This window comes from Halopenitus sp. H-Gu1, from assembly GCF_041821145.1.
In the GTDB taxonomy this organism is placed as follows: domain Archaea; phylum Halobacteriota; class Halobacteria; order Halobacteriales; family Haloferacaceae; genus Halopenitus.
In genome coordinates, this window is sequence record NZ_JBGUBC010000001.1 from 115,344 (window position 1) to 170,458 (window position 55,115).

Annotated in this window: 58 protein-coding genes, 1 tRNA gene and 1 pseudogene (2 of these 60 cut by a window edge); 16 read left to right on the forward strand and 44 right to left on the reverse strand. The window is 63.6% G+C overall.

Going from position 1 to position 55,115, the window contains the following annotated elements; all coding sequences use genetic code 11:
* Positions 1–1,001, reverse strand: partial view of a methionine--tRNA ligase gene (gene metG, locus ACERIT_RS00565; RefSeq protein ID WP_373672848.1) — the 5' end (the start) only. The gene continues 1,189 nt to the left of window position 1, outside the view; the window shows 1,001 of its 2,190 coding nt (coding positions 1–1,001); its start codon is at positions 999–1,001; its stop codon lies off the left edge, out of view.
* A 190-nt stretch (positions 1,002–1,191) separates the two neighbouring features.
* Here metG and ACERIT_RS00570 point away from each other — a divergent pair, with 190 nt between their 5' ends.
* Together ACERIT_RS00570 and ACERIT_RS00575 are read left to right on the forward strand one after the other, a co-directional pair.
* Positions 1,192–1,578 (forward strand): hypothetical protein, encoded by a 387-nt coding sequence (locus ACERIT_RS00570; protein WP_373672849.1) that lies wholly within the window; start codon positions 1,192–1,194, stop codon positions 1,576–1,578.
* Positions 1,579–1,659: 81 nt separating this feature from the next.
* Positions 1,660–2,961, forward strand: coding sequence for a ribonuclease catalytic domain-containing protein (locus ACERIT_RS00575; protein WP_373672850.1), 1,302 nt, complete (start codon positions 1,660–1,662; stop codon positions 2,959–2,961).
* 32 nt (positions 2,962–2,993) lie between these two features.
* Here ACERIT_RS00575 and ACERIT_RS00580 read toward each other — a convergent pair whose 3' ends face one another.
* The 6 genes from ACERIT_RS00580 to ACERIT_RS00605 form a co-directional block, all read right to left on the reverse strand.
* Positions 2,994–3,974, reverse strand: coding sequence for a class I SAM-dependent methyltransferase (locus ACERIT_RS00580; protein ID WP_373672851.1), 981 nt, complete (start codon positions 3,972–3,974; stop codon positions 2,994–2,996).
* 34 nt (positions 3,975–4,008) lie between these two features.
* A complete protein-coding gene (locus ACERIT_RS00585) occupies positions 4,009–5,292 on the reverse strand; it encodes a glycosyltransferase family 4 protein (RefSeq protein WP_373672852.1) in 1,284 nt (427 codons plus the stop codon).
* Between the two features lie 39 nt (positions 5,293–5,331).
* Positions 5,332–5,733, reverse strand: coding sequence for a 6-pyruvoyl tetrahydropterin synthase family protein (locus tag ACERIT_RS00590; RefSeq protein ID WP_373672853.1), 402 nt, complete (start codon positions 5,731–5,733; stop codon positions 5,332–5,334).
* A 119-nt stretch (positions 5,734–5,852) separates the two neighbouring features.
* Positions 5,853–6,671 (reverse strand): CDP-alcohol phosphatidyltransferase family protein, encoded by an 819-nt coding sequence (locus ACERIT_RS00595; protein ID WP_373672854.1) that lies wholly within the window; start codon positions 6,669–6,671, stop codon positions 5,853–5,855.
* Between the two features lie 3 nt (positions 6,672–6,674).
* Positions 6,675–7,046 carry a hypothetical protein gene (locus tag ACERIT_RS00600; protein WP_373672855.1) on the reverse strand — a complete coding sequence of 124 codons (372 nt, stop codon included), beginning with the start codon at positions 7,044–7,046 and terminating at the stop codon, positions 6,675–6,677.
* A 113-nt stretch (positions 7,047–7,159) separates the two neighbouring features.
* Complete coding sequence (locus ACERIT_RS00605; RefSeq protein WP_373672856.1) at positions 7,160–8,149, reverse strand: zinc-binding alcohol dehydrogenase; 990 nt, start codon at positions 8,147–8,149, stop codon at positions 7,160–7,162.
* A 260-nt stretch (positions 8,150–8,409) separates the two neighbouring features.
* Between ACERIT_RS00605 and ACERIT_RS00610 the strand changes: the two genes are divergently transcribed.
* The 4 genes from ACERIT_RS00610 to ACERIT_RS00625 all read left to right on the forward strand — a co-directional run bounded on the left by ACERIT_RS00610 (position 8,410) and on the right by ACERIT_RS00625 (position 11,542).
* Complete coding sequence (locus tag ACERIT_RS00610) at positions 8,410–8,895, forward strand: DUF2062 domain-containing protein (protein ID WP_373672857.1); 486 nt, start codon at positions 8,410–8,412, stop codon at positions 8,893–8,895.
* A 63-nt stretch (positions 8,896–8,958) separates the two neighbouring features.
* Positions 8,959–10,167, forward strand: coding sequence for a pyridoxal phosphate-dependent aminotransferase (locus tag ACERIT_RS00615; protein ID WP_373672858.1), 1,209 nt, complete (start codon positions 8,959–8,961; stop codon positions 10,165–10,167).
* 454 nt (positions 10,168–10,621) lie between these two features.
* On the forward strand, positions 10,622–11,065 hold the full coding sequence (locus tag ACERIT_RS00620; protein WP_373672859.1) for a type IV pilin: 444 nt from the start codon (positions 10,622–10,624) through the stop codon (positions 11,063–11,065).
* A 12-nt stretch (positions 11,066–11,077) separates the two neighbouring features.
* The gene (locus tag ACERIT_RS00625) at positions 11,078–11,542 is read left to right on the forward strand and encodes a type IV pilin (protein ID WP_373672860.1); all 465 of its coding nucleotides are present in this window, start codon (positions 11,078–11,080) and stop codon (positions 11,540–11,542) included.
* A gap of 265 nt (positions 11,543–11,807) precedes the next feature.
* On the opposite strand, the gene ACERIT_RS00630 is transcribed toward ACERIT_RS00625, so the two are convergent.
* From ACERIT_RS00630 to ACERIT_RS00665, 8 genes are all read right to left on the reverse strand, one after another.
* Positions 11,808–12,083, reverse strand: coding sequence for a hypothetical protein (locus ACERIT_RS00630; RefSeq protein ID WP_373672861.1), 276 nt, complete (start codon positions 12,081–12,083; stop codon positions 11,808–11,810).
* Between the two features lie 173 nt (positions 12,084–12,256).
* Positions 12,257–12,607, reverse strand: coding sequence for a nuclear transport factor 2 family protein (locus tag ACERIT_RS00635; protein ID WP_373672862.1), 351 nt, complete (start codon positions 12,605–12,607; stop codon positions 12,257–12,259).
* 291 nt (positions 12,608–12,898) lie between these two features.
* Positions 12,899–12,970 (reverse strand) — tRNA-Ala (locus ACERIT_RS00640).
* Between the two features lie 153 nt (positions 12,971–13,123).
* Positions 13,124–13,432 carry a 30S ribosomal protein S10 gene (rpsJ, locus tag ACERIT_RS00645; protein ID WP_021073576.1) on the reverse strand — a complete coding sequence of 103 codons (309 nt, stop codon included), beginning with the start codon at positions 13,430–13,432 and terminating at the stop codon, positions 13,124–13,126.
* A 3-nt stretch (positions 13,433–13,435) separates the two neighbouring features.
* On the reverse strand, positions 13,436–14,701 hold the full coding sequence (gene tuf, locus ACERIT_RS00650) for a translation elongation factor EF-1 subunit alpha (RefSeq protein ID WP_373672863.1): 1,266 nt from the start codon (positions 14,699–14,701) through the stop codon (positions 13,436–13,438).
* Positions 14,702–15,103: 402 nt separating this feature from the next.
* The gene (locus ACERIT_RS00655) at positions 15,104–16,099 is read right to left on the reverse strand and encodes a homoserine dehydrogenase (protein WP_373672864.1); all 996 of its coding nucleotides are present in this window, start codon (positions 16,097–16,099) and stop codon (positions 15,104–15,106) included.
* Positions 16,099–16,653, reverse strand: a complete 555-nt coding sequence (locus ACERIT_RS00660) for an amino acid-binding protein (RefSeq protein WP_373673062.1) — start codon at positions 16,651–16,653, stop codon at positions 16,099–16,101. Before ACERIT_RS00660 ends, ACERIT_RS00655 begins: the two co-directional genes overlap by 1 nt.
* A 320-nt stretch (positions 16,654–16,973) precedes the next feature.
* The gene (locus ACERIT_RS00665; RefSeq protein ID WP_373672865.1) at positions 16,974–17,702 is read right to left on the reverse strand and encodes a hypothetical protein; all 729 of its coding nucleotides are present in this window, start codon (positions 17,700–17,702) and stop codon (positions 16,974–16,976) included.
* Between the two features lie 167 nt (positions 17,703–17,869).
* On the opposite strand from ACERIT_RS00665, the gene ACERIT_RS00670 reads away from it, so the two are divergent.
* Entirely contained in the window at positions 17,870–18,076 is a 207-nt protein-coding gene (locus ACERIT_RS00670; protein ID WP_373672819.1) for a cold-shock protein, read from the forward strand.
* Positions 18,077–18,299: 223 nt separating this feature from the next.
* Here the strand turns inward: ACERIT_RS00670 and ACERIT_RS00675 are convergent, their stop codons facing one another.
* Positions 18,300–19,400, reverse strand: a complete 1,101-nt coding sequence (locus ACERIT_RS00675) for a DUF4330 domain-containing protein (RefSeq protein WP_373672866.1) — start codon at positions 19,398–19,400, stop codon at positions 18,300–18,302.
* 173 nt (positions 19,401–19,573) lie between these two features.
* Here ACERIT_RS00675 and ACERIT_RS00680 point away from each other — a divergent pair, with 173 nt between their 5' ends.
* Positions 19,574–20,401, forward strand: coding sequence for an undecaprenyl-diphosphate phosphatase (locus ACERIT_RS00680; protein WP_373672867.1), 828 nt, complete (start codon positions 19,574–19,576; stop codon positions 20,399–20,401).
* 231 nt (positions 20,402–20,632) lie between these two features.
* Here ACERIT_RS00680 and ACERIT_RS00685 read toward each other — a convergent pair whose 3' ends face one another.
* Positions 20,633–22,822 carry an elongation factor EF-2 gene (locus ACERIT_RS00685; protein ID WP_373672868.1) on the reverse strand — a complete coding sequence of 730 codons (2,190 nt, stop codon included), beginning with the start codon at positions 22,820–22,822 and terminating at the stop codon, positions 20,633–20,635.
* A gap of 90 nt (positions 22,823–22,912) precedes the next feature.
* Between ACERIT_RS00685 and ACERIT_RS00690 the strand changes: the two genes are divergently transcribed.
* Entirely contained in the window at positions 22,913–23,056 is a 144-nt protein-coding gene (locus ACERIT_RS00690) for a hypothetical protein (RefSeq protein WP_373672869.1), read from the forward strand.
* 10 nt (positions 23,057–23,066) lie between these two features.
* On the opposite strand, the gene ACERIT_RS00695 is transcribed toward ACERIT_RS00690, so the two are convergent.
* Genes ACERIT_RS00695 through ACERIT_RS00715 form a run of 5 tightly spaced genes read right to left on the reverse strand, consistent with a single transcriptional unit; the run spans position 23,067 to position 27,735 of the window.
* Entirely contained in the window at positions 23,067–23,801 is a 735-nt protein-coding gene (locus ACERIT_RS00695) for an ABC transporter ATP-binding protein (protein ID WP_373672870.1), read from the reverse strand.
* Complete coding sequence (locus ACERIT_RS00700; RefSeq protein WP_373672871.1) at positions 23,801–24,601, reverse strand: ABC transporter ATP-binding protein; 801 nt, start codon at positions 24,599–24,601, stop codon at positions 23,801–23,803. The genes ACERIT_RS00695 and ACERIT_RS00700 overlap by 1 nt, the downstream gene beginning before the upstream one ends.
* Complete coding sequence (locus ACERIT_RS00705) at positions 24,591–25,589, reverse strand: branched-chain amino acid ABC transporter permease (RefSeq protein ID WP_373672873.1); 999 nt, start codon at positions 25,587–25,589, stop codon at positions 24,591–24,593. The genes ACERIT_RS00700 and ACERIT_RS00705 overlap by 11 nt, the downstream gene beginning before the upstream one ends.
* A 37-nt stretch (positions 25,590–25,626) precedes the next feature.
* Positions 25,627–26,505, reverse strand: a complete 879-nt coding sequence (locus ACERIT_RS00710; RefSeq protein ID WP_373672875.1) for a branched-chain amino acid ABC transporter permease — start codon at positions 26,503–26,505, stop codon at positions 25,627–25,629.
* Between the two features lie 6 nt (positions 26,506–26,511).
* Complete coding sequence (locus ACERIT_RS00715) at positions 26,512–27,735, reverse strand: ABC transporter substrate-binding protein (protein ID WP_373672876.1); 1,224 nt, start codon at positions 27,733–27,735, stop codon at positions 26,512–26,514.
* Positions 27,736–27,979: 244 nt separating this feature from the next.
* Here ACERIT_RS00715 and ACERIT_RS00720 point away from each other — a divergent pair, with 244 nt between their 5' ends.
* On the forward strand, positions 27,980–28,711 hold the full coding sequence (locus tag ACERIT_RS00720; protein ID WP_373672877.1) for a DUF5781 family protein: 732 nt from the start codon (positions 27,980–27,982) through the stop codon (positions 28,709–28,711).
* 54 nt (positions 28,712–28,765) lie between these two features.
* Here the strand turns inward: ACERIT_RS00720 and ACERIT_RS00725 are convergent, their stop codons facing one another.
* From ACERIT_RS00725 to ACERIT_RS00745, 5 genes are all read right to left on the reverse strand, one after another.
* A complete protein-coding gene (locus ACERIT_RS00725; protein ID WP_373672878.1) occupies positions 28,766–30,193 on the reverse strand; it encodes a sorbosone dehydrogenase family protein in 1,428 nt (475 codons plus the stop codon).
* 127 nt (positions 30,194–30,320) lie between these two features.
* Entirely contained in the window at positions 30,321–30,959 is a 639-nt protein-coding gene (locus ACERIT_RS00730) for a 30S ribosomal protein S7 (RefSeq protein ID WP_373672879.1), read from the reverse strand.
* Entirely contained in the window at positions 30,956–31,384 is a 429-nt protein-coding gene (locus ACERIT_RS00735; protein ID WP_373672880.1) for a 30S ribosomal protein S12, read from the reverse strand. Before ACERIT_RS00735 ends, ACERIT_RS00730 begins: the two co-directional genes overlap by 4 nt.
* Before the next feature lie 312 nt (positions 31,385–31,696).
* Positions 31,697–32,080 (reverse strand): DUF5611 family protein, encoded by a 384-nt coding sequence (locus ACERIT_RS00740; protein WP_373672881.1) that lies wholly within the window; start codon positions 32,078–32,080, stop codon positions 31,697–31,699.
* A 116-nt stretch (positions 32,081–32,196) separates the two neighbouring features.
* Positions 32,197–33,411: a hypothetical protein gene (locus tag ACERIT_RS00745; RefSeq protein WP_373672882.1), complete on the reverse strand. Its 1,215-nt coding sequence runs from the start codon at positions 33,409–33,411 to the stop codon at positions 32,197–32,199.
* 180 nt (positions 33,412–33,591) lie between these two features.
* Here ACERIT_RS00745 and ACERIT_RS00750 point away from each other — a divergent pair, with 180 nt between their 5' ends.
* A complete protein-coding gene (locus tag ACERIT_RS00750; RefSeq protein WP_373672883.1) occupies positions 33,592–34,920 on the forward strand; it encodes a DUF362 domain-containing protein in 1,329 nt (442 codons plus the stop codon).
* Here ACERIT_RS00750 and ACERIT_RS00755 read toward each other — a convergent pair.
* From ACERIT_RS00755 to ACERIT_RS00830, 16 genes and pseudogenes are all read right to left on the reverse strand, one after another.
* Complete coding sequence (locus ACERIT_RS00755; RefSeq protein WP_373672884.1) at positions 34,917–36,311, reverse strand: signal recognition particle protein Srp54; 1,395 nt, start codon at positions 36,309–36,311, stop codon at positions 34,917–34,919. The genes ACERIT_RS00750 and ACERIT_RS00755 overlap by 4 nt on opposite strands.
* A gap of 95 nt (positions 36,312–36,406) precedes the next feature.
* The gene (gene ftsY, locus ACERIT_RS00760; protein WP_373672885.1) at positions 36,407–37,480 is read right to left on the reverse strand and encodes a signal recognition particle-docking protein FtsY; all 1,074 of its coding nucleotides are present in this window, start codon (positions 37,478–37,480) and stop codon (positions 36,407–36,409) included.
* 119 nt (positions 37,481–37,599) lie between these two features.
* A complete protein-coding gene (pfdA, locus tag ACERIT_RS00765) occupies positions 37,600–38,049 on the reverse strand; it encodes a prefoldin subunit alpha (RefSeq protein ID WP_373672886.1) in 450 nt (149 codons plus the stop codon).
* Positions 38,049–38,240: a 50S ribosomal protein L18Ae gene (gene rpl18a, locus ACERIT_RS00770; protein ID WP_373672887.1), complete on the reverse strand. Its 192-nt coding sequence runs from the start codon at positions 38,238–38,240 to the stop codon at positions 38,049–38,051. The genes pfdA and rpl18a overlap by 1 nt, the downstream gene beginning before the upstream one ends.
* A gap of 73 nt (positions 38,241–38,313) precedes the next feature.
* Complete coding sequence (locus ACERIT_RS00775) at positions 38,314–38,979, reverse strand: translation initiation factor IF-6 (protein ID WP_373672888.1); 666 nt, start codon at positions 38,977–38,979, stop codon at positions 38,314–38,316.
* 6 nt (positions 38,980–38,985) lie between these two features.
* Entirely contained in the window at positions 38,986–39,264 is a 279-nt protein-coding gene (locus tag ACERIT_RS00780) for a 50S ribosomal protein L31e (RefSeq protein WP_373672889.1), read from the reverse strand.
* 5 nt (positions 39,265–39,269) lie between these two features.
* The gene (locus tag ACERIT_RS00785; RefSeq protein WP_373672890.1) at positions 39,270–39,422 is read right to left on the reverse strand and encodes a 50S ribosomal protein L39e; all 153 of its coding nucleotides are present in this window, start codon (positions 39,420–39,422) and stop codon (positions 39,270–39,272) included.
* Positions 39,423–39,524: 102 nt separating this feature from the next.
* Complete coding sequence (locus ACERIT_RS00790) at positions 39,525–40,700, reverse strand: acyl-CoA dehydrogenase family protein (RefSeq protein ID WP_373672891.1); 1,176 nt, start codon at positions 40,698–40,700, stop codon at positions 39,525–39,527.
* A 154-nt stretch (positions 40,701–40,854) separates the two neighbouring features.
* Positions 40,855–41,571: a type 1 glutamine amidotransferase gene (locus ACERIT_RS00795; protein WP_373672892.1), complete on the reverse strand. Its 717-nt coding sequence runs from the start codon at positions 41,569–41,571 to the stop codon at positions 40,855–40,857.
* A 121-nt stretch (positions 41,572–41,692) separates the two neighbouring features.
* Entirely contained in the window at positions 41,693–42,472 is a 780-nt protein-coding gene (locus ACERIT_RS00800) for an alpha/beta fold hydrolase (protein ID WP_373672893.1), read from the reverse strand.
* 3 nt (positions 42,473–42,475) lie between these two features.
* Positions 42,476–45,253 (reverse strand): alanine--tRNA ligase, encoded by a 2,778-nt coding sequence (gene alaS, locus ACERIT_RS00805; RefSeq protein WP_373672894.1) that lies wholly within the window; start codon positions 45,251–45,253, stop codon positions 42,476–42,478.
* Between the two features lie 117 nt (positions 45,254–45,370).
* Entirely contained in the window at positions 45,371–46,153 is a 783-nt protein-coding gene (locus tag ACERIT_RS00810) for an SAM-dependent methyltransferase (protein WP_373672895.1), read from the reverse strand.
* 197 nt (positions 46,154–46,350) lie between these two features.
* On the reverse strand, positions 46,351–46,935 hold the full coding sequence (locus ACERIT_RS00815) for a GNAT family N-acetyltransferase (protein ID WP_373672896.1): 585 nt from the start codon (positions 46,933–46,935) through the stop codon (positions 46,351–46,353).
* Positions 46,935–47,441, reverse strand: coding sequence for a redoxin domain-containing protein (locus tag ACERIT_RS00820; protein ID WP_373673063.1), 507 nt, complete (start codon positions 47,439–47,441; stop codon positions 46,935–46,937). The genes ACERIT_RS00815 and ACERIT_RS00820 overlap by 1 nt, the downstream gene beginning before the upstream one ends.
* Positions 47,418–47,624: pseudogene (locus ACERIT_RS00825) on the reverse strand (ubiquitin-like small modifier protein 2); the annotation flags it as partial. The pseudogene ACERIT_RS00825 and the gene ACERIT_RS00820, both read right to left, overlap by 24 nt.
* Positions 47,625–47,724: 100 nt before the next feature.
* On the reverse strand, positions 47,725–48,186 hold the full coding sequence (locus tag ACERIT_RS00830) for a hypothetical protein (RefSeq protein ID WP_373672897.1): 462 nt from the start codon (positions 48,184–48,186) through the stop codon (positions 47,725–47,727).
* A gap of 97 nt (positions 48,187–48,283) precedes the next feature.
* Between ACERIT_RS00830 and ACERIT_RS00835 the strand changes: the two genes are divergently transcribed.
* The 5 genes from ACERIT_RS00835 (at position 48,284) to ACERIT_RS00855 (ending at position 54,937) form a co-directional block, all read left to right on the forward strand.
* Entirely contained in the window at positions 48,284–49,507 is a 1,224-nt protein-coding gene (locus ACERIT_RS00835) for an anion permease (RefSeq protein WP_373673064.1), read from the forward strand.
* Between the two features lie 81 nt (positions 49,508–49,588).
* Positions 49,589–52,693: a replication factor C small subunit gene (locus ACERIT_RS00840; protein WP_373672898.1), complete on the forward strand. Its 3,105-nt coding sequence runs from the start codon at positions 49,589–49,591 to the stop codon at positions 52,691–52,693.
* A 9-nt stretch (positions 52,694–52,702) separates the two neighbouring features.
* The gene (locus tag ACERIT_RS00845) at positions 52,703–53,296 is read left to right on the forward strand and encodes a metallophosphoesterase (RefSeq protein WP_373672899.1); all 594 of its coding nucleotides are present in this window, start codon (positions 52,703–52,705) and stop codon (positions 53,294–53,296) included.
* 308 nt (positions 53,297–53,604) lie between these two features.
* Positions 53,605–53,733 (forward strand): hypothetical protein, encoded by a 129-nt coding sequence (locus ACERIT_RS00850; protein ID WP_373672900.1) that lies wholly within the window; start codon positions 53,605–53,607, stop codon positions 53,731–53,733.
* A 1-nt stretch (position 53,734) separates the two neighbouring features.
* A complete protein-coding gene (locus ACERIT_RS00855; protein ID WP_373672901.1) occupies positions 53,735–54,937 on the forward strand; it encodes an anion permease in 1,203 nt (400 codons plus the stop codon).
* Between the two features lie 53 nt (positions 54,938–54,990).
* On the opposite strand, the gene ACERIT_RS00860 is transcribed toward ACERIT_RS00855, so the two are convergent.
* Positions 54,991–55,115, reverse strand: partial view of a hemolysin family protein gene (locus ACERIT_RS00860; RefSeq protein ID WP_373672902.1) — the end only. The gene runs 1,261 nt beyond the window's last position; the window shows 125 of its 1,386 coding nt (coding positions 1,262–1,386); its start codon lies beyond the right edge, outside the window — the gene reads right to left on this strand; it ends in the stop codon at positions 54,991–54,993.

A 55,115-nucleotide genomic window follows, 5' to 3' on the forward strand; every position in this document is an offset into this window, starting at 1 on the left:
GTGTGGTGCTGGATGATGTCGCGGCCGATCACGTGAACGATCTGGCCGCCGTCGTGGTCGGCGTCGTCCCGCCAGGCGGACTCCCAGTCGAAGACGTCCGCGCCGACTCGCTCCGTATACTGTTTCGTGGCGGAGATGTACTCGATCGGCGCGTCGACCCAGACGTATAAGACGAGATCGTCCCCGTTTCCGTCTCCATCCCCACCGTCGTCGCTCCCGTCGTCGTCGCTTCCGTCATCGTCGCTCCCGGCATCATCGTCGGGATAGTCGATCCCCCAGTCCATATCGCGAGTGATACACCAGTCCTGGAGTCCCTGTTCGATCCACTCGCGCGGCTGGTTCCGGGCATTTGAGGTGCCCTCAAGCCGGTCGAGGAACTCGGAGAGGTAGTCGGCGAACTCCGAGACCTCGAAGAATTTGTGGGTGCGCTCGCGGTATTCGGCAGGGTTGCCGGTGATGGTGGAGACCGGCTCCTCGATCTCGCCGGGTTCGAGGTGGCGTTGACACCCCTCGTCGCACTCGTCGCCACGAGCCTGAGCCCCGCAGTAGGGACAGGTTCCTTCGACGTATCGATCGGGGAGATACTGGTCGTCGATGGGATCGTAGGCGACCATGATCGTCTTCTCGTAGACGTGGCCGCGGTCGTCGAGTTCCCGGACGAGATCGCGGGTGAGTTGGACGTTGGTCTCGTCGTGGGTGTGGCCGTAGTTGTCGAACTCGACGTTGAACTTCGGGAACGTCTCGGCGTACCGTTCGTGCCACTTGAGTGCGAACTCCTCGGGGGAGACGCCCTCCTGTTCGGCGTTGACGGCGACGGGCGTCCCGTGCATGTCCGAGCCGCTGACGAACGCCGTTCGCTGGCCGAGTCGTTCGAGTGCGCGGGCGTACACGTCGCCGCCCACGTAGGTGCGGAGGTGTCCGACGTGCAGGTCGCCGTTGGCGTAGGGCAACCCGCAGGTCACCACCGCGGGATCGTCTGTGGGAAAGTCTTCGTGGCTCATGGATGGTCTCCTCGTCGTCGCTCGTGAGCGTATCCGGGAATGCCGGCCTAAAGCCCGCCGATCCGTTGCGCGTCTGGTTTATAAACCGGGGACGAATCGTCCGGACCCCGCCGGTCGAAGAGCCGGCAGGCGTCGGACGGACGGCAGCCGCGCACGAATCCCTAAGTACTGGGGGGACGTGGGATCGATCATGTGGTCGCCCCGGAATCGCCGGGATCGAAAGACGGTGGTCTGTATCGCCTGTGGTGACTCGCTTCTTCGCTCGGAGGCCCGCGAATACGACAAGGAGGGCGATCGGTGGGATCGTCGAAACAAGGAGTTCGAACATCTCTGTCGGGACTGTCACGACGATCTGTGTCACCAGCCGCGTGCGGGCTTGGAGTCGCTTCTCTGCTCGATCGACGCCGGCAGGCAGGACCGCTCCACGTTCCTCGAACGGTACACGTCGGCCGTCGAGGCAGGACGAGAGAGTTCGGACCCGTCGGCGGACGGCGACCGCTCCGGATCCGATCCCGATCCGGAGTTCGACTCTCGGACGGACCCGGATGGGGAGTTCGACCGCGATCGCGAAAAATAACCGCCAGGACCGTCGCCGCTGCGACCAAGACGGCCTGCCGACCCCGACACGCCTTTCTATCCGACACGCGTTATCCCAAACATGTCAAGCGATGCGCGAACGACGTCGGATTCCGGCGACGACCAGGGACCGGTCCGGGTCACGGAGGCAGTGGCGGAACAGTTGGCGGAGAAGCGTGAGGAACTCTTCGAGGAGTTCGAGATCCAAGACGAGTTTCCCCCCGAGGTACTCACGGAGGCCAAGAAACGCACCGAAGGCGTTCAAACCGAGATCGAGGAGGCCATCGAGGACCGCGAGGACCTGCGGGATTTGCCCACCTGGACGACCGATCCGATCGACGCCCAGGACTTCGACGACGCGATCTCGATCGAACGCGAGGAGGATGCCTACCGGCTGTGGGTCCACATCGCCGACGTCACCCATTACGTGAACCCGGAGACGTCGATGTGGGAGGAGGCGATACAGCGGAGTAACACGGTCTATCTGCCGGCCTACACGGTCCACATGCTGCCGCCGGTCCTCGCGGAGACGGTCTGTTCACTGGTCCCGAACGAGGACCGACTCGCCCACACCGTCGAAATGGAGATCGACGACGAGACGCTCTCTTTCGAGGACGTCGATATCTACAAATCCGTCATCAATTCGGACGAGCGGCTCACCTACTCGGAGTGTGAAGATCGTCTGGAGGACGAGGATGCCCCGTTACACGAGGAGAACGTCCTCGCGTTCGAACTGGCCGACCGGATGCACGAACAGCGCAAGGCGGATGGCTCGCTCGTGTTGAATCCCCGCCGCGACCGAGCACACACGATCATCGAGGAGTCGATGTTGAAGGCCAACAAGGCGGTGACGCACACGCTGATGTGGGACCGCGGCGTCGAGGCGATGTATCGGGTCCATCCGCAGCCGACCCCCGATCAGTGGAACGATGCGCTCAGAGAGATCCAGGAACTCGAGTCCGTGTCGATCCCCGGCTCCTCCTGGGACGACCCCAGAAAGGCGGTCAACGCCGCCTTAGAGGAGTCGCCCGACCGGCAACTCAATAAGATCCAGCGGGCCGTCCTGAAGGTGATGCCGCGCGCGAAGTACATGAACGATCCATTCGGGGGCCACCACGCGCTCAACTTCGACATCTACGGTCACTTTACCTCGCCGATCCGCCGGCTCTCGGACCTGATCAACCACTGGATCGTCCATACGAACGACATTCCCGAGAACCTGATCAAGCTTTGCGATCGCGCCTCGGACAAACAGAAGGACGGCGAAACCGCAGAACGGCTTTACAAGCAGTTTATCCAGGAGATCGGGATCGATCCCTACGCGGTCAACAACCGCGGTCTCGAGGTCGTCGAGGACCCCGAGGAAGCCGACCACGACATCTGAGCGGGCAACGACGGCGCTGGACAATCCCGCGATCACGCTCGTGCGAGCACGTCGAGGTGGTGAGCGATCAGAACGCACTCGCCGCGGTCGACCTGCGTCCGCCTGGTCTCGAGCCACCGATCGCGTGCCGCCGGATCGAGGACATCCGCCGGGAAGTCAGCGAGCGCACCCTCGATCGTCGACAAAAGCCCACGCAGGAACGTCGCCTCGGCGGCGGGATACCGTCCGTCCTCGGAACCATCTCGCCTCTCGTTTCCGTTTCCCGCTCCGGGTTCCGTCTCCGGCCGGACGACCCAGTCGGCTCCCCCCGCGGCGAGCACCTCGTAGTCGAACGCAGGGGCGGCCGCAAGCAGATCCCGGCCGGCTCGACTGCCCCCCGGTTGCTCGCGTACCACGTCCATATGACGGTGATAGAGGCGCTCGATCCGCTCATCGAGAGGATGGGCGGGTGCGAAGGTAGTGGACCCACTGTAGGTACACGGCGCATACATGAGTCCGTCAGCGGCGAGCAGCGACCGGATCTTCGGGAGGATCCGCTCGAGGTCGACGACGTCGAGAAGGGCGGCCGCGATGACGACATCAGCCTCGTCATCGATCGCATACAGGTCTGCCACCTCGAGAGAGACCTCGAGACGCTCGCGCGATCGGCCGTCCACGTCGGAACCGATCGCGTCGGAATCGGTCGGGGAGGTCGCCACGATCCGGCCGTCCCGCCGATCGACCTCGTAGCCCGCGGCCGCGAGCCGGTGAGGGACGTGATCCCGAGCGGCGGCGACCGCATCCGGATCGACGTCGACGGCCCGGTACCGCACGGGGGCAGGGATCGCCTCCCAGGCTGCGATCCGGGAGATCATCGAACCGACCCCGGCACCGATCTCGAGGAGACGAATCGGACCGTCGGTTCGGCCGGCCCGCTCGCCAACCGCGTCGAGAAATCGATCGCGAACGCGCCGGTTCATCGCCCGATCGTCGACGGTGCGTTTCGCCGAGAGGAATTCGACCGGCGACGTCACGGGTCGAGCACCCTCATCGTCTCCCTTCCCGCAGTCACAACGGATCACTCCATGGCTCGATCTGGACATCGTTCGGGGCGAACGATCCGGATTCCACGTCTGAGGATCGACCGCGATCGGCGACCGCCAGGCGACGGCAGAACGATCGAATCGCCGCAGCCGTAGCCTCCCACCCGGGCTGTCGGTCCGCCGTCCCGAGTGCGGCGCCTGCGAGGCGGGCGAGCAGATCCCGGTCGGTCGCGAGCCGCGAGAGGTGATCAGCAAGCGCTGCCGGATCCGCCGGTTCGACCAGCACGCCATTCGTGCCATCCGTGAGGAACTCGCTCGCGCCGCCGACGGATCCGGCGATCGGGACGGCTCCGCGTTCCATCGCCTCCAGATATGCCATGCCGAACGCCTCATAGCGCGAGGGAACACAACAGACGTGGGCAGACTCGAGGACGTCTTCGAGGACACGATCCGGGACGGTGCCGAGGAACTCGACTCGATCGTCGATCCCGAGCTCTCGGGCCCGGGAGGCGACATCGGCGGCGTATTCGGCGTTCGCCGAGCGATCGCCGACGACGGTCAGTCTCCAGTCGATGTCCTCGTCCGTCCCGGCCGAGTCGACCGGATCGATCCGCGGGGCATCGAGCCGCGAGAGCGCAGCGAGAAGCGTCCGCACGTCCTTGCGGGGTACCACCGACCCGACGTAGACGACGCGGAACGGCTCCGACCGTGCGCGGTCAGCGACGGCCACAGGGGAGAGCGCTGCGGCCTCCGCCCGGCCCGCGGGATGGGCAACGAGGGACGGACGCGACCGGAGATCGGGACAGCACGCGCGAGCGCGCCGCGCAGTAAACCTGCTCGTGTATATGGCGCCGTCGAGCGAGTCGAGAAACCGACGCTCGAAAGGACGGACGAGCGATCGAAATCGCTCGGTTGGATCGTCGGATCGAAGGTGGTGAACGAGTCCGACCACGGCGTCCGGGCGCTCGAGCCGACGGTTGTGCCGCCCCAGAACTGGGTGACAGAGCCCGTCTTCAACGAGCACGTCGACGTCCCGATCGAGTCGAGAACGGACTGCCGGCGAGTACGCCATCGCGAGGGCGGTCGGGTACCGACGCCACGGGAGCTCGATGACCTCGACCGTATCCCCGCGCTTGCGGAGGCGCGAAACGAGTTCCCGGTCGTACCGAAACCCACCGGAAGGATGATCGAGACCCTCATAGACTACGAGGCCGATCGACAGCGAGTCGTCACGCTCGGTCGACGAAGAGCCGCAGTCGACCGGCGAGGCGTCACGCTCGGTTGGTGTGACGTTGGCACGTGCGTCCATGGATTGGTGATTCTCCTGCTCCGATTTCCCGCGATCCGATCACGGTTCCGGCGACCCGGGCGATCCGAGCGAGCGACGGTGAGTGACGTCGGCGACGTCGTCCTCGCGGACGCGAACCACCAGCTCGGTCGCCGTCTCGGGGGCGATCCGAGCGAGCAGTCGGTCGCCGACGATCCGCGCGAGATGCTCGACGCTCGGGTTCAGTCCCGCGAAGGCATCGAGGTCGTTGAGTGTTCGATCGGCAAGCGAGGAGACGACACGGTCCAGGGCCTCCGCAAGAGCGTCGATGTCCACGAGATATCCGTACTCACCGAGTTCGGGACCCCGGAAGGTCGCCTCGACCGTGTAGCGATGCGAGTGGATCGTTCCCTCCGGACCAGGATCGGGAACGATCAGGTAGTGTTGTGCGATGAACTCACGCGAGAGGGACACCGTATACACAGGTTCACCACGTCATCGTCGTACATAAAACCGGATCCCGATCGGTCATCGACGGACTCGATCGTCTCAGTCGGCCATCGGCGGACTCGAACGCACCGATCGGCCATCACCGGATCCGATCACCCGAGTCGGCCGGAGACGACGAGCCAATCACGAAGGAAGTGGATGAGGAATGGAACCATCACGACGGTCGTGATGACACGCGCGAGTCGGGGATCAATGACGGGGACAAGCGCGATCCAGATCGAGGCCATGGCCGCCCCTGCCAGCCCACGGCGGACCTGGCTCTCGGCGAGATCGTGGAGCGTGAGTCCACGACGGGAGCGAGCGCGCTTTCCGGCGACGAATAGATAGCGTGCGCCGCCAACCGCGAGAAACGCGGCCACGGCAGCCTCATAGCGAACCACGAGCACGGATCCGACGAGGATCCCGAGGGCGTCAGTCTCCGTATCGAGGCGGGCGCCGAGCGCGGTGACCGAATCCGTCGCCCGCGCAATGGCTCCGTCGACCGCATCGAGGCCGGCTACGACGCCGAAGAGTATCGCGGGAATCCATCGCCCGGAACCGGCCGTCGGGTCGACGAACACGGTCACGACCGCGAGCCCGGCAAGCGGCGCGAGCGCGCTCGCACGGATCGCGGTCACCAGGGTGGCGAGGGTGGCGGATTGAGGTCCGACGGCCGATCGGACGGACACGAGCAAGCGATGGCCGAGAAACACGGCACCGACGAGAGTGACCGCCATCCCGCCAAAAAACGCGGTCAGGGAGGGCCCCATCTCGCCGGCGATCCCGAGAGAAGAGATCACGATGAGCGATCCCGCCGCCGTGAGGGCGGCGTGGGTTGCGCCGATCGCATGAAAGCGACGCGACCGAACGGCCTCGCAAGTCCTCTCGTCGGCGTCCTCACCGACGGTGATATCGAACGCGCGCGGCGCCACGGGTCATGCCTCCCGCCGATAAAGAACGACGAGGACGACGATCAATGCGGCCTGGACGATTTTATCGAGGAAGTGGACTGCCGGAACGTCCGCGAGGCCGGCAGGACGATTGAACGCGTACCACAACACGATCTGCACCCCGACGTAAGGGATACCGGTGAGATACAGCAGGCGCCGTCGATAGCCGACTGCAAGCAGGTAGATCGCTCCGAGGAACCCGCCCGTGGCCAGCAGGAACGCAACTCCCATCGGGTGGGGCAGAAAACCGACGCCCAACACGAGATGGACGAGCGCACTCGAGAGCGCAAGCGCGATCCCGAACCAATGAAGCGGCGTCAACGAGTCGAGGTCGAACCGGTCTGCCGCCTGAACCATGGCAGTTCTACGGACGACGATCGTGAATAATCCTTGGGTCGTGCTCACAAGCAGTCGCCTCGAATCGTCCGGTGAATCGGTTTCACGATCCCCCACTCCTTCACAGAGAGATCTCAGGGATAGGTCAAAAGCACCTGCAGCGCCTCATCAGGATGACCGTCGAGGAGATCGTAGGCCGTCGGCGCCTCCGCAAGCGGCATGCGGTGGGTGATGACGGTCTCCGGATCGAACCGCTCGAGGCGGTCGAGTGCGACATCGATCCGACGGGATTTGTCCCACCGTCCCCGAAGTTCCGGATGGATCGTGCTCACCTGACTCGAGACCACCTCGATCCGATCGCGGTGGAACCGACCGCCGAGGTCGATGGGTGCCCGCTTGGTGCCGTACCAGGACCCAACCACGATCCGCGAATCGTATCCCACGGCGTCGATCGCGTCATCGAGCGTTCCCGGCCGTCCCGACACCTCGATCGCGAGATCCGCGTCCAGGTCCCTCGTTACGAGTGCCTCCGGGGTTCGCGTCACGTCCGCACCGAGTTTACACGCGATTTCACGGCGAGCGTCGATCGGATCGACGACGACGAGTCGCTCCAGCGGGAACCCCGCGAGCACGTGGATCACACAGAGCCCGATGACGCCGGCGCCGAAGACGACGACGCGCTCACCGACCCGCGGATGTGCGTCCAACACCAGGTTCGTGGCGGTCTCCATCGAGGGCAGTAGCGCGCCGGCCTCCGAAGAGACCTCCTCCGGCAGCGCGACGACGTCCGTCGGCGAGATCGTGAATCGACTCTGGTGGGGATGGAACGCGAAGACGGATTCGCCGAGCCACCCATCATCGAGGGCCGTCCCGACGTCCGTCACCGTCCCCGCGGCCGCATAGCCGTACCGCATCGGATACTCGAAGCCGCCCTCGAAGGCGTCAAGGGTCTCGTCGACGGGGACTGCCGGCGTCTCGTCGCGGTAGACGAGCAGCTCGGTGCCGCTACTTATCGCGGACAGATCGGTCTCGACGAGGAGTTCTTCGGCGCCCGGCGATGGAACGTCGACGGGGCGAACCTCGATCGAGCGGTCGTCCACGAAGTAAACGGCACGGCCGGTCATCGTCTGGCGTCCGACGATCGGTTCCCGACGTCGACTCCGACCGGTCGAATCCGGGGTCGGGGACCTCCGGACGCTCGTCGCGAGCGAGACGAGGGGGACGACAACCGACCCACGACCTGCGTCATGAACATGAACGGAGATGGGACCGCGACGGTATAATTGGTGTGGGCATCACCGTCGCCGGTGGCGTTCCTGCGATCGGGGTTCGATCCCCGCGGACGCCGAAGCATTGATGCTCTCTCCAGGAGTACCAACGGGTGATGATCCGAGCACGGGTGACACGAATCCACAGCCGGGTTCGTGAAGAACTCGAGTCCGCCTTCCTCGAGGACCACACGCCGCGTGAGATCGCCGTGAGCTTCAGCCTCGGCGTGTTCATCACGGCGCTCCCGACGCTCGGCGTCGGCGTGGCGGTATTTCTCGTGCTTGCGTATCTTTTCAAACAGCTGAGCAAGATCGCGCTTTTCGCATCGGTAATCGTTCTCAATCCGGCTGTGAAGTGGGGCGTCTACGGGACGAGCTACTGGCTTGGAACCCGCCTGCTCGCGCCCGTCCCCGAGGAAGCGATCGACGCTGTGACGCCCGTTACAGGCTCGGAACTTCTGATCCGGCTGTGGGTCGGAAATCTACTGTTGGCGACGATCTTCGCCATCGTCGCCTACGTCGTCGCGATCCGGCTCGTGGTCGAGTTCCGGCGGCGCGAGGCCGATCTGGAGGCGCTCCCGATCGATCTCGACGGCAAATAGCCAGATCGCGGATCGCCGCCGGGACACACAAAAGACAGGATTACCATCAAGCGACCAAACGAGATGACCCAGAACACACCCACCGAGATGAACCGACTCTCGGAACGCGTCGACGCCGTCGAACCGCAACAGATCCGTGTGATGTTCGATCTCGCCGAACAACAGGACGGCGATCTCGTCCACCTCGAACTCGGTGAGCCGGACTTCGAGACGCCTGAGCACATCGTCGAGGCCGCCTCCGAGGCCGCGCGAAACGGGCGAACGAAATACACGTCGAATGCCGGGATCCACGAGCTTCGATCCGCGATCGCGACGAAGCTCTCGTCGGAGGGCGGACGGGAGATCGACCCCGACAACGAGGTTCTCGTCACAACCGGCGGCGTCGAGGCGCTCCATCTCTCCATCCATGCGGTCGCCGACCCGGGCGATGAGGTCGTCGTCCCCACGCCGGCCTGGCCGAACGTGATCGAGCAGGCGCGACTCGCCGGTGCCGTGCCCGTCGAGGTCCCGATGCCCGCAGAGAACGACTTTGAACCCGACACCGAGGCGATACTCGAGGCGATCGGCCCGGACACCGCGGCGGTCTCGCTGACCGCTCCATCGAACCCGACGGGGCGAGTGATCCCGGAGGCGGGGATCGAGCGGATCGTCGAGGCAGCCGCCGAACACGGTGCCTACGTCCTCGCCGACGAGGTCTACCGGGAGTTGACGTACGAGGACATCCCGCCGCGGATCGAACGTATCACCGACCACGAGGAGTGGGTGTTGTCGATCAACTCCCTGTCGAAGACGTACGCGATGACCGGGTGGCGGGTCGGGTGGGTTACCGGCCCCGCGGACGTTATCGAGGTGATGACGACGATCCACGAATATACCACCTCGTGTGTGAACACGCCCGCACAGTACGCGGGGATCGCGGCGCTCACGGGCCCCCACGAACCGATCGATCGGATGAAGGAGACGTTTCAGTCACGCCGTGAATACGTTCTCGAACGACTCGCGGAGATCCCTGCCGTCTCCGCCGGCCGACCGGAGGGCGGGTTCTACGTGTTCATCGACGTGAGTGCCCTCGAGGGATCGAGCATGGCGATCGCGAAACGACTCCTTCGAGAATACGGGGTCGTGACGGCGCCGGGGACGGCCTTCGGAAAGGGTGGCGAGGGACACCTGCGGATAAGTTTCGCGAACGACATCGATCGGATCGAACTCGGACTCGATCGGTTCGAGTCGATGATCCGATCGGAACTCGAGGAACCGAGCACGCCCGAATAGGACATACAGATAACATATTTCGAGATTCATCGAGAATCGTTCGCGATCCGGATCGTGAGAACGGTGCGGTGCAGTCGGAAGGTAGTCGGCCTGTGATCCTCCCTAACCCGGTCGCAGTTATCGACTCCACGCTCCCCGTGAACGGCGGGATTCTCGCATTGAGAACGGATAGCCGGCTTCTAAACGGCGGCGAAGCGACTCGGATAACCGATGGACGTCGGAATGGTGCCTCACGACTCGGACGTGTTCAAAGGGTGGTATCGAGGGGTAATTCCCTCAGTCGAGGGTCGCTGGTCGGTCACATAATGATTATGATCAGATTATAATATATGATAATCAGTAGAAGGGTTTTTTATGCGCCCCGCGCAAACATGCAGGACGAAATCAGTCAGAGGGGTGGTATTGGCCTGGGGGGCCAGTCAGATCGAACCCCTGTGAGTGATACCAAACGATCATGAAACTCACAGACCTAAAGCAGCTGTTCACGGACGATCGTGCAGTCTCTCCGGTTATCGGAGTAATACTGATGGTGGCAATCACCGTCATCTTGGCGGCGGTGATCGGGACCTTCGTACTCGGTCTCGGCGACGACCTTCAGGATGACCAGCCGACGGCGAGCTTCGACTTTGAGTACGACAATAGCACCACTCCGGCTAACGTCACGATCACCCATACCGGTGGTGACACGATCGATGGGACGAGCGACACGGTCACTGTGACAACGACCGGGGGGAACGATATTGACAATAGTGACTGGAGTGCTGAGATCTCTGCAGGCACATCCAAAGAATTCACTCTGACATCGGGGAATTGGTCTGGTGAAACCGTTAATGTCAACTGGCAGTCCAGCACTGGAGACTCATCTGCAACGCTCGCAACGAGCACCGCACCCGAATAATCGGTTGATATAATGGATCTGAAACAACTGCTCACGAACGATGGCAAATCGGAGGAACGAGCAGTCTCGCCGGTGATCGGCGTTATACTGATGGTTGCCATTACTGTGATCCTCGCTGCCGTGATCGGCACCTTCGTGCTTGGACTCGGCGACGATCTCCAAGATGATCAGCCGACGGCGAGCTTCAACTTCGATTTCAACGCAGGAAATACCGGAACGGTAGACATCACTCACACAGGTGGCGACACGATCGACGCCGATACTAATACGGTCACCGTGACCGAATCAAGCGGTACCGGGATTACGGGCCCAGATGGTTCGAGCAATGAGTGGCCAGCTGGCGATATCTCTGCTGGATCTTCGGAAACATTCGAGTACGATGGCGGTACGTGGTCAGGTGAAACCGTGAGCGTCAACTGGGAGTCTGAATCCGGAGACTCTTCAGCCACCCTCGCGAAAGATACCGCGCCTGAATAGTCGAACACCCACCGAGTTTCCCATTTTTTACCGATTGCGAGCGACAGCTTCGTGCTACCGTCTCGATCGAGTGAGGGTCAATCAGACACTTCCGATGGGCCGGTAGCACATCGACGATTCTTACCGAGAAATCGACAGACGAAGCCCACGATCGAAGACGCGTTTTGATCCGATCTCCAGGTTCGAGACTGTCCCCTCGATCGGGTCAGCGACTCCGCCGCCCGGTTCGCGGTCTTTCAGTCCCGAGGGTGGCGGTGAAAAGCGTTCACGAGGTCGCGTAGATTTCGATCGACTCCGGCGTGATTACGGCATAATGATCCCAGACGGGGAAGGACAGCCGAAGATGACGATCGGTGTTCCAGTCGAATCCATCGATCGCGTCGACGTTGATCTGGTCATAAAGCGTGTTCTCCTTCCCGTGGATGTCGACACTTCCGATGGAGAAAGCCTCTATGAGTGCCGTACTCACCTGCTCGGCGTCGTCGAGCGAGTAGGTGACGAGTGGCGATTCTTCGTTGCTCACCTGACATGATGAGCTCATACGTAGCCTAGAGTACTCGATTTTATAAAGATATAGTATTGCAGCAGCATGTGATCATAGCTCAAGGAGAGAATGGATCGACTAGTATAATCAAAGTGTATATTTCACAGTCAGCACTCCGGATACACAACAAAGAGGGGATGGCAGGTCCCGCGATGATCTGCTATATTCGATCAATCGCGGGGTTCGATTTTGCCGGCAAAACTCTGGAAGTCGATCGTCTCCTCGGGAATGTAAAACGTATCAGTACAGAATTCGTAGACGTTGTCCGGCGTTTCGCCGTGCCACAGGAGATAGGCGAACTCATCTTCGACGATGGTGTCGTCGACTTCAATGGTTGTTTCCTCTTGGGAGAATTCGTCGAATAGATCCGCGAACAGTCCCTCGATCTCGTCGAGACCGCGGAAGACTCCCAAGTTCGTGACGACGACCGAGTCGTCAGTGTAGTCGATCATGACCTCTTCGAGTTCCTGATTGGCAAACGCGTCCAGATGATGGTCAAGCACGGTATCGGTGTTGCTCATGGGTCACTCCAAGAGAAGCCTACAACGAGTAGTCATATAGTTGTTCACACCCAGATTGTACCGTTCGACTTGCCCGGTATTCGGCGTCGCAAGGCCCACTTCTCTTTCTCACTCTCTAATAGAAGAACTACTGAACTCAAAACTAGGCGTTCTCGTCGGCGGTGATTTCCGCAGAGACGCGTCATGAAAAGGACCCCAAGCAGTCGTTCCGTCCGGGATGTCTCAGGATGGACTCGCGGGGGTCTCGTGAGCATGGTGAACGGGACCACGCGAGGGAACGAACGAAGTGAGTGGACTCGCGGGGATTTGAACCCCGGGCCTCTTCCTTGCGAAGGAAGCGATCTGCCACTGATCTACGAGCCCGCCTACGTATCGTGTGAATCGACCGGCGTATTTGTACCTTACCTTTCGTCAGGTCGTGTGTGACCGAGACTCGCGCGTGACGCCGTCGCTTGCCGGTGCGGATCAAAAAGTGGAGAAAACTGCGAAGAGTCTGGCGCGAATGCGCCCTAGCGCTTAGTCCTCGAGTACGATCTCGATGCTGACGTCGTTCGGAACCTGAATGCGCATGAGCTGGCGAAGCGCCCGCTCGTCCGCGTCGATGTCGATCAGACGCTTGTGAACGCGCATTTCCCAGTGTTCCCACGTCGCCGTTCCTTCGCCGTCGGGCGACTTTCGGGAGGGAATTTCCAGCGTCTTCGTCGGCAGCGGGATCGGACCCGACAGGGAGACTCCCGTCGAGTCAGCGATCTCGCGGACGTCGTCACAGATGTCGTCAAGGTCCTCGGGACGGGTCCCGGCGAGACGGACGCGTGCCTGTTGCATCGATTATCGCTCGTTGACGCTGAGCACCTTGCCGGCAGCGATGGTCTGACCCATGTCGCGGATCGCGAAGCTGCCGAGTTCCGGGATCTCGCCGGATGGCTCGATGCTGAGGGGCTTTTGCGGACGAACGGTAACGACTGCGGCATCGCCGGACTTGATGAAGTCCGGGTTCTCCTCGGCGATCTCACCGGTGGACGGGTCGATCTTCTGGTCGATCGACTCGATCGTACACGCGACCTGTGCCGTGTGGGCGTGGAAGACCGGCGTGTAGCCAGCGGTGATGACGCTCGGGTGCTGCATGACGACGACCTGCGCCTGGAAGGTCTCTGCGACCGTCGGCGGGTCGTCGGCCGGACCACAGACGTCGCCGCGACGGATGTCGTCCTTGCCGATGCCGCGGACGTTGAATCCGACGTTGTCGCCGGGTTCGGCCTTCGGCACTTCCTCGTGGTGCATCTCGATCGTCTTCACTTCGCCGCCGACGTCCGACGGCTGGAAGGAGACGTTGTCGCCGGTGTTCATGACACCGGTCTCGAGACGTCCGACCGGGACGGTCCCGATGCCGGAGATCGTGTAGACGTCCTGGATCGGGAGCCGAAGCGGCGCGTCCGTCGGCGGTTCGGAAGCCGGCAGGTCGTTGAGGGCCGCGAGGAGGATCTGGCCATCGTACCAGGGAGTGTTCTCGGACTCCTCGGCGATGTTGTCGCCCTCGAAGGCGGAGATGGGGACGAACGTCGTGTCGTCCGTATCGAAGCGGACCTGGTTGAGGAGCTCTTTGACCTCCTCGACGACGTCGTTGTAGGAGGATTCCTCGTAATCGACGAGGTCCATCTTGTTGATGCCGATGATGAGCTCGTTGATCCCCAGCGTGCGGGCGAGGAAGACGTGCTCTCGTGTCTGGGGCGCGACGCCGTCGTCAGCCGCGACGACGAGGACGGCGTTGTCGGCCTGAGAGGCGCCCGTGATCATGTTCTTCACGAAGTCACGGTGGCCCGGACAGTCGACGATAGTGAAGTAGTACTCGTCGGTGTCGAACTCCTGGTGGGCGATGTCGATCGTGACGCCACGCTCGCGCTCCTCGGCGAGGTTGTCCATCACGTAGGCGAACTCGAAGCCGCCTTTGCCCTTCTCTTCGGCTTCCTCGCGGTGCTGCTCGATAACGTGCTCGGGGACGCTCCCCGTTTCATAGAGGAGTCGGCCCACGAGCGTGCTCTTGCCGTGGTCGACGTGGCCGATAATGGCCAGATTCTGGTGCGGTTTGTCACTCATGGGTAATCACGCGCTAAGGCGCTCTGTGAGGATGTTTTCGGGTGATTCCACTAAAACGGTTTCGATACGGAGTACAGCCCATCCGGATGCCGTCCGGCGGTTTGTGCAGGATTGGCACGTGAGTCGAGATAACACGACCCCGACCACAAGCGGAATCTGATTCGATCGGACATGCTGGGAGCAGTCGTTCGGACGGAGGAGCGGTTGTAGGAGGGGAATCGGTTGTAGGAGGAGGACATTCATTGCACGCGACGAGCGCGAACAAAACGACGGAGGGAGGAGGGGTGGGAAACGAAACCCGAAAACGGGAGACGAGGATCGAGACCGCGAGTCCGACCGATCGTCTGCCGGCGATCGACCGCGGGCGCGATTAGTCGAGGGGACGATCAGCTGAGGAGGCGATCACCCGAGGCGGCCGACATCGCCGAGGACCGCGCTTGCGGTTTCGGGGCCGCCGGCGCCGCGCCCGGAGAGGTTCAGACGATCGGCGTGGGTCGTCTCCAGTTGGACGATGTTCTGCGTGCCGGGCACCGCAAGCGTCGCGCCCTCGGGGACGAGTCGAGGGCCGACCCGAACCCGATCGCGGTTGGCCTCGCCGATAAGCCGGATGGTACGGCCGTCGTCGGCCGAAAGCTCCAGGGCGTTGCCGGGAATGTCCCGAATGCCGGAGACCGTTGCGTCCGCGAGAGTGAACTCGCGGGCGTCCGCAGGATCGTCGGCGGACCCGAACGAGAGGACGTTCGCGAGGATGACGCATTTGAGCGCCGCGTCGGTCCCCTCGACGTCGAAGGAGGGATCGGCCTCCGCGACGCCCATGTCCTGAGCCTCCGCGAGAACGTGATCGTATCCGAGCCCTTCGGCGGCCATTCGCGTGAGGATGAAATTCGCCGTCCCGTTCAACACGCCGCGAACGGCGGTGACGTGGGCTGGACCGACGTCCTCGATCGTCGAGATCGCCGGGATCGCGCCGCCAACGGTTGCCTCGAACCGAACCGAGCCGTCCGACTCCCGCGAGAGTGCGTGGAGATCGCGGAAACGTTCCGCGACCGGACCCTTGTTGGCGAGGACGGCGTCTCGATCACGTTCGAGCGCAGTCCGAACGTGGGAAAAGCCCGGTTCGGCGTCACCGAGTGTGGTCGGCGTCGCCTCGATGAGCACGTCGTAGTCGGCCGCGAGCGCGTCCGCGGGATCGGCGGAGCCGACGACGCCCGACTCGTCCTTCTCGGCAAGCGCGTCGGCAACCGCGAGGCCGTCCTCGTCGATCGCCGCGCCTTGCGAGTCGGCCAGCGCGACGATCTCGTGACCGTATTCGTCGGCCAGTTCTGCGACCGACCGGCCGACTGCGCCGACACCGAGCACCGCAAGGCGGCTGCCGGTGGCAGGAGCGGTCGTTGCCATTACCGGTCACCTCCCGCAAGCGGCTCGATGACGTCGATCCCCTTCTCGGAGGCGATCGACCGGACCGCCTCAAGGGCGGTAACCGTCTCATTGGCACGGGCGGCAAGCCGAAGCCGGGCGCTGGAGACGCCGGCACCGGATCCCTTCGGGGCCGAAAGCGACACGTCGACGACCGACGCGGAGGCACACTCCTCGATCCGTGAGAGCGTATCCGAGAGGTCGGTGTCGATGAGGTGGCCCACGAGCAACAGCGTGATCTCCTCGGCGTAGCGCTCCGTGCCCGCCTGCATCACGTTGATACCCTCCTCGCGGAGCGCTTCGACGATCGTCTCGAACTGATCGTCAGTCGCCTCGAAATCCACCTCGACCGGGATGTGACCCCGCGGAGTCTTATTCCCGCGTTCGTGGTAGATGGACAGGAGATTGCCGCCATTGTTCGCGATCGGCTGGAGGGCTGCGAGCAGTTCGCCCGGCTCGTCGATGAGCTCCAGACGAACGGTGTGGGTCGAGGAGGCCGCCGCGTGGCCGCCGTCGGTTTCGATCGGTCTCTCCATGTCCGTCGCGAGTTCCGTCCTCGGTCCCGTCTCCACGTCGCCGTTCGTGACCGTCTCCGTGTCGGCGTCGACCTCGGGGTCCCGGCGGTCGCCTGGTGCGCTCACGCGCTCACCCCCAGGCGTTCGGTCCGAGCCGCGAGGGGGCACGACGTTGTCGGCCCGGAGCGGCTCGGCTGTGGCTCCGTGTCGACGCGTCGGTCGGGGGGCGTGCCCGTCTGCATACACCACCGTGTCCGGGCGGGAGGTATAAGCCTTCGGCGATGTGGCTCGAAGGGGTGATTCTGAGAGGGTTGTCGAGATGATCGCGACAACCGAACGGTCTATGCGTCGGACTCGGCGTCCGCGTCCGCCTCCGATCGCTCGTTCACCGTCATGGACCCGTTCGATTCTGAAGGTCCGGGAACATCGGTTGACTCCGGTGGCTCGGGCGGTTCGAGCGCGGCCACGAGCAGTTCGACGGCGCGTGTCTCGCGAAGTTCCGTCCAGGTTCGGTCGTCCCGCAACGCAAGCGCGCCGACGGCGGTGACGGCGAGACTGAGGACGGTTCGAATTCCGATGGTCGCAGTTCCGCCCGCGATGGATGCGACTGTCGTCGCCGAAATCCCCACGGCGATCGCGATCAGACCGATCACGCGCAGGGGGGCCGCACGGAATTCGTCGAGAACCACTTGCGCGGCGGAGACGAACCGCGAGTCAGCCGTGGCGCCAGCGAGTCGATCGAGGATATAATCGAGCAGTCGAATGACCGGTCCGACCGTCCACGTCTTTCGAAGGTCGATGACGATCACCTCCGGGTCGGGCTCCGCGGTGAGCCAGCGAAACAGCCAGGAGCGTCTGGTCGCCGACGCGAGAAACCGACCGCAGTCGGCGAGCGTGGAGCCGACGGCGAAAGCGACCGATCGATCGGCTACTCTGCGGCCCGCCCCCAGGAGGGTGGAGTCGGCGGCGGCTCGCGAGAGGCGATCCGATGTGCGTTCGATCGCACGACCGATCACGGACTCGCTGGGGTCGATGGATGGGCCACCGGCAGCGTCGGGGTCGGAGGTCATCGGTATAGGGAGTCTTCGTGGAGGAATCACGCCCACGAGTATAAAGAGGTGATCGATCCACGTCATCGCAGTCCACGTCGCTTGGGACGGGCACCGAGAGCCACCAGGGTCGTGGTACCGTGACCCTCGGAAGTGTTATCCCTGAAACCGGCCTATGTTTGGTTGCAATGGCAAACGGTAAGGTTGACTTCTTCAACGACACTGGCGGCTACGGTTTCATTTCGACTGACGCAGACGACGTAGACGAGGACGAAGACGTGTTCTTCCACATGGAAGACGTCGGCGGCCCCGATCTCGAGGAAGGTCAGGAAGTGGAGTTCGATATCGAATCATCCCCCAAGGGACCCCGCGCGACGAACCTCGTCCGCAACTAACGACGAATCTCGTCCGTCGTTTGTAGCGATGGACCGCGATTTCGTTTTTTCAGAACGTCTCACCGAACGACTGCCGAGAGACGGCTCCGGAGACGGCGTCGGTCGTCTCAGTAACACGGACACCCGATTCCCGTGAGTCACGACTCCGGAGTTACGACGTTCGATCCTCGATCGAATACACCGTCACGTCTCGATAGCCTCCGCGTCGTGACGGTGCAACAGCCTACGCGGTCACGCTCACGACGGTCGCCTCGATCGTAACCGTGCCGAGATCGAGAACGACCGTAGAGCCCTGCCGAAGGGGATTCCCCTTGAATCGGATCCCCGTCGTCGTCTCGCGCACACGGAGATCGGCCGTAAGGGTGACCTGACGGTCGACCGGATGGTCCGCGACGTTCACGGTCCCGTCGTCGCCGGTGGCGATGATGATCGACGGCTCGGTCTCGACGGCAGTCACCTCGGCAACCGTCTCGTCGCCGGCGTATTCGGTCATTCCGGGAGCGATCACGTCCGCCATGTCCTCGTGGACGTTCTCCATGCGAAGAGTGACCTCGCGAGTCGTGGCAGCATCGAGTTCGGGATCCCCGCCGACACGATCGATGGTTCCGTCGAAGGTGTAGGCGGGGGTGGGAAGCGTGAGGGTCTGTCCCCGCCGGAGGGGCGTGCCGGCGAACCGAAGTTCGTCAGCTTGGCGGTGGGCGTCGAGTGAGACGGCGAGGAGGACTCGACGCGTCTCGGGGTCGGCCGTTGCGTAGACGGCCGCATCCTCGACCGTAGCGACAGTACGTCCCGCCAGACGGAGTTCGTCGCCGGGAGCGACGCTCTCGGCGGCTGAGGCAGGCAGGGACCCGCGCAGCAGGACCGTCGTCTCCTCGTCATCGATCGCGTCACCCTCCCCGACCGCCCGTATCTGACCGTCCACCTGATAGCGATCAGTCACGATCTGGAGGGTACGTCCGAGCCGGGGCGGAGCGTTCTCATAGACGAGTCCGCCATCGTTATCGAGAGTTCCCTGGATCTCGACGCGCGCGAGAACGGCGACGTTGCCGCCCTGCGGCGTGAGGTGGACGTCCGTGATCGTGAGACGTGTCTCGTCCGTGGGTTCGTAGACATCCCCCTCATTGATCGCGTCCACGACGTAGGCAGGTTGGGTGCCCAGATCGAGGGTCACATGAGTCGTGTCCGTCTCGGGTTTGGGGTCCGGATCATCGGCGAGGACGAAGGCCGCACCCGCGACCACCACGGCGGCGACGAGCAGAACCACGAGGGCGTCGACGACGTTCACGACGCCGAACAGATCACCCTCGTCGTCTATGAGCGCCATTGGCGATCACCGATCGAGGAGCGTGGTGTAACAGTCATGTTGGTAGGGGATGGGCGCTGATACATGATTGTTGCCGTTTCGAGCGGTGATCGGGCATGGATGATCGACCGGCGGAGTCCACACGGAGGTGCCGATCGATCCCGCTTAAGTGCCGGGATGTGCCAATACAGATCGTGACGCGAACGGAACTGGTCGTGGCAGTGCTCGCGGGGATCGTCCAGGGAGTCGTCGAGTGGCTGCCCGTTTCGAGCCAGGGCAACCTCGCGTTGTTCCTCACGATCGCGGGGACGGACCCACAAGTCGCGATCCAACTCGCGTTATTCCTGCAGGTCGGGACGACCGTCTCGGCGGCAAGCTACTATCGCGAGGACATCGCACGGGCGACCGCTGCCCTGCCCGACTGGCGACCGGCAGCGGCATACAGCGGCGAGAACGCGATCACCTCCTATCTCGTCGTCGCCTGCGTGATGACGGGCGTGGTCGGAATCCCCCTTTACGTCTACGCCGTCGACCTGGCCGGACAGCTGGCCGGCGGCGTCTTCATCGCCCTCATCGGCGTCCTGTTGGTTCTTACAGGCATCCTTCAGATCATCTCCGAGTCCGTCGGAATGGGTGACCGCGAGCATCCGACGTTCGTCGATTCGGTACTCGTTGGCTCCCTCCAGGGAATCGCGATCCTTCCCGGGGTCTCCCGGTCGGGGGTCACCACAAGCGCGCTATTGGTCCGCAGCTACGACCCGCCTGCGGCGTTTCGCCTCTCGTTTCTGCTGTCGATCCCGGCGAGTCTGGCCGCCGCAGCGTTAACCGTCGTCGGTGCGGGCGGCCTTCCCGGGATCTCCCCGGGCGCAGCCGCACTCGCGCTTACGGTCAGTGCCGTCGTCGGTTATCTCACGATCGACGCGCTGATGCGGATCGTCGACCGTGTTCCCTTCTGGATCGTCTGTTTCGGTCTCGGAGGACTCGCCATCGTCGGCGGCGGTGGCGTCTCGATCCTGACCTGAGACGAGGGAGGGAGACGAACGGTCGTCTGAAACGTCACGTAGCCGATTGAGCAGCGAGACGAATGGATACCGGAGCGGCGCGAACGTGCGGCGAGACGTACAGCGCGAACGAGCAGCGCGAACGAAAGAACAAAAGATCGAACGGACGTGAACCGATCGGATCGGGATATGCGTCGAATCGACGCGACGATGGGCCGGCTCGAATCGTGCCGATCGGGGATCTCCGGACGATTAGATGTAGTCGATCGACTGCGGCAACTCGAGTTTCATGCCCTTGCGCTCTCGGATCTCCATGATCTTCTCGCGCTGGAGATTGTCGACGAGCACGCGGAAGCCGGCGTTCTCCGTGTTCCAAGAGGCACGCCCCTCGGTGGCCGAGCGGATGTCGGAGGAAAAGCCGATCATCTCCTCGACGGGCGCGATACCCTCGACGACCATGAGGTCACCCTCCTGATACATGTCGTCGACGCGGCCGCGTCGACCCTGGATCTCGCCGGAGGCGGCGCCCATGTGCTCGGAGGGGACGTCGATCCGGACGTCCTGGATCGGCTCAAGCAGACGGACCTCCCCGTCGATCAGGGCGCGATGGACCGCATGGCGGACGGCGGGAATGACCTGGGCGGGACCACGGTGGATCGTGTCCTCGTGGAGCTTGGCGTCGTGAAGACGGAACAGCGAGCCCTGAACGGGCTCCGCGGCGAGAGGCCCATCGTCGAGGGCCTCCTGAAGCCCCTCGAGCACGAGTTCCATCGTCTCGTTGAGGTGCTGGATACCCTTCGTCTCGTCGATGAGGATATTCGTCCGGTGGATATCCTCGACGTTCTGGGAGGTTTCTTTGTCCATGCCGGCCTCCTGAAGCGCCTCGCGGCGCTCGAGTTCCGGCATGTCCATCGAGGCCTCACCGAGCTGGATCGTGTCAACGATATCGTCCGAGAGGGGCTCGACGGTGATGTAGAACTTGTTGTGGCGGTTCGGGGACTGCCCTTCGACCTCGCGGGAGGCCTCCTGGGGCTGTTCGCGGAAGACGACGATCGGCTCGCCGGTGATGACCGGGATCCCCTGGTTGTCACGGATGCGCTGGGTGATGACCTCCAAGTGGAGTTCGCCCTGTCCGCTGATGAGGTGCTCGCCGGTGTCCTCGTTGATCTCGATCTGGATCGTCGGGTCCTCCTTTGCGACCTGCTGGAGCGTCTCGATGAGCTTCGGCAGGTCGTCCATGTTCTGTGCCTCGACGGACTTCGTGATGACCGGCTCGGAGATGTGTTCGATCGACTCGAACGGCGTCATCTCGATGGAGGAAACCGTCGAGCCGGCGATCGCATCCTGCAGGCCGGTGACGGCCGCGATGTTTCCGGCCGGGACGCGTTCGACCTCCTCGCGCTCGCCGCCCATGAACAGCCCAACGCTCTGGAGACGGTTCTTTCCGGCCGTCCCGGAGACGTACAGCTCCTGTCCCTTTTCGAGGGTACCCGAGAAGACGCGACCGGTGGCGATCTCGCCAGCGTGCGGGTCCATGGAGATGTCGGTAACCATGAATACGACCTCGCCATCCTCGTCGACCAGCCGCATCGTATCGGCCAGTTCCGATTCGGGGTCGCCACGCCAGATGCGCGGGACACGACGGGGCTGGGCCTCGATCGGGTCCGGGAAGTGCTCACAGACCATATCGAGCACGACGTCGGAAAGCGGCGTCCGCTCGTGGAGTTCACCGCGCTCGTCGGCGCGTTCGAGGTCAATGATGTCGCCAAAGTCCATCCCGGTGCGCTGCATCGACGGCATCGAGACGCCCCACTTGTAGAGCGCGGAGCCGAAGCCGACGGTGCCGCCCTCGACGGAGACCGTCCAGTCCTCGGGGATGTCATCCATGTTCTCCGCCATCCCGCGGATGAGCTCGTTGACGTCGTTGATCACGTCGATGAGCCGCTCTTGCATCTCCTGGGGCCCCTCCTGGAGCTCGGAGATGAGCCGATCCACCTTGTTGATGAACAATGCGGGCTTTACGCCCTCACGGAGGGCCTGTCGAAGGACCGTCTCCGTCTGGGGCATCGCTCCCTCGACGGCGTCGACGACCACGAGTGCGCCGTCGACGGCGCGCATCGCTCGAGTCACGTCGCCACCGAAGTCGACGTGGCCCGGCGTGTCGATCAGGTTGATGAGGTGGTTCGTGTCCTCGTACTCGTGGGTCATCGAGACGTTCGCCGCGTCGATCGTGATCCCGCGTTCCTGTTCGTCCTCTTTCGTGTCCATCGCGAGCTGTTCGCCCGCAGTAGCCTCGGATATCATCCCTGCACCCGCAAGCAGGTTGTCCGAGAGCGTCGTCTTACCGTGGTCAACGTGAGCGGCGATGGCAATGTTCCGGATATGATCCGGATTGTCCATCAGCCGTTCACATTCCTGGACGATTTTCTTTCGTCGGCCCATTATGGTGCGTTGTACCGCCAGCGGGGTCAAAAGGGTAGTGTTTCGCACCCGCGAAACCGGCCGCGATCGGGGGTGACGTCCGTGATTCGTGTGGGCCGCTGTCACGATCGGGCGCTCGTCGCGGAACCAGTCGCCGCACAGCGACGGGACGTTCCATCGGTTTCGGTCGGCGAGCGTCGGTCCTTCGCGTTCGACGGGGAAGCGCTCAGCCCCCTCGGGTTCGAGGAGGAGTGAGTCGGGACGATCAGGTCGCGCCGAGATACAGCTTTGCGACCTCCTCGTTATCGAGGAGATCCTCGCCCGTTCCCTCGAAGCGATCTTGCCCCTGATCGAGGACGTATCCGCGATCCGAGCGCTCAAGCGCCTTGGTGGCGTTCTGTTCGACCATCAGGACGGCAGTCCCTCGATCACGGACCGTCTCGATGTTGTCGAAGGCTGTATCAACCAGTTCGGGGGCGAGACCGGCACTGGGTTCGTCGATCAACAGGAGCTCAGGATCGAGCATCAGCGCACGACCCATCGCGAGCATCTGCCGTTGTCCGCCGCTGAGGGCCGCGGCTTTCTCACCGTCGTTTCGCTCGAGAGCGGGAAAGACCCGGTAGATCTCCTCGATCCGTTCTGTGACGCCGCTCTCGCGAATGAATCCACCCATCTCGAGGTTTTCCCTGACGGTCATCGTTCCGAAGATGTTCTCACGCTGGGGGACCCAGCTGATCCCCTGTCGGACGATGTCCTCGGGTTCCTCGCCAGCGATGTCGTCGCCGTTGAACAGAACGGTCCCACTCCAGGGTTTGACGAATCCGAAGATGGACTTGATAACCGTCGATTTTCCGGCCCCGTTCGGTCCGATGAGGGTCACGATCTCGTTGCCGTGAACGACGGCGTTGAAGTCATCGACGACCTGTACGTCCCCGTATCCGGTCGTGAGATGAGACACCTCAAGAACCGGAGTGTCGTCGGTTCCGGGGTCGTGGGACATTAGGCGCCACCCCCGAGATACGCCTCGAGGACGCGATCGTCGTTCTGGATGGTCGATGGCGGTCCGGCTGCGAGGTCGGTTCCCTCGTTCATCACCACGATCCGATCACAGAGGTCCATCACGAGGCTCATGTCGTGTTCGACGATTACGAACGTGACGTTTCGCTCCCGGTTGAGCTCCTTGATACGCTGAACGATGTCGTTTTCCAGCGTGGGATTGACGCCCGCCATGGGCTCATCCAGCAACATCAGATCCGGGTCAAGCATCAACATTCGTGCCATCTCGAGCAGCTTTCGTTGTCCCCCCGAGAGGTTTCCGGCGAACTCCTCGCGAACGTGATCGAGTTGGAACAGCTCCAGGAGCTCGTCTGCTCGCTCGGCGATCACCTCGTTTTCCGTATCGATCGTGTTGCGATCGAAGACTGCACGGAACATGGACTCGCCGGTCTGGTTTTTCGGCGTCAACATCATGTTCTCCATGACCGTCATTTCCGTCAGGTCACGGGTGATCTGGAACGTTCGAACCAGCCCTTTGTGAGCGATCTCGTTTGGCGGGAGTCCGGTAATGTCCTCGCCGTCGAAATGGACCGAACCGGAATCGGCCTCATAGAAGCCGCTTATCACGTTGAACATCGTCGATTTGCCGGCGCCGTTCGGCCCGATGAGTCCGGTGATCGAGCCGTTCCCGATATCGAATGAACAGTCGTCGACGGCAAGGAACTCGCCGAAACTCTTCGTGATGCCGTCGACGGCGAGTATCGGATCGGCCACCTCGTCGGGCGTCGTCGTCTCAGTCTGCATCGGCTGCACCTCCCGAGCCCTGATCGCCGGACTCAAAGAGCGCCTTCCGCTCGCCGAGAACCCCCTCGGGTCGATACTGCATCAACGCGATCAACAGGAGTCCGACGAGTGCATACCGCATTGCATCGAGTTGGGTCGAGCCGATGAAGGTGAAATATCCTTTGAGCATGTTTGTTCCCTCGAGGAACAACATCAGGATTCCGGCACCGAGGATCGCTCCCTTGTTGTTCCCCGATCCGCCAAGCAGGAGCGCGATCCACACGTAAAAGGTGATCAGCGGCCAGAAGAAGTCGGGATTGATGTACCCGACGTAATGAGCCTGGATGCTTCCGGCGGCGCCCATGATCATACAGCCGAAGACGAACGAGCGCATCTTGTACGCATAGACGTTCTTTCCGGCTGCCAACGCGACGTCCTCGTCCTCGCGGATGCTCTTTAACACCCGACCGAACGGGGAGTGATTGAGGCGCTCTAACACCACGTAGAAGACACCGAGCATGATCGCCAGGACGATCACCCACATCCAGTTGAAGTTCACCCCCGGCAGGACGTCCTTCCAGACGCCCGAGAGAGGAGCGGACACCTGAACGCCACGCGGCCCACCGGCATACCACTCCTCGTTGAGATAAACGAGCCGGATTATCTCCTGGAATCCGATCGTGGCGATGGCGAGATAGTCCTCACGCAACTGGAGAACCGGAATCGCGATCAGGAACGCGACGAATCCAGCCGCAAGCATTCCGCCAAGCAGGCCGACCGGAAACGGGAATCCGAAACCGCCAAAGTGAGCGCTCGTCGGGGAAATGGTCAGTGTTGCACTCGTGTATCCGCCGACGGCGACGAATCCGATCACGCCGATGTTGAACAGTCCGGTCTGACCCCACTGGATGTTCAACCCGAGTGCCATCAGCCCATAGATCCCGACCCAGATCAGGACGGTCAACAGATAGCCCTCGATGCTTCCGAGTTGGAGCAGCGTTCCGATCATGAGCAATCACCTCGACGGCGGAGAACCGATCGAGACGTCATTTCACCTCACCGCCGAAGATACCCTGTGGTTTGATCAACAGAATTCCGATCATAATTACGAACGTCGTTGCGAACTTGTATCCGGCATCCAGTCCGGGGATATACGGCGTGGCCTCGTAGGCGATCCCGATGATGAGCCCACCGACCATCGCACCGTAGGGACTGCCGATTCCACCGAGGATCACGGCGGCGAAGATCGCAAGGAGGATCATGAATCCGCGATACGGGGCAAGACTGGAGTTCATACCGAGTAGAATCCCCGCCGAGGCGGCGAGTATGGCTCCGATCACCCACGTCCACATGAGCGTCCGTTCGGCATAGATGCCGGATGCACGTGCCAATCGGCGATTATCGGACATGGCACGCATGGACTTTCCGAGTTTCGTCCGGGACAACAACAGGTGGACCGCGAACATCATGCCGAACGCGACGATGACGAGCGTGATCTGCTGGCCAGTCATCCTGACGCCCGGGAGGATCTCCTGGGCTCGCTGCCAGTCGCCGGCGTAGTTTCGAGTACTCGTCCCCCAGAAGAACTTGATGACGTTTCTGACGAACAGCGCGACCCCGATCGAGGCGATCAGCGAGGGAACCGGTCCGGAATCACGGAGCGGCTTGAATGCGAACCGATCGATGGCGAGCGCGAGGACGACGAGCGACACGACACCGACCAGGAACGCGACGGCCATCGGAAGCCCCAACTGAACGTTGATGTAGAACGCCATGTAGCCGCCAAACATCATGTAATCGCCGTGTGCGAAGTTGGGGAAATCCGCGATGCTGTAGATCAGCGACAGTCCGACCCCGGCGAGTGCGAGAACGCTACCGAAGATGAGGCCGAACACCAACACCTCAAGGATGGTAGACAAAACCATGAGGCCTCAACCCAGTTGAATGGTATCGACCGGTTCGGGATCGACGCCATTCATCTCGATCTCGCTGAACGTCAGCCCCTTGGCCTCGCCCTTCTCGGTCAGATCGCAGTTATGGCTTGCGCCGATGTATCGGATCTCCTCGTCGTTTCGAAGCGCTTCAAGTCCCTCGCCAACGGTTTGGACGTCGGTTCCACCGGGATTGGCGATGTCTCGAAGGTTATCACGGATCGCCTGCCCGTCCGCCTCGCCCGCCCGTTCGGCCGCGAGGGTGATCATGTTGATCGCGTCGTAGGTGTTCGGCGGGAAGATCAGCTCTCCGGGATCACCGGTATCCGTATCCTCCATGAGGCTACGGAAGTGACTGTTGGCATCGTTGTCGGGGAGGCGAGGGTTGGACGCGAAGATGCCGTCGGCGATCTCCTCGCCGATACCCTCCAGGAACTCACTACCGATGAGGCCGCTGTGGATCATCCACTCACCGCCAAGGTCTTGCTCGAACCACTGGCGGAAGATGTTGGTCGCCTCGTCCTGATAACACCCGTTGAGCACGACGTCCGGATCGTCGTTGAACATCGATTCCAGCTCCGAGCGGTAGGACGTCTGCCCCACGTTCGCTCGTTCACGCGTGAGTACCTCCCCGCCGAGTTCCTCGAAGGCGCTGGCGAACGATTCCGCCAGCCCGATACCGAAGTCGTTGTTCACCACGATCGAGGACGCCGTCTCCATGCCACGGTTCTCGTAGGCGATCGTGGCAAGTGCCGAGCCAACGAAGGCGTCCGAGGGACGGGTTCGGAAGATCCAATCCGTCTGGTCGAGTTCGGTGAACGCCGGCGAACTGCCGCCGGGGAAGTACGTAACCCCGTTTTCCGCCGCGATAGGTGCGATACTCATTCCGACGCCGCTGGAGAGAGGACCGACCATGGCCGGAACGTTTGCCTCCTCCATGAGACGGTTCGCCGAACGAACGCCAGCGTCGGGGACGCTCTCGGAGTCCTCGTGTTGAACCTCGACGTCGTTGCCGAGAAGGCCGCCGGCGTCGTTGATCTCCTGGACGGCAACGTCGGCACCGTCACGGCACGGCGGACCGAGCTCGGATATCGTCCCCGTCACCGGCATGATGACGCCGAGCGTCGTCGTTCCGCCGCTGTCCGAGCAACCGGCCAGTCCGCTTAAACTTGCCGCGCCTACTCCTCCGATCGTCTTTACTGCATCCCTGCGAGATATTCTCATACGAGATCCATTCGTGCGGATTAGACACGACTACTTAAATTTTGTTAGATTGATCGTGATATAGGGGAGAAATTACCGAGCATCAGCGACGATGGACGGTGCCGTTCCTCACGTCGGAAGCTCATCTCGAAACAGCCTCGCGAGCGTCTCAAAACGGCCGAGGCTCATCGTGGAACGGACCCACGATCGTCTCGGAACGGCCCGCGAAAACGCTTTAGGCGGGTAGCCCGTGGTATTTCCCAGCATGGACCTTCGAGTGTGTGGTGATCTTGCCCCCGATCCGTTTCTGAGCGCGGCGGATCTCTTCGAGACCGAGTTCACGATCGAGGATCCGGTCCGCGTTCGCGTGCGCGAGGATCCCGACGAACGAACCTGGGCTGCCCACTACCCGGAGTATCACGTCCTTACCATCTCCAGGCGGGCAGCGACGAGCGCGATGGCCCGCGAACTCGCCGTCCACGAGTTCGCACACATGGTCCGTCACGAGGAGTCCCACCCATCCCACACTCAGTCGACCGAGGAGGCGCTGTATCTCGGCCTTGCCGGCGAGTCGATCGAACGGCGAAAGCTCGCGCATTGTTATCAGATCGCAAACCACATGAAGGACATCTACGCCGACGACATCACCCTCTCCGTGACACCCGCCGACAAGCTACTCGGATTCCTCGAGTCGACGCTTGCCGCCGCGATCGCCGACCGGCCCACGCCGCCACGTCCGGGTAGCGAGCCGGCCACACGGGGTGCCGATCCGGAGATAACGGCGGTCAACGCCGCCTTCGCGCTGGCGCTCGTGGAGCGGCACGAACTCGCCGATCGCGACCACCGACTGTACGATCTCGCACGAGCAGCCGGCAGCGACGCACCGGCGATCGACGTCGCGAATTTCAAGCGACGCTTCCTCTCGCTCGGTCCCGATCCCTCCGAAAGCGACTACCGAAAGGCGCTCGTGGACGCGACGCGTGCGTACGCGGTTTAAGACCGCCATGTCGTGAACAGGCCACCGGTCACGAACACACCACCGACCACGACTTCAGGCGGGCGTGATCCGAACCAACCGGTCGTCACCTTCCTTGGGGAACCCGTCGTCCGCTCGGCCGTCCCGGTTCGAGGTGATCGCGTACACGTCGCCGTTCGGCCCCTGTTCGAGGTGGCGGATCCGGCCGAGTTCGTCCGCCAGTGTGTGGTGGGCCACGGCGTCGTAGTCCTCGTTCATCCAGTCGGCGTCATAGCGAGTCCCACCGGTTGCCGCGGAGGCGGGCTCGCCGTCGGCCGGATAGACGGTGACGATGTTGACCCGCTGGGAGGCGAGCCCGCCGACGAGCAACCGGTTCGACCAGGAGGGGACCCCGTCGCCGGTGTAGAAGACGCATCCCGGCGGAGCCCACCCCTCGTCGGGGCCGGTGTTGACGACCGGTCGGGCATAGTCGGTTCCCGGATACGTCTCGCCGTCGCGAGCGCGCTCGTCCTCGGAGCCCCACCCGTGATTTTCACCCGGCCGTAACACCATCACCTCGTCGCGATTTGCGGGGCCGTGTTCGGTGACGATCGGCGTTCCGTCAGGGAGAAAGTCGATCCCCTGGGGATTGCGGTGGCCGTAGGTGTACACCCGCGGATCGCCGCCAATATCGGGGTTCCCATCGGGCGCACTTCCGTCGGGTTCGAGCCGCAACACCTTGCCTGCGAGCGAGGACGGGTCCTGGGGGAGCGGGTCGTCGGTTCCGACGTCGGTCATCGATCCCGCATCACCGGTGGTCACCCACAGGTGGTTCGCCGGGCCGAAGGCGATCCGCGAGCCGTTGTGAATGATCTCGTTGCCCGGAATCGGGTCGATCACGACCGTCTCGGTTTCGCCCGGATCGTCCGCGGAGACGTCGAAGTAGGAGAGCCGATTCACATACGGGTCGCCGCCAGGAGTCGCCGCCTCCCCCTCATACGTGTAGATCGCGTACACGAGCGGGACGTCCGGGTAGTTCGGATGAACGGCAAGGCCCATCAGGCCGCCCTCGCTGCCGGCCTCCCACCAGCCACCCTCCTCGCCGGGAGCGATCGAATCGGCGTGATCGATCACGTCCGCGGTCGCAACGGTCTCAAGCGTCGAGGAATCGTATCGCGAGATCCGACCCACACGTTCCGTCACGAAAAGGTCGCCGTCAGGAGCAAACGCCAGGTCCCAGGGGATCTCCAGCCCCTCGATCACCGTCTCGATTTCGACGTCGAGCGTCGGAGGATCAGTCGGGGGTGACCAATCGGGGTCGTAGCCGTCCCACGACTCGACGTCATGCGTGACCGAGAGGTCGTAGTTGGGATCGGGAACCGGCGTCACGTCGGAGGATCCGTCGGCGGTCGAGGTTCCGTTCCCGTTCGTCGATCCATCGGGTGCCGAACAGCCCGCGAGGCCAGCGAGGCCGACGGCACTCGCGGCAGTGGACGCGAGAAATCGGCGGCGGGTCGATCGCATATCGACGGCTTGCGCGAGCGGGCGGTAAAACGTACCGTTCGGCGAACACCCGAGGCGCTACGGGACGTGGAGCGAAAGAACGGGAAAAGAAGAGCAGAACGGACGCAGAAACGTCGCGTTGGCCGGTCTAGCGGGCCGCGGCGGCGACGCGCTCGCGCTCCTTCTTCTGGGAGATAGCGTAGGTCTCGACGTCGTAGTCGGCCGCGCCGATGAGCTGGTGGGCCAGCGCCTCGGCAGCGGGCGTCGTGGACTTGTAGGTCGCCGACTGGACGCCGTCGGAGATGAACTTGAGTGCCTGGTCGACGCGGCGCTGGGGTGCAACGTCGACGGCCTTCGGCACCGAGATACCGCCGTATTTGAGACGCACGGTCTCCTCGCGCGGGGCTGCGTTCTCGACGGCTGTCACGAGCACCTGCACCGGGTTCTCCTCGGTGCGGTCGTGGACGATGTCGAGGGCGTCACGGACGATCCGGGTCGCCTGCTGTTTCTTGCCCGTGTTCTCCTCGGTCTGCATGAGACGGTTGATCAACCGCTCGACGAGGGAGAGCTCGGATTTCTTGAACTGCTTGGAGGCGTGACGGCCCATCGTGTGGGCGATCGGCGTCACGTTCATGTACCGCTTCGTCGAGGGGTCCTCGTAGGCGATCTCCGAGACGTCCCAGACGCCGAACAACTGGGCGTTCTCGGTTGCCGTCTCGCTGTCGGCCGGCGCGTCAGGCTCGGGAGTCTGTGCCTCCTCGGCGTCGGGCTCCTCGCTGTCGCTCATCTGACGGGTTTCTCCGCGTTTCCACGAACCAGTTCGATCATCGATACGCCGTTGACCTTCTCGACTTTGTAGTTGACGCCCGAAAGGTCGCCCATCGCGCGACCCTTCGCGCCGCCAATACCGGCGATCGTGACCTCGTCGTGCTCGTCGATAAAGGAGATCGCGCCGTCGCCGGGACAGAAGGCGGTGACCTGCTTACCGTTTTTGATCAGCTGGACCCGAACGCATTTTCGGATCGCTGAGTTGGGCTGTTTCGCCTCGATTCCGACCTTCTCTAACACGATCCCGCGACCCTGCGGGGCGCCCTCGAGTGGGTCGGATTTCGTCTTGAGCCCGCGCTCGCGCCGAGCGTACTCGGTGTCGGACCAGCGTCGTTTCTGCCGGTCTTGTTTGAGCTTACGGGCCGCGTACTTACCGTTCGCCATCGTACCTTTCCTTCCGAACGGAGATACTTAAACGCCCGCTTTCTCGATCGGCGAGACTCCCTCAGATCGGTCGATCGGTGCCTCTCGCCGGTTTTGAACGTGTTTCGGGGATCGAAAACGCGGTCTCTCTGGTCCGATAAGCAAGTAACGAGCACACAGCGGTCGTCTCGTAGCGTGAGGCCAACTCGGGACGAGTGCCGATGAACCTGGCTACCGGTACTGAGACGGGTGGACGGTGTCCCGAGGAACGACGAAGGATAAGTGACGATTTCACGAACCCGGACGCGGACGAGGAGTTGAAGCCGGGACCGGTCAGTAGTCGGGAGCCTCGTCCTCGACGGAGCGTTTCATCGATTCGCGCCGCGATTTGGCGTCGCGGCCCGTCGCCTCAAGCAGGAAGTCGTTTTTCGCATCGACGGCGTCCGCGGCCGCATCGGCATTCCCCTCGGCGATGACCTCCTCTGCGGGACGCTCCTCGAAATGGACGGCGAGTCTGTCCTTTTTGCCGTCGTAGCTGGCCACGCCGGCGAGGATCCGGTCGAAAACCGGATTGTCCGGGTCCTCAACGACGTACAGTTCGTGACCGTCGTGTTCCTCCGTGTCGGTGACCTCGCCGAAGTACTCTTCGACCGACGCCTTCAGATCGGGCATACGATCCTCGAGGTACTCGCCTCGACGCATCTTGTACTGTTTCATTGCCGCGACGTTCGAAAGCCGACGGTAAACCCCTTTCGTCACGGACCATACCCGCGCGATCGATCAACCGTCGTGAGAGAACACGGCGAGGGATCACTCCACGAACGACGAGCCGGTCAGGAGTCCCCGAGCGGCTGTTCCGCGATGTATCCGCGCTTACACTCCGGGCAGATGTCGCCCGCCCGCATCGAACTCTCGCCGGCCGGCTGAACCAGTCCGCACTCCGGACAGAAGTATTCGGTGGGAACCTCCCCGGACTCGGTGGCAAGCTCGACCGTCCTCGCCGCGGTTATCCCCGGATCGTCCACGGTTTCGTCACCGGAATCACCGACGGGACCCGCCGCGCTTGCGGCAGCGGCGGGCTCTCTAGATGGGCGCTCTATGACCTCCGTCTCCTCGTCGTAGTCGATCGGTCCGTCCGCCTCCGGAGTCAATCCGCCGCCGAAGGAGACCGTCGGCTGGCCGTCGGCGTCGCCGTCCGCATCCCCGTAGTTCGCATCGAATCCCTCGTCCTCGCCGTGGCGCTCCGGCCAGGGAGTGTGTTTCCCATCGGGGTTGGGATCCGGCACCTCGCGCGAGCGCTCCCCCCGATCGGAGGCCGACCATTCGCCGCGCCCTCTCCCATCCTCGCCCGCAGTCACGGCGGTCGAGTCACCCGCTTCGCCTTTCGATCCGGCTGTCTCGGTCGGGCCGGCCGATTCGTCGGGAGCGGCCGATTCGTCGGGCTCGTCCGCGAGGATGATCCCGTCGTCGGCCTCCGCAGCGTCGTCGCTCTCCACGGAGTCCGCTCCCGCCTCCGGGTTCGCCTCCGGTTCGGGCGTGCCGGTCGGCGGCGAATCAGTCCCCGTTCCGTCGCCTCCACCGCCGAGTTCACCGTCGGTTTCCTCGATTATCTCGGCATCCTCCTCAGTTGACGCCGGCGCGTCGTTCGCCGCGACCGACGTCGACGCATCCGGGTTTGCCGTGTCCACACTCTCCGGGGCGGCACCGACGTCATCATTCGATGAAGCCGTATCGGGGGTGGGCGTGGGTGTCCGATCGGAAGTCGGTTCCCCACCGCCTCGTGCCGGTCCGGGGCCGTCGCTGGTCCGCCCCGTCTCGCCGTCGGAGTCGACACCAGTCCGGCTCGGATCGTCGATGCCGGCCGCCGCGGCCGCCAACTGTTCGAGGGTGGTGACTTCCTTGTTCTCGCTGACGACGCGGCGCTCGCCACACCGGTCGCACTCCTCGATCTCGCGGACGGTGATGACGACCTGGTCGCCCTCCTCCTCACGCTCGCGCTCGACCGTCGGTTCCCCGAAGTCGTGCCCGAGCAGACACCTGAGTCCCATTTGTCGTTCCCTGGGCGGTCCGAACGTAAAAAACGTCGCCGTCCGCGTCTGACGTGCGTCGGACGGAACGGCAGCGATCGGCCCTCGTCGAGTCCCGCCGACCGCGACGAGCGGCGGCCCGACGCGAGCGGAGCGAGTCATGTGCCAACGTTTATTGGGTCATCCATCCCTCTATCGAATATGACCGACGACGAGACGACGACCGATCTCGTGATCCCCGACGATCGCGTCTTCGAGACCTGTGGCCCGACCGAATTTCCCCGAGTCGGAGTGATCGAACAGCAATGGGAGACCGATCCGATTCCCGAACCACAGATCGCAGCCGAGGCGAGCACGGCGGTCGAGGAACTCGATCTCGAGGACGTACCGGCCGGCGGCGAGGTCGCTGTCGGTGCCGGATCACGTGGCATCGCGAACGTTCCCGAGATCGTTCGCGGCGTCGTGGAGGGGCTTTCCGACCGCGGCTACGAGCCGTTCGTATTTCCGGCGATGGGCAGCCACGGCGGCGCGAGCGCGGAGGGACAACGTGAGAAGCTCGCCGCGCTCGGCGTCACCGAGGAGACGGTTGGCTGTGAGATCCGCGCGACGATGGAGACGGAGATCATCGGCGAGACGGAAGATCACGAGGTGGCAGTCCACGCCGACGCCAACGCCGCGGCGGCCGACGCGATCGTTCCGGTGAACCGCGTGAAGCCGCACACTGACTTCGACGGCGACGTCGAAAGCGGCCTCTCGAAAATGCTCGTCATCGGCATGGGCAAACAGAAAGGCGCCCAGACCGCTCACCGATGGGCGCTCGACTGGAGCTTCCGCAACATGCTCCCGGAGATAGCGTCGTTGATCATCGACCGGCTTCCGGTGGTCGGCGGGGTCGCGATCGTCGAGGACCTCCACGACGACACCACGATCATCGAGGGAGTCCCCCCCGAAGGGTTCCTCTCGCGGGAGGCCGAACTGCTCGAGATCGCCTACAAGCAGCTTCCCACGCTCCCGTTTGACGAACTCGACGTACTCGTGCTCGACCAGATGGGCAAGGACATAAGCGGACCCGGGATGGACCCGAACGTGCTCCACAGACGTCCGTACGAGCCGGAACCGATCCTCGAACGTCCGCGGTACACGCGCGTGTATACCCGGTCGCTCACCGAGCCCTCACACGGCAACACGGTCGGGATCGGTCTTGCGGACCTGATCCACGCGGACCTGCTTGATGCCATGGAACCCGAGAAGGGATTCACCAACGCGGTGACTGCGAGCACGCTCCGAGGAATTCGGACGCCGACCACCGTCGCGACGGATCGGGCCGGGCTGACCGTCTGTCTGTCGACGATCGGCGTGAGTGACCCCGAAAGCGTTCGGCTCGTTCGTGCACGCGACACGATGCATCTGGGAACGCTCGTCGCGAGCGAGGCGCTCGTCGAGGAGGCACGCGAGCGTGAGGATCTGCGCGTCGTCGCCGAACCCGAGCCGATCGACTTCGAAAACGACGACCTTACCCAATTCCCCTAGAAGGGACCGTTTCCGCCCATCATTCCGCCGAGGCCGCCGCCACCGTCGCCCTGCTGGAGCTTCTTCATCATCCGCTGCATGTCGCCGTCGCCCATTCCCTGGAACTGATCGATCGTGCGTTCCATCATCCGGTGTTGTTCGAGCAGTTCACGGACGGTATCCTCGTCGACCCCGGAGCCGCGAACGATCCGCTCGACCCGGGACTGACCGACGATTCGCGGATTTTCGAGTTCCTCATCGGTCATCGAATCCATGACGATCTCGAAATCACGCATCCGATTTTGGGTGACGTCCATCGCGTCGTCGGGCAACTGATCCATCATGCCACCGCCCATTCCGGGGATCATATCCATCACCTGATCGAGGGGGCCCATGCGGTTCATCGCCGCCATCTGTTTTTGCATGTCCTTGAGGGTGAATCCTCCCTGGAGCATGTCCTCGGGGTCCCAGTCGTCCTCCTCGTCCCCGGTTTCCTCCATCGCGCGCTCGACGCGCTCGGAGAGCTGTTTGAGATCGCCCATGCCGAGCAGCCGCGAGATGAATCCCGACGGCTCGAATCGCTCTATGTCCTGGACGGTTTCGCCGGTCCCGAGGAAGGCGATCGAAGAGCCCGTCTCGTTGACCGCCGTGAGTGCCCCGCCACCTTTTGCGGTCCCGTCGAGTTTGGTGATGACGACGCCCTTGATGCCGATCGACGACTCGAACTGTTTCGCCTGCTCTTTTGCCCCCTGTCCGATCGCCGCATCCATCACGAGCAGCGAGCGGTCGGGATCGACGGCCGCCTCGATCTGCTCGATCTCCGCGATCAGGTCGTCTTCGAGCGCGTGTCGACCGGCCGTATCGACGATGTGGACGTCCGCCTGTTCGGTCGCCTCCATGCCGTCACGGGCGATCTGCACGGGATCCTCAGCGTCCGGATCACCGTAGAAGTCGACTTCGGCGCGCTCACACATCTGTTTGGCCTGGTCGTAGGCGCCGGGTCGGAAGGTGTCGGTCTGGATGACTGCCGGGCGAAGTCCCTTCTTCGAGAACCACCAGGCCATCTTGGCGGCGGAGGTGGTCTTACCGGACCCCTGCAGGCCAGCAAGCAGGATCGTCTGGGATTCGAGGGGCAGTTCTGTCGAGTCGCCGACGAGATCGACGAGTTCCTCGTAGACGATCTTGAGGACGTGATCGCGTGCGGTCGTCCCGGCCGGCGGCTCCTCCTCGAGCGCTCGCGTCTCTATCGAATCCGAAAGCTCCATCACGAGGGAAACGTCGACGTCGGCCGAAAGGAGCGATCGCTGGATCTCCTTTACGATCTCCTCGACGTCCTCCTCGCTCAATCGGGATTTTCCCTGCAACGTATCGAGCGTGCTGCGAAGGGAACTTCCCAGATCGTCGAGTACCATTTGGCTACTATAGGTGACGCGGAGGCTAAAGCCTTTGTTCGTCACATCCCCGCATGGGGTCGGTTCCCACTGCGAACCCTCACGTGAGCGATACGCTAGGAATCCTCAGCGAGCAGTTGATCGACCAGCCATTCGGGATCGAACCGCTCGATGTCGTCGTAGTCCTGGCCGGTGCCGAGAAAGAGGATCGGCTTGCCGGTCACGTAGGCGATGGATATCGCGGCACCGCCCGAGGAGTCGGCGTCGGCCTTCGTGAGGATCGTGCCGTCGATCGCTGCCGAGTCATCGAACTCCTCCGCGCGAGTGACGGCGTCCTGGCCGGCGACCGACTCGTCGACGAACAGCGTGAGGTCTGGATCGACCACGCGGTCGATCTTCTCGAGTTGGGCCATCAGGTCATTCGAGGTGTGGAGTCGTCCGGCCGTGTCGCCGAGAACGACGTCGATGTCATTGGCCTCGGCGTACTCGACCGCGTCGTAGATGACCGCCGCCGGATCACCACCCTGTTCGTGGGCGATGAGCTTGCGATCGAGACGATCTGCGTGCTCGCGGATCTGCTCGTTCGCGCCGGCACGATAGGTGTCACCGTTGGCAAGTACCGAGGAGTACCCGCGCTCTTCGAGCCATTTCGAGAGTTTCGCGATCGATGTCGTCTTGCCGACGCCGTTGACGCCCGTAAAGACGATCGTCACCGGCGGTTCGGTCTCGGCGATCCGCTCCTCGAAATCGAACTGGCCGACAGCGATCACGTCCAATAGCGCGTCATGGAGCGCCTCCTCGACGAGTTCACCGGTCGTCTCGACCTGCTTTCGCGTCTCGCCGAGCATCGTCTCGCGAACCGTGTCGAGGATCTCTTCGGCGACGCTCATCTCGACGTCGCTTTCCAAAAGCGCCATCTCGAGGTTCCAAAGCGGCTCCTCGAGGTCCTCCTCCTCGATGATGATCCGGCCAGTCGCGAACGCCTTGGCGCGCTTGAGGGTGCTCGGATCAGAGGCGTCGTCCTCCGTGCTCGCTTCGTCATCCTGGGTCGAGTCGGCCGTGGTCGACTGGCCGTCGCTCTCCACGAGGGCCGCCTCGCCGTCTTCGGACGCTTCGTCCGGTTCGGCCTCCGCCTGTTCCGTGACGTCCGTTCGGAAGTCGTTCAGCTTGTCCTTCAGTCCGTCAAACACGATCGTAGCTCCTGGAAGGGGTGGTCATCAGTCGTCAGTCGTCGGTCGTCGGTCGATACGGCGGTCGCCCTCACTCGAATCATCGGAACGAGGGCGCCCGGGAGAACCGTCGGTCGGGCCTACTCGTCGTCCTGCTGTTGCATTTGCTGCATCTGCTGTTGTTGCATCTGCTGTTGCATCTGCTGGGCCCGCTGTTCGAGCTCGCTGCTTTCCGCCTGAAGCTCGTCGAGTTCCGTCTCCGTCTCCTCGACTCGGTCGTCGAGCGCGTCCTGTTTCGTCTCGAGCGCAGAGACCGCATCCGCTTGGGGCTGTTCGGCCGCGTAGTCGCCGCCGAGCGAGACGACGACCTCGTCGATGTCCTGGATCTCCGCTCGGAGGTACGCGCCGCCGCCGAGAGGAACCTGGACCGTCGAGCCGGTCTCGAGGGTTTCGATCGCCTCGATCGCCTCGTCGATCTCGTGTTTCTCCTGATGGTAGCCTTCGATCTCGGCTTCGAGAGCGGTTATCTCCTCCTGGATGGCCTCAAGCTCCTGGGAGAGCTGCTGGAGCTGCTGTTGTCCGCCGCCCATCATGCTTCCACCTCCTCGGTCTCGGTGAGCGCGTTGAGTTCCATCTCAGATCGTTTGACGCCATGCTGGCTGCCGACTTTCGAGAAGATGTGCTCGCGGGCGACGTCCTCGTTCGGTGCCTCGATCGTCTTCGTGAACTCCTGGGAACCGTGACGTGTCTTGAACCATCCGCTCGCCGTAAAGTGACTCATGAAGAGGAATCGGGAAGCGACAGGGAAGTATCTTCCTAAACGGGGATCGCGATCGGAAAGAGATCCGGAGGGATCAATCGATGAATCCGAGAGTGTTCTCGATGCGCCCGAGTTCGGGGCCGGTCGTGTCCTCGCCGACGACGTACCCCTCGTCGTTTGCCACGAGACCGGAACCGACGAGTGGACCGCCGTAGTTGATGGTTCCGAGGTCAGCGTGAACGTCGAGATGCTCCTCGATGACCTCGAGTTCCTCCTCGCGGGATTTCGGGTGACAAAGCGCACCGGTATCGTTGGCGACTGCCGCCGTTCCAACCGTTCGGACGTCGCCGAGATCGCCGCGTTCGACCGGAACCTCAAGCGTCTCGCGGATCGTGCGGATAGCCTCGCGATCGAGGTCGGGGTGGACGTACGCGCCGTAGTCGTTCGTCAGGATCACGTTGCCGGCTGCGTTGATCGTTCCCGGAAGCTCCTGGACGGTGCGGTCGGCGGCCTCCTCGATGCGTCGCTTCTCGCGCTCCGTCGCTCGCGGGGAGACGATGATGCCGCTCTCGTTGCCGGTCGCCAACGCGCCGACGGTGTTCGATCCGCCGACCGTCGTGGGAATGACCTCGGCATCGAGTTCGTCGCCGAGTGCCGATTGGTGGTCATCGTCGATGTCCGGACGCACCAACAGGACGTCGTTTACGACCCGCGCGAACACGCCAACGTACGACGAACCGACGAAGGACGCCCGTAGCACGCGAGTTTACTCCGCGTATTCGGCTTCGACGATCGGTTCCTCGTCCTCCACGAACCGGGCCGCGCGGACGCGAAGGGAACTCGGCGGGTTCTGGCGTCCCTGCGCCCAGACCGCCTCATTGATGCCCGGATCGAGACGGACGGCGTCCTCCTCGACCGAGAAGTGCTGGGCGAGATGCGACCGCACCTTCCGCATCGCGTAGTCGGCTCGCTTTTGAATAGGCTTGTCCGAGAGACCGCCGAGCGGAACGGTAATGACCCGTTCCTCGAAATCGCTTGTGCTCATGGATCCTACTCGTCGAGGTCGTTTCGCCGCCAGTTACGCCGCTTTGGGTTGCGGGTGACGTTCATGTCCGTCTTCATCATGACCCAGGCCGGAACGCGCTGATTCTGGCGTTCGGCTTTGGCCAGACGCTTCTTCTTGGCCTTCGATTTCTTGCCCATAGTGGCCCGTAGTTTCCACGGAGCGCTTAAAACCCCTTCCATATGGCCCCGATCGGACTGATCGTCGCCGCCGAATCGCGGCGCTCACGTCGCCGCGTCGACTCACTCGTAGGCGGCGATCCCGGTGAGGTCCTCTCCGAGAATCAGGGTGTGAACGTCGTGGGTCCCCTCGTAGGTGTAGACGGTCTCCATGTTCGCCATGTGGCGCATCGGGGGATAATCGGTCGTGATCCCGTTGCCGCCGAGGATCTCACGAGCGATCCGTGACTGATCACGGGCCATCCGGACGTTGTTGCGTTTCGCCATCGAGACGTGCTGGGGGCGTAACTCACCCCGCTCTTTCAGTTCGGCCAGCCGATGGGCGAGTAGCTGGCTCGTCGTGATCTCCGTGGCCATCTCCGCGAGCTTCTCCTGTTGGAGTTGAAAGCGGGCGATGGGACCGCCGAACTGCTCGCGATCGCTCGCGTACTCGCGAGCCGTCTCAAAGCAGTCGCGAGCAGCCCCGACCGCACCCCAGGCGATCCCGTAGCGCGCCTGGGTGAGACACGACAGCGGCCCCTTCATCCCCTCGACATTCGGGAGAACGTTCGATTCGGGGACCCTGACGTCCTGAAGGCTGATCTCACCGGTTATCGACACCCGAAGCGACAGCTTCTCTTTGATCTCGTTCGTCGTCACGCCGTCCCGATCGGTCTCGACGAGAAACCCGCGTACGGGGGCCTCGTCGTCGTCTTCGGTCGCCGACCGATCGCGCGCCCAGACGACGGCAATATCCGCGATCGGGGAGTTCGTGATCCACGTCTTCGAGCCGTTGAGGACGTACTCGTCGCCGTCCCGCTCCGCGTGAGTTTCCATCGCCGAGGGATTCGATCCGTGTTCGGGCTCGGTCAGCCCGAAACAGCCGACCGCCTCGCCGGTCCCGAGGTCGGGCAGCCATCGCTCCTTTTGTGCCTCGCTGCCGAAGGCGTGGATCGGGTACATCACGAGCGCACCCTGGACGCTCGCCATCGATCGCAGTCCGGAATCGCACGCCTCCAATTCCTGCATCAACAGCCCGTAGGCCGTCTCGGAGACGTTCGGGAGGCCGTAGCCGTCCAGGTTGGGCGCATAAAATCCGAGGTCCCCCATCTCGGGGATCAGGTCCGTCGGAAACGTTCCGGCCTCGAAGTGCTCGCCGATATCCGGACGGACCTGTTCATCGACGAAGCGACGAGCGGTATCCCGGATCATCCGCTCTTCGCGATCGAGATCCCCCTCAAGTCCCACGTAATCGAGCATGGCTGCGTATCGGCGGAGGGAGCCAAAAGGTGTTTGCAAATCAGTCACACGATGCGGCGATCGACGAGCGGAGAACCCATCGCAAGGGACACGAACCCCGAGGAACACGAACTCCGAGGGACGCAGACCCCGAGGGACGCAGACCCCGAGAGACTTAGACGTCAGCCCGAATCGTCGTCTGATCGCTGTCGGCGACCCGATCGCGGACGTACGTCGTGAAGTTCTCGAAGACCTGCTTGACCGCACAGGCCGCCTCGTGGGCTTCCGGGGAGATGGTGCTGAGTACGTCATCGACCCGTGCGTCACCGAGACGGTCACGTTTCCCGTCGGCGACGTCCGCTGCGGTCTCGACGTCGTATTCGGGATGGAACTGAAGTCCCCAACTGTGTCCGTGTCGGAACGCATGAACGCCGTACTCGTTCTCGGCAAGAAGCTCCGCGCCCGGTGGAAGCTCCACGACCGTATCGCCGTGGGAGGCGAACGCCGTGAACGTCTCGTCTACTCCGTCGAAGATCTCATCGCCGCGGTGGGTTATCCGGGAGTAGCCGAGTTCGAAATCGTCCATGCCGGCGACGCGACCGCCGAGCGCCTCCGCGAGCACCTGATGGCCATAACAGACCCCGAGCGCCGGAACGCCTCGTTCGACGGCCTCCGAGACGTACTCGACGAGTGGCGGGATCCAGGCTTCGTCCCAGTAGACCGAGGACCGCGATCCGGTGATGACGATCGCATCGAACTCGTGGTGATCCGGCAGTTCTCCGTCCGTGGCGTGAAACTCCACGAGGTCGGCGTCGATCTCCCGACGGAAATTTCGCCGGGTGTTTGCGGCCTCGTGGGCCGCATTGAGTAGGGCAAATCGGAGTCGCGTCATTGTCGGATCCAGTCGTCACAGCCTCAAAACGATTGTGTCCCTCCCGATCGCTGCCGGCGTTCGACACGCCAGGATGCGTCGAACGAGGACATCCATCAATTCCCGTTCCCGTGCTTTGCGATCACTGGTCCGCGTGCTCGGCGAGCCACCCGATCAGCTCGTCGTTGACGCGGGCGGACGCCTCGACACCGGCAAAGTGGCCCGCTCCCTCGATGGCGTGAAACTCGCCGCCAGGAAGCCCCTCGGAAAGCGATCGGCCGTAGTGGGCCGGACAGATCGCGTCCGCCTCGCCGTGAAGCACGAGCGTCGGCGTCGTAAGCTCGTAAAGCCGATCGCCGATGTCGAAGGACGAAAGTGCGGCGCGCTGTGCCTCGAACGACTCCCGCGGTGCGTCCTCGCGAACCCGCCACTCGGCGATCCGATCGGAGACGTCGGGGCGTGCCTCACGGAAATCCGGGGAGAGGAGCGCGTTCACCGAGGCGTCGACGGCAGCCCGATCGTTCGGATCGGCCCAAAGTGCCTCGGGGTTGTAGGCGTCGCCGGTGGCGGACGTTCCGACCACCGTCAGGCTTCGGGGACGCGAGGATGAAAGCGCGTACGCGAGCGCGAGCATCCCGCCGAACCCGTACCCCACGAGGTGGACGCGACGACGTCCTTCAGCGGTGAGGACGGCGTCCAGATCGGCGACGAGGTCGTCGATGTCGTAGGGTCCCGGCGGCGCGTCCGACTCCCCGATCCCGCGGAGTTCGGGAGTGATAGCGGCGTATGGCCCCGCGATCGCGGCGTGTTGCCAACCGAACTGCCAGGCACCGAGCCCGATGTCGCCGACGAAGAGGACTGCGGGTCCTGATCCGTCGATTTCATACCGGATCGAGACCGAGCCGTTCGCTGCGCGGGCCACTGTCTAGGCCCGTTTGATCGACCGCACCGTCTCGGCGGCCTCCGCGAGTGCCTCGTCGAGCGCCTCGACGTCCGGACCGCCGCCCTGTGCGAAATCGGGCGGGCCGCCGCCGCCGCCGCCGACCTGGCTCGCAAGGCGACTGACGACTTCTCCGGCGTTCACGGCGACGTCGTCAGGGACGCCAACGACGAACTGCGCCGAGCCGCCAGCGCCGGAGCCGATGACCGCGACCTTCCCCTCCTCGACGAGGGCGTTTGCCGTCGCTCGGAGCTCGCCGGGGTCCGCATCGAGACGCTGGACGACGACGGTGTCGCCGTCGAGATCTATCTCCTCAAGCTCGTCGCCGGTCCCGGCGCGAGCCTCCGCGAGCTCGGTTTTGAGACGCTCGATCTCCTTGCCTCGTTCCTTCCATTCCTCGAAGAACCGCTCTGCAGTCCCCGGGACGTCGAGGGGATCGACGTCGAGCACGTCGGCTGCGTCATACAGCGCGTCCTCGGTCCGCTGTGTTCCCTCGATCGCGGCGGTGCCGGCGGCAAAGACTATCCGCTCGACGCCGTCCTGAACGGGCTCCGTCTTGAGCACCTTCACGGCCCCGATGTCGCCCGTTCGGTTCACGTGCGTTCCTGCACACGCCTGAACGTCGGCGTCACCGACGTGGATCAGCCGGATGTTGGTTCCCGGCGGCACGCCTCCCTGATACAGGTCAAATCCGTGGTCGGCCTCGGCCTCGTGACGGTGGGGCCACTCCTGACTGACTGCAACGTTGTCCCTCACGAGTTCGTTGGCGACGCGTTCGATCGACTTCACCTCCTCGCGGGAGATCCGCTCGTAGTGACGGACGTCGAGACGCGAGGAGTCGAGGCCCTTCTGGGCACCGGCCTGCCGGACGTGGTCGCCGAGCACCTCGCGTGCGGCGTACCCGATCAGGTGCGTGGCGGTGTGATGACGCATCAGCTGTCGGCGGCGCTCGCCGTCTATCTGGCCGCGAACGAACTCGCCTTTGCCCGGATCGCCGTCGGTTCGATGGAGGACCACCCCGTCAACCTTCTGGACGTCCGTGACCTCGACGGTCGTCTCGCCGGCGGTCAGAGTCCCGCGATCAGCCGGCTGTCCGCCGCCCTCCGGGTAGAACATCGTCTGATCGAGGACGACCTCGTAGGCGTCGTCGTCCACCTCGAAGACGTCGAGAACGACCGCCTCGAACTCCATGCGCTCTTGGTCCTCGTAGAACAGTTCCTCGGTTTCGGGGAGATCCTCGAAGCGATCGTCGCGTTCCGTGCCCGCCTCGACGCCGCCCTCCTCGTGCCGCTCGGCCACGAGCGCGTAAAAGTCGTCGGGGACGTCGACGGTCGCGCCGCGATCCTCGGCAATCTCGGCAACCATCTCGGGCTGAATGCCGTGGGAGTCGTACAGCTCGATGAGCGTCTCCGTCGGGATCGCCTCGTCGGTCCCGGCGTACTCGTCGGCGATCTGTTCGACCTTCCTGGAGCCGCGTTCGAGCGTCTTTCGGTATTTCCGCTCCTCGGTTCGGACGATGTCGCGGATCGTGTCGCGGTTCTCGTAGCCGAGTCGATCGGCCTGCATGTCCACGAGTTCATCGAGGGGCGCATCCACGCCGACGTCGTCGACGAGCCGCTTGGTGCGTCGAAGGACCATCCGCGCGAGATAGCCGGTGGCGACGTTCGAGGGAACGATCCCGTCGCCAAGCATGTACGCGAGCGTTCGCGAGTGGTCAGCGATCGCGTAGATCGACTCGAGCGGCTCGAGGAGGTCACGCAGCTCGTCGACGTCGACCCCAAGCTTCTCGGCGATGTCACCGCGAGCGTTCTCGACGTCGTCGACGTCGTCGATGTCGAGACGGCCGGCGAGCGTCGCCGCACGGTTGATGATCTCGCGTTGCTCCTCGGTGTGGTCGATACCGGCGTTATCCTTCAGGAACTCGATCGCGTCCGGATAGATCGCCTCGTAGACGGTCGGCGTCCCCTGGCTCATCCAGGTCCATCGCTCGAGCCCGTAGCCCGTATCGACGATGTAGGTGTCCATGTAGGAGTAGGTGTTGCCGTCCTTCAGTTCGTAGTCGCCGTCGGGGTCCTGCTCCATACACATGAACACGAGCGTGGCGAGTTCGGCGCCGCGGTAGATGACCTCGATGGCGGGGCCCGCGTTGCCCCCGCCGACCCAGGGGTCCTCGATGTAGGTGATCTCCTCGAGGTCCGCGCCCAGGGACTCGAAGAACGCGTCGCAGTACTCGACGGTCTCGTCCTTCCAGTAGACCTCACCCTCGTAGGCGTACTCTCCCTCGGCGTCCTCGCGGACGTTGAAGGCGTGGTGGGCCATCATCTCGAAGGCCATCGTGTGCCGGCCGGTCTTGCCGACGTTGTCGATGTCCTGCATCCGGATGCACGGCTGGGAGATGGCGAGTGGATTCGCCGGCGGCGGCGTCTCGCCGGAGGTGACGAGCGGCTGGAAGTCGTAGATCGACGCCTGCGTCAACAGGACGTCCTCACGCCAGCGGTTCGCGGCGACTGGATACGGGTCGATACGCTGGTGATCGTGCTCCTCGAAGAAGGAGAGGAACGCCTCTCGCATCTCTTCGAGCGTGTAGGGCTCGTCGAACCCCGGATCGCCGATGAAGCTGTAGTCCTCACAGGGCGGCTCACCACACAGTTCCCGGTCGGCATCGCGCGTCCAGAAGTGGACGCCACAGGAGGCACACTCACGGCGGTGAAATCCCTCCTCCTCGAAATAGTCGAGACGATATTCGGCTTCGAGCGCACTCATTACCGTTTTGTGGCTGGTGTTCAGCCAAAAGGGTTCCGGGGTTGTCCGCCCGCCCCGATCGGGCTCCTGGAAGGCGCCGTTCGACGAACTCCTCGGTCGACCCGCTCGGCGAACTCCTTAGTCGACCCGCTCGGCGAACCCGAAGTTCGGTTTGACGTCACCGACGACGACCTCGACGGTCTCGCCCTCCGAGGTCCCGGGGACGAAGAGCGTGTATCCGTCGCGTTTGGCGATCCCGTCGCCTTCCTCGCCGACGTCGGCGATCTCGACCGTCAGGCGATCACCCTCCTCGACGGGAGCGTTGAGACGGCCCTTGCCGATGAGATACACCTCCGAGGAGGAGTCTCGGGAGGCCGGCGGTGAGACCGTTCGAACGTACTCGAATTCGTCGCCGATGTCGTCCTTGAGGGCCGCCAGATCCTGTCCCTGAAACACTTTCACGATCAGGTCGCCGCCGGGCGCGAGCAGGTCGAGTGCGACCTCGAACGCCTGGCGCGCGAGATGGACCGATCGGGCGTGATCGAGATTGTACTCCCCAGTCATGTTCGGCGCCATGTCCGAGATCACGACGTTCGCGCCCCGATCGCCGATCGTCTCTCGGAGACGATCCTTCGTCTTCTCGTCGGTCATATCGCCGCGGATCGTCTCGACGGAAGCCGCGTCATCGCGTTCCTCGAGATCGCTGATCCGCTGGAGGTCGACGCCGACGACAGTCCCGCCGACCCCGACGCGCTCGGCGGCGACCTGTAGCCAGCCGCCGGGTGCGGCGCCGAGGTCGACGACGGTATCTCCGTGCTCGAAGAGCGAAGCCGTCTCGTCGAGCTGCTGGAGCTTGTAGGCGGCCCGGCTCCGATAGCCCTCCTGTTTGGACCGGTTATAGTACTCGTCTTTACCTGACATACGTTCCTCGTGGGAGCTCCTGAGACGGTTCCGCCCGGCGGTCGGGGGAAGACGACGTTCGTTGCATACCTATAGAGAGGTGGTCGACGCTGATAGGCGTGACGCACCTCGAACGAAGGATATCTGCGTTCCCGTCGGCAGTGAGAGGGACCACCTCACCGGGGTGTGAGACCGACGGCGTCGCTCCAGCCCACCGGCTACGGGGACCGATCGTCCGATACGGACTCGATCGCGATCACACCCCACAGCCGATCGTCAGTGGATCGGTCGCCGTCCCGGTCACCGTCTTCGCCGCGATCGTCCCCCTGGGGACGCGTCTCCTCGATCTGCCCGATCGCGAACCCGAGATCGGCGTAAAATCCCCGTAGATCACGGTCGAAGGCGACCGTGACCCGGTCGAAATCGCGTTCGGCGGCATGCCGAAGCGTCGCCCGAACAAGGGCCGATCCGATCCCCTTCCCACGTCGGCGTCTGCTGACGGCGACGGCCTCGACGTGAAGCCGCCTCCCCCGAGGAACGAGCACGATCGCCGCGACCACGGTGGCCGTCTTCACCGTATCGACGGCAACCAAGACGTCACCGGCGTCGATCCGCGATCGAACGACTGCGGCGTCGACTTCGAGCAGCGCCCCCTCAAGGATCCGCATCACGTCGACGTACGTATCGGCGCCTGCGGGCCGGATCGCGATCCCGGACGGTGAACCGATCGTGGGCGGATCGATCGGAGGTGGATCGATCGGGGGTGGATCCATGGTGGACGGCGAGTCGACGTCTTCCGTCATCACAAGAACTTCGCGGCTTCCGTGAGGATCATGTCGGTCCCGGGCCTGTCACCGGGATGATCGCCCGTGTATCGCCAGAGTATCTCCGGCTCCGCACGAAGGTCGACGAGGACGACCTCGGGCATCCGCCCGATCAGATCGATCCGGCGACCGATCGGACCGAATCGCCGACGCTGGCCGTATCGGCTCGCGATCTGACCGTCCGGGTCCGCGATGAATGGGTAGGGAACGTCGTAGTCCGCGACCCACTCGGCGGCCCGGTCGCGGGGCTCAGGGAGGATCGAGACGACCTCGACTCCCGCATCCGCGAACGTCTCATAGTTGGCGACGACGGTCTTGACCTGCGTCCGGCAGTTACCACAGAAGTGATCCCGATGGAAGAACAGCGAGGCGAGGTCGGCCTCCGCGTCCGACAGCAGGAATGGATCGGGACCGGCACCCACGTTCGCCCCCTCGAAGTCGATTGCGCCGGGGGCGGAGAGGCCCCCGGAGCCGCCCTTGATCAGCCGGAGCACCGTGACGTACTCGGCGTCCACGTGACAATCCTCTGGGACCGGCGATCCGTCGACGAGTGCGGAGGCCTCCTGGGGGCTGTAGCCCACCGATCGGATCAGGTCGCCGTAGGTATCCCCGGACGAGCACGCGAGCTCGCGGGTTTCCTCGCCGACGATCTCGACGGTGACGTTCATGGAAGCGATTGGAGCCTCGGCGGGTTGAACCGATCGGTTCGGCGGGACGATCGCTCACGCCGGATTACGAACCGGATTACGAACCGGATTACGAACCGGATCATGACTCCGAACGCAGTCGGTCGGCGAGTTCGTTGGCAAGCTCCTCGTCGATCTCGCTCACTTGTTCGACCAGCTCTAACTCGACGTCGCGTTGGACCCGCGTTTCTACCTCGTCCGCAACCTGCTCGTCCACTTCTTCGGCAACCTGCGTTTCCGCCTCGTCCGCGACTCGGGTTTCCACTTCATCAGCGACTTGCGTTTCCACCTCATCTGCGACCTGCTCGTCGACTTCCTCGGCAACCTGAGTTTCGGCCTCGTCCGCGACCTGTTCTTCAAGCACGCGCTCGTAGACGATCATGTTCTCCCAGACGCGAAACATGTATCCGAGGACGAGCCCGCCGGAGAAGGCAGCCACGCGCGCGTCCATGCCGTAAATCATCAGGTAGCTGAATCCGGCGAGGAAGGCGACGCCGTAGACGATGTCGATGTAAAACTGGGTCTGTCGGCCACGCAATCGCATCAGAGGGAGCTACGTGACGGATCGTTCAAACGTTTTCGCCGCGCCGGGAGACGGCGTTGTTTATAACCGATCGGGCGTGATCCCCGATCGAGCCGTGATCGCGAACGATCCGTTGCTCGTCGGCGGTATCGTCATCGCCTGTTTCGTCGCGTACAACGTCGGAGGTTCGACCACCGGTCCGGCGTTCGGGCCTGCCGTCGGCGCGGGCGTGATCGGCAAGCTGGCCGCCAGCGCGTTGATGAGCGGCTGTTTCTTCCTTGGCGCGTGGACGATCGGTCGGCGAGTCGTCGAGACGCTCGGGACGGATCTCCTCCGTGATCCGGGCGTGTTCACACCCGAGGCAAGCATTCTCGTGTTAGCTTTCATCGGCGGCGCACTGTTTCTCGGCAATCTCACCGGCACGCCGGCCTCGACGTCGATGACGGCAGTCGGCTCGATCGCCGGGTTGGGACTGGCTTCTGATCAACTCGAGTGGGCCGTCGTCGGCGAGATCCTGCTCTGGTGGATCGTCTCGCCGGTCGCCGGATTCTGGCTGTCGGTGGTTGTCGGTCGATACTTCTATACGCGTATCGATCACGCGATCGCCATCGAGGGTTCGGCGGGGCCGCTCGTCCGGATCGATCGGCAGGGGCGCCTCCCGAGACCGGCTCCCGGCCCGAACACGACGCGCCGGGAGCTGGCAGGCAGCGCATCCGTCGTCGCGATCGGCTGTCTGATGGCATTCAGCTCGGGGACGAGCAACATCGCCAACGCGATCGCACCTCTGGTCGGCAGCGGAGCGATCGGGATGACCCCCGGGATCCTGATCGGTTCGGCGGCCGTCGCCGTCGGCGCGTTCACGATCGCCCGGCGCACGATGGATACCCTCGGAAACGACATCACCGATCTTCCCTTGACCGCCGCGCTCGTAGTGGCCGTGATCAGCTCGACGATCGTGATCGGCCTGTCGGCGATGGGGATCCCGGCGAGTTTCGTCGTCATCGCGACGATGTCAATCGTCGGGCTCGGGTGGGGGCGCGCGAGCCGGACGTTCACGATCGCCGAAGCGGTCGCCGGCGAGACATCCCCGAACGTCACCATCGGTGCGCTTCGAACGGACGCCGAGTCGCCCACCGTCGGAAATCCCGATCGGGTGAGCGACCGATCCGAGCCCGAAGCGATCGGCGACGCCGACCCCGAGGACGTCCCCGCGGCCGCCGAGTTGTTCGATCCGCACACCTCCATCCGGGTGGTCGTGATGCAGAACCTCGTCCCGATCCTCGCGACGGTCGGGTCGTTTCTCACCTTCAGCGCGCTCGTTGGCGACTGGCTGCCGGCGTGACGGGACGACCGGCGAATTCGAGACCCGAACCGACCCGTCGTCTCGGTTCGTTTATCACCCTGCCGAACGGTCCTCGATCGTATGAGCGACCCAGGCGAGCCGGCGGACTCCGCGGACGGGGACACGAACGCGGATCCGACCGCGGACTCGGAGGTGGACCCGGACGGAACGTCGGATGCGGAGACCGACACGGAGGCCGCGACCGCGGCCGGCCGAGAGATCTGGATCGAGAAGTACCGACCACAGACCCTCTCGGACATCCACGGCCAGGAGGACATCGTTGAGCGACTCGAGAGCTACATCGAGCAGGACGACCTGCCGCATCTGCTCTTCTCCGGGCCTGCCGGAGTCGGGAAGTGTGTCACCGGTGAGACACCGGTGTTGACGAGTGAGGGCATCCACCGTATCGAGGACGTCGTCGGCGACGTGGACGGGTTTTCGTCGCCCCCGAACGATCTCTCGATCGCTACCCTGACCGACCGGAACGATTTCGAGTACGTCCCGCCCTCGGACGTCTTCGCGAAGGAGACCGACGAGCTAGTGCGGATTACGACCCGTGACGGAGGAGCGTTCCGAGTCACCCCCGAACACAAGCTCCGCGTCATCACCGAGGACGGGTTCGAGTGGGTCCAGGCCGCCGACCTATCGGCCACCGATCGAATTGTGCGCCCCCGGTCACTCCCCACACCCCAGTCGACGGCTGAAACGCCCGGTTCGACGACCGATCGAGGTTCGGATCCGATCCCCTCCCTCCGCTGGTTCGAGCAGATGGATCCGGATCGGACGGAAGTGACGATCTCGCGTTCCTCGCTCGGCGACTTCGACCCGCCGGGCGAGAGCGACATCGACGGAGCGACGTCACTCGATACCCCGATTCGACTCTCGAAGCTCCGGGAAAGCGATCTCACGCCCGGCGAGTGGGTACCGGCTGTCGAAGCGATCGAGTGCGTCAACGCCAACGGCTACCGATCGCCAGCGATCACTCCCCCGACAACGGTGACGCCGGAACTCGCCCGTTTCGTCGGGCTCGCTATCAGCGAGGCGAGGATCGATGGAGGGAGTATCGAGTTCTCCAACACCGACGAAACACTGCTGGACGCGTTCGAAACGGCCGCACACGACGTCTTCGATGTCGAAACGAAGCGGGGCGTTCAGGGAGACGTTCCGTTCGTCCGTGTCGGATCTCGAACGCTCACACACTACCTCGAGTCGGTGTTCGACGTGTTCACCAGTGCGTCGGGGGGCGACGCGATCGGTTCCGCGATCGTCTCGTCGGACGACGCCTCACGCGCGGCCTTCCTTCGTGCGGTGTTCGACACCGAATCACACGTGACCACAGGGGGCACCATCGAACTCACCCAACGGAACCCGGACCACATCACGCTCGCCTCATACCTCCTCGCGACGTTCGACATCCCGTGCCGGCGAAAGACGTTCGAAACGTCAGCCACGAACGGGACGGGAATCGAGCGAACCCACCACGCGGTATCCCTCTCGGGAGCCACGGCACTCGAAAGGTTCGCCGACCGAGTCGGGTTTTCGATCGGATACAAGGCTGAGCGGCTTCGAGAGCACGCTTCCAAGAACACCAGTCCGAATCACGACACGATCCCGGCACAGACGGTGTTCCGGGAGCTCTGCGACCGGCTGGACATCCCCGTAACCGACCACCTCCCGAAATCGCTGGATTCGGAGACACCGGGACGGGAACGGTACTGCTCGGCCCTCGATGACGTCGTCTCGGCTGCAGCCGATCGAATCGAAACCGTACAGCGAGCACTCGAACGCCTCGATCGGATCGAGCCGATGCTTGCAGGAACGACGAGCCTCCCGGCGACGTGGGACGAGACACGTAACGCGCTCGAACCGATCGAGATGCAGTCGGCGGGTTCCGAGTCGATCGGCATTCGATCCGATCGCATGGGCGACCCATCCTCGGATCGACCACTCGACAGCGCGACGCTCGACGTGGTCCAGGAGGAGTTGCGAGCCTGTCGTGACCTGATCGGCGTCTCGAACGTCGAGATCGCTGACGGACTCGCGATCGGTCCGTCGGATCTGGCGAACCTGCTCGAGACCGACAAGCACGCGGTTCGAACGGTCACGAGGTTCGAAACCGTCGCCGAACGGCTTCGGGAGGTGGCGCTGAACCGGCTTTCGGTCGAAACGATCGAGTTGATCGACGAGGCAAGGAAGGTCGCGAACGCCGATCTGTATTACGACCGTGTCGAATCGGTGGACCGGATCGAAACCGACGAGCGAGTCTATGATCTGACGGTGCCTGGAACGCGAAACTACGTTGCCGGGGAGATCCCGACAGTGATGCACAACACCACCTCAGCGACGGCGATCGCCCGTGAGATTTACGGTGAGGACTGGCGCGGGAACTTCCTCGAACTCAACGCCTCCGATCAGCGTGGGATCGACGTCGTGCGCGATCGGATAAAGAACTTCGCGCGATCGTCCTTCGGCGGACATGACTACCGGATCATCTTCCTCGACGAGGCCGACTCGCTGACCGACGACGCCCAGTCCGCGCTGCGGCGCACGATGGAGCAGTTCTCCGACAACACGCGATTCATCCTCTCGTGTAACTACTCATCGAAGATCATCGATCCGATCCAGTCGCGGTGTGCCGTCTTCCGCTTTTCGCCGCTGTCGGACGAAGCGATCGCGAGTCAGGTCCGGGAGATCGCCGTCGCCGAAGATATCGAGGTGACGGAGGAGGGGGTCGACGCACTCGTCTACGCAGCGAACGGCGATATGCGTCGCGCGATCAACTCCCTTCAGGCGGCTGCGACGACCGGCGAAGTGGTCGATGAGGAGGCCGTCTACGCGATCACCGCGACTGCCCGTCCGGAGGAGATCGAATCGATGGTCACGGATGCGTTGAACGGTGACTTCTCGAAGGCGCGTGCGACCCTCGATACGCTCCTCACCGAAACCGGAATGGCCGGCGGTGACGTGATCGACCAACTACATCGCTCGGTCTGGGAGTTCGATCTCGACGAGCGCGAGGCCGTCCGTCTAATGGAACGGGTCGGCGAGGCCGACTACCGGATCACCGAAGGCGCAAACGAGCAGGTGCAACTGGAGTCGCTTCTGGCCTCCCTCTCGCTTCCCGCGGACGGCGAAACCGGTGGCGGAAGCACCGATCGGAAGTCGGGAGCCGACGAGGAGGCCTGATCGACGTCCATGCTCACGATCGTCTCCGACACCCACGGTACCGACGACCACCGGCTCACGGGACGAACCCTGACCGCCGTTCAGGAGGCTGATCTGGTGATCCACGCAGGGGACTTCTATCGCGAGCCGGTGTTCGAGGCGTTCTCGGCGGAGAGCGAGACGCTACGAGCAGTCCACGGAAACAACGCCGACGCTGCGCTTCGCGATCGACTCCCGGAGACGCGGACGGTCGAATACGCGGGCATCCGGTTTGCGGTCGTACACACTCGCCGCGGCGGGCGGACGGCGCTCGCGCTGTTCGGTCGCGAACGCGGGGCGGACGTCGTCGTATTCGGCCACACCCACCGTCCGATGGTCGAGGACGCCGATCCGGTGACGCTTTTGAATCCCGGTAGCCACACGCAACCGCGGGGCAACCGGGCGGCTCACGCGGAATTGGAGCCGATCGCGGACGCCGACGGAGATCCGGAAACGGAATCTCGACCGGCAGGAGAACGGGACGGCGATCGGACATCCGGGCTCCGAGGCCGACTCGTGACGCCGGACGGAGACGTGTTCGAGCAGTTTCGGATCGATTCTTCGGGGACCAACAGGAGCGAATGAGAACGGCACGGTCCGTCGCGGAACTGGTGTGAAAACGACGGGGAAATCGACGTGTGGATTGGGAGGCCGATCCGAACACCGAAACGGATCGCGATCACACGACACCGAAACGGATCGCGATCACACGAGGGCGGGGGGAGGGCCGAAGCGGGTGCCGCGGCCGAACGTCATATCGGCGAGAGCATATATCCGCGTATGACACAAAGACGTGTTTGAGTGACCGAAACCCCGCCGGAGCGGGTTAGGGAGAGAGAACGAGCGACTCCGCGCCGAAACGCCTAACACGACGCCGGGAAAAGCCGCGGTGTATGGTCTCGCTGGATCCCGTGTTTATCGGCCTGCTCCTGGCGTTGATCGGGCTCTTTCTGTTCGGGTATCTGCTCGTCCGACGGACACTCGTGAGCCTGCGTGAGGGCTACGAGGACGGCCAAGGATAACATGGCGGTCGAGACGGCACTCACGTTCCTCGTCGCCGGGTTAGCGAGCCTGTTCATGGCCTGGGCGATCGGCGCCGGATCCTCGGGGTCGACCCCCTTTGCTCCCGCGGTCGGCGCGAACGCCATCTCCGTAATGCGTGCGGGACTGATCGTCGGCATCCTCGGGTTCCTTGGAGCGGTTCTCCAAGGAGCGAACGTCACCGAGGCAGTCGGAACCGAGCTGATAGGCGGCGTCACTCTCACCGCCGGCGCCGCGATCGTCGCACTCGTCACGGCGGCAGCGCTGGTGGCGATCGGCGTGTTCACGGGCTATCCGATTGCGACGGCCTTCACCGTCACGGGCGCGGTCGTCGGCGTCGGCCTCGCACTCGGGGGATCACCTGCCTGGGCGAAGTACACCGAGATCGTCACGCTGTGGGTGCTCACTCCGTTCGTCGGCGGCGGCGTCGCTTACGCCGTCGCGCGTGCGCTACAAGGTCCGAAGTTGCCGGAGCGACCGCTGACTGCGTTCCTGGCCGGCGTCGTCGGGGCCATCCTCGCGAACGTCGGGTTCGCGTTTCTTGGTCCGGCGGGCCAGCAGGGATCGATCGCGAGCGAACTCGGGGCTCGTCTCCCGGTGACGGGAACGGTGGGGCCGGTAATCGGTATCGAGTTCGCGTCCGTCCTCGCGACGCTGGCGTGTGCGGCGTTCGTCGCCGTGCTCGTCCACCTCGATCTCGGGCGCGACCGTGAGGGAGGACAGCGGCGATTTTTGCTGGCGCTCGGCGGACTCGTCGCATTCTCGGCTGGTGGCTCACAGGTCGGGTTGGCGATCGGGCCGCTCGTGCCGCTCCTCGGGGAGATGTCGATCCCGCTGTGGGCGGTCCTCGTCGGCGGCGGTGCCGGACTCCTTGCAGGGTCGTGGACGGGCGCACCGCGGATGATTAAGGCGCTCGCACAGGACTACGCGTCGATGGGGCCGCGTCGGTCGATCGCTGCACTCATTCCATCGTTCGCGATCGCCCAGACGGCGGTCGCGTTCGGGATCCCGGTCTCGTTCAACGAGATCATCGTTTCGGCGATCATCGGCGCGGGCTACGCTGCCGGCGAAGCGGGAGTAAGCGGGCGAAAAATGGGCTATACGGTCCTCGCCTGGGTCGGTTCCTTGGCGATCGCATTGGCGCTTGGCTTCAGTACGTATTGGGCAATTGCGTCGATTCCCTGATCGGGACGGCCGATCAGAACCCGATATCCGCGATCATGACCGGACGTCTGCGATCACGACGAATCCGGATCCACGACTTGTTCGGCTTCGACCTCTTCTGACTCCTCTGTATCCACCTCGACCCCGTACTCGTCGGTGAGGGTAACGCGAGCTTTCATAATACGAGTGTTATCGACGC

What these genes read in the sequence shown, in the direction of transcription:
- ACERIT_RS00660 (WP_373673062.1), bottom strand. Translation starts at nt 16,653, where the DNA reads ATGGAGAGACCGATCGAAACCGACGGCGGCCACGCGGCGGCCTCCTCG.
- ACERIT_RS00785 (WP_373672890.1), bottom strand. Translation starts at nt 39,422, where the DNA reads ATGGGCAAGAAATCGAAGGCCAAGAAGAAGCGTCTGGCCAAAGCCGAA.
- ACERIT_RS00630 (WP_373672861.1), bottom strand. Translation starts at nt 12,083, where the DNA reads ATGAGCTCATCATGTCAGGTGAGCAACGAAGAATCGCCACTCGTCACC.
- ACERIT_RS00615 (WP_373672858.1), top strand. Translation starts at nt 8,959, where the DNA reads ATGACCCAGAACACACCCACCGAGATGAACCGACTCTCGGAACGCGTC.
- ACERIT_RS00795 (WP_373672892.1), bottom strand. Translation starts at nt 41,571, where the DNA reads ATGACGCGACTCCGATTTGCCCTACTCAATGCGGCCCACGAGGCCGCA.
- ACERIT_RS00575 (WP_373672850.1), top strand. Translation starts at nt 1,660, where the DNA reads ATGTCAAGCGATGCGCGAACGACGTCGGATTCCGGCGACGACCAGGGA.
- ACERIT_RS00850 (WP_373672900.1), top strand. Translation starts at nt 53,605, where the DNA reads ATGGTCTCGCTGGATCCCGTGTTTATCGGCCTGCTCCTGGCGTTGATC.
- ACERIT_RS00695 (WP_373672870.1), bottom strand. Translation starts at nt 23,801, where the DNA reads ATGTCCCACGACCCCGGAACCGACGACACTCCGGTTCTTGAGGTGTCT.
- tuf (WP_373672863.1), bottom strand. Translation starts at nt 14,701, where the DNA reads ATGAGTGACAAACCGCACCAGAATCTGGCCATTATCGGCCACGTCGAC.
- ACERIT_RS00755 (WP_373672884.1), bottom strand. Translation starts at nt 36,311, where the DNA reads ATGGTACTCGACGATCTGGGAAGTTCCCTTCGCAGCACGCTCGATACG.
- ACERIT_RS00635 (WP_373672862.1), bottom strand. Translation starts at nt 12,607, where the DNA reads ATGAGCAACACCGATACCGTGCTTGACCATCATCTGGACGCGTTTGCC.
- rpl18a (WP_373672887.1), bottom strand. Translation starts at nt 38,240, where the DNA reads ATGAGTCACTTTACGGCGAGCGGATGGTTCAAGACACGTCACGGTTCC.
- ACERIT_RS00845 (WP_373672899.1), top strand. Translation starts at nt 52,703, where the DNA reads ATGCTCACGATCGTCTCCGACACCCACGGTACCGACGACCACCGGCTC.
- ACERIT_RS00810 (WP_373672895.1), bottom strand. Translation starts at nt 46,153, where the DNA reads ATGTCAGGTAAAGACGAGTACTATAACCGGTCCAAACAGGAGGGCTAT.
- ACERIT_RS00725 (WP_373672878.1), bottom strand. Translation starts at nt 30,193, where the DNA reads ATGCGATCGACCCGCCGCCGATTTCTCGCGTCCACTGCCGCGAGTGCC.
- ACERIT_RS00855 (WP_373672901.1), top strand. Translation starts at nt 53,735, where the DNA reads ATGGCGGTCGAGACGGCACTCACGTTCCTCGTCGCCGGGTTAGCGAGC.
- ACERIT_RS00720 (WP_373672877.1), top strand. Translation starts at nt 27,980, where the DNA reads ATGGACCTTCGAGTGTGTGGTGATCTTGCCCCCGATCCGTTTCTGAGC.
- ACERIT_RS00605 (WP_373672856.1), bottom strand. Translation starts at nt 8,149, where the DNA reads ATGACCGGCCGTGCCGTTTACTTCGTGGACGACCGCTCGATCGAGGTT.
- ACERIT_RS00745 (WP_373672882.1), bottom strand. Translation starts at nt 33,411, where the DNA reads ATGGGACTCAGGTGTCTGCTCGGGCACGACTTCGGGGAACCGACGGTC.
- ACERIT_RS00685 (WP_373672868.1), bottom strand. Translation starts at nt 22,822, where the DNA reads ATGGGCCGACGAAAGAAAATCGTCCAGGAATGTGAACGGCTGATGGAC.
- ACERIT_RS00830 (WP_373672897.1), bottom strand. Translation starts at nt 48,186, where the DNA reads ATGCGATTGCGTGGCCGACAGACCCAGTTTTACATCGACATCGTCTAC.
- rpsJ (WP_021073576.1), bottom strand. Translation starts at nt 13,432, where the DNA reads ATGCAACAGGCACGCGTCCGTCTCGCCGGGACCCGTCCCGAGGACCTT.
- ACERIT_RS00600 (WP_373672855.1), bottom strand. Translation starts at nt 7,046, where the DNA reads ATGGTTCAGGCGGCAGACCGGTTCGACCTCGACTCGTTGACGCCGCTT.
- pfdA (WP_373672886.1), bottom strand. Translation starts at nt 38,049, where the DNA reads ATGGGCGGCGGACAACAGCAGCTCCAGCAGCTCTCCCAGGAGCTTGAG.
- ACERIT_RS00815 (WP_373672896.1), bottom strand. Translation starts at nt 46,935, where the DNA reads ATGACGGAAGACGTCGACTCGCCGTCCACCATGGATCCACCCCCGATC.
- ACERIT_RS00705 (WP_373672873.1), bottom strand. Translation starts at nt 25,589, where the DNA reads ATGATCGGAACGCTGCTCCAACTCGGAAGCATCGAGGGCTATCTGTTG.
- ACERIT_RS00655 (WP_373672864.1), bottom strand. Translation starts at nt 16,099, where the DNA reads ATGGCAACGACCGCTCCTGCCACCGGCAGCCGCCTTGCGGTGCTCGGT.
- ACERIT_RS00730 (WP_373672879.1), bottom strand. Translation starts at nt 30,959, where the DNA reads ATGAGCGACAGCGAGGAGCCCGACGCCGAGGAGGCACAGACTCCCGAG.
- ACERIT_RS00790 (WP_373672891.1), bottom strand. Translation starts at nt 40,700, where the DNA reads ATGCTCGATTACGTGGGACTTGAGGGGGATCTCGATCGCGAAGAGCGG.
- ACERIT_RS00700 (WP_373672871.1), bottom strand. Translation starts at nt 24,601, where the DNA reads ATGCAGACTGAGACGACGACGCCCGACGAGGTGGCCGATCCGATACTC.
- ACERIT_RS00840 (WP_373672898.1), top strand. Translation starts at nt 49,589, where the DNA reads ATGAGCGACCCAGGCGAGCCGGCGGACTCCGCGGACGGGGACACGAAC.
- alaS (WP_373672894.1), bottom strand. Translation starts at nt 45,253, where the DNA reads ATGAGTGCGCTCGAAGCCGAATATCGTCTCGACTATTTCGAGGAGGAG.
- ACERIT_RS00740 (WP_373672881.1), bottom strand. Translation starts at nt 32,080, where the DNA reads ATGAAACAGTACAAGATGCGTCGAGGCGAGTACCTCGAGGATCGTATG.
- ACERIT_RS00750 (WP_373672883.1), top strand. Translation starts at nt 33,592, where the DNA reads ATGACCGACGACGAGACGACGACCGATCTCGTGATCCCCGACGATCGC.
- ACERIT_RS00735 (WP_373672880.1), bottom strand. Translation starts at nt 31,384, where the DNA reads ATGGCGAACGGTAAGTACGCGGCCCGTAAGCTCAAACAAGACCGGCAG.
- ACERIT_RS00715 (WP_373672876.1), bottom strand. Translation starts at nt 27,735, where the DNA reads ATGAGAATATCTCGCAGGGATGCAGTAAAGACGATCGGAGGAGTAGGC.
- ACERIT_RS00675 (WP_373672866.1), bottom strand. Translation starts at nt 19,400, where the DNA reads ATGGCGCTCATAGACGACGAGGGTGATCTGTTCGGCGTCGTGAACGTC.
- ACERIT_RS00670 (WP_373672819.1), top strand. Translation starts at nt 17,870, where the DNA reads ATGGCAAACGGTAAGGTTGACTTCTTCAACGACACTGGCGGCTACGGT.
- ACERIT_RS00620 (WP_373672859.1), top strand. Translation starts at nt 10,622, where the DNA reads ATGAAACTCACAGACCTAAAGCAGCTGTTCACGGACGATCGTGCAGTC.
- ACERIT_RS00570 (WP_373672849.1), top strand. Translation starts at nt 1,192, where the DNA reads ATGTGGTCGCCCCGGAATCGCCGGGATCGAAAGACGGTGGTCTGTATC.
- ACERIT_RS00665 (WP_373672865.1), bottom strand. Translation starts at nt 17,702, where the DNA reads ATGACCTCCGACCCCGACGCTGCCGGTGGCCCATCCATCGACCCCAGC.
- ACERIT_RS00585 (WP_373672852.1), bottom strand. Translation starts at nt 5,292, where the DNA reads ATGGACGCACGTGCCAACGTCACACCAACCGAGCGTGACGCCTCGCCG.
- ACERIT_RS00625 (WP_373672860.1), top strand. Translation starts at nt 11,078, where the DNA reads ATGGATCTGAAACAACTGCTCACGAACGATGGCAAATCGGAGGAACGA.
- ACERIT_RS00610 (WP_373672857.1), top strand. Translation starts at nt 8,410, where the DNA reads ATGATCCGAGCACGGGTGACACGAATCCACAGCCGGGTTCGTGAAGAA.
- ACERIT_RS00710 (WP_373672875.1), bottom strand. Translation starts at nt 26,505, where the DNA reads ATGGTTTTGTCTACCATCCTTGAGGTGTTGGTGTTCGGCCTCATCTTC.
- ACERIT_RS00780 (WP_373672889.1), bottom strand. Translation starts at nt 39,264, where the DNA reads ATGAGCACAAGCGATTTCGAGGAACGGGTCATTACCGTTCCGCTCGGC.